This window comes from Nocardioides acrostichi (genome assembly GCF_015319165.1).
Taxonomy (GTDB): domain Bacteria; phylum Actinomycetota; class Actinomycetes; order Propionibacteriales; family Nocardioidaceae; genus Nocardioides; species Nocardioides acrostichi.
Genome location: NZ_JADIVZ010000001.1, coordinates 738,782 through 796,452 on the forward strand (window position 1 = coordinate 738,782; position 57,671 = coordinate 796,452).

At 70.9% G+C, this 57,671-nt stretch carries 48 protein-coding genes (2 of these 48 running past the window's edge); 30 read left to right on the forward strand and 18 right to left on the reverse strand.

The genetic code is table 11. The features are described 5' to 3' along the window. Nucleotides 1-1,093 carry the 3' portion of a 2-oxoadipate dioxygenase/decarboxylase gene (gene hglS / locus ISG29_RS03500; protein WP_328827810.1) on the forward strand. It extends 275 nt beyond the left edge of the window, so only the last 1,093 of its 1,368 coding nucleotides appear in the window; its start codon lies beyond the left edge, outside the window; the stop codon is at nt 1,091-1,093. Here the strand turns inward: hglS and ISG29_RS03505 are convergent. Next, a complete protein-coding gene (locus ISG29_RS03505) occupies nt 1,040-2,068 on the reverse strand; it encodes a LysR family transcriptional regulator (protein ID WP_268927546.1) in 1,029 nt (342 codons plus the stop codon). The two genes, hglS and ISG29_RS03505, sit on opposite strands and share 54 nt — an antisense overlap. A gap of 48 nt (nt 2,069-2,116) precedes the next feature. Between ISG29_RS03505 and ISG29_RS03510 the strand changes: the two genes are divergently transcribed. From ISG29_RS03510 to ISG29_RS03520, 3 genes are all read left to right on the forward strand, one after another. Continuing rightward, on the forward strand, nt 2,117-3,283 hold the full coding sequence (locus tag ISG29_RS03510) for an NAD(P)/FAD-dependent oxidoreductase (protein ID WP_207792654.1): 1,167 nt from the start codon (nt 2,117-2,119) through the stop codon (nt 3,281-3,283). A gap of 65 nt (nt 3,284-3,348) precedes the next feature. Further along, nucleotides 3,349-4,884, forward strand: coding sequence for an L-piperidine-6-carboxylate dehydrogenase (gene amaB / locus ISG29_RS03515; protein WP_194501924.1), 1,536 nt, complete (start codon nt 3,349-3,351; stop codon nt 4,882-4,884). A gap of 34 nt (nt 4,885-4,918) precedes the next feature. Then, nucleotides 4,919-7,780 carry an FAD-binding and (Fe-S)-binding domain-containing protein gene (locus ISG29_RS03520; protein ID WP_194501925.1) on the forward strand — a complete coding sequence of 954 codons (2,862 nt, stop codon included), beginning with the start codon at nt 4,919-4,921 and terminating at the stop codon, nt 7,778-7,780. Between the two features lie 80 nt (nt 7,781-7,860). Here the strand turns inward: ISG29_RS03520 and ISG29_RS03525 are convergent, their stop codons facing one another. The 6 genes from ISG29_RS03525 to ISG29_RS03550 form a co-directional block, all read right to left on the reverse strand. Beyond that, the gene (locus tag ISG29_RS03525; protein WP_194501926.1) at nt 7,861-8,946 is read right to left on the reverse strand and encodes a zinc-dependent alcohol dehydrogenase; all 1,086 of its coding nucleotides are present in this window, start codon (nt 8,944-8,946) and stop codon (nt 7,861-7,863) included. Continuing rightward, on the reverse strand, nt 8,946-10,358 hold the full coding sequence (locus tag ISG29_RS03530; protein WP_194501927.1) for an FAD-binding oxidoreductase: 1,413 nt from the start codon (nt 10,356-10,358) through the stop codon (nt 8,946-8,948). Before ISG29_RS03530 ends, ISG29_RS03525 begins: the two co-directional genes overlap by 1 nt. Continuing rightward, entirely contained in the window at nt 10,351-11,154 is an 804-nt protein-coding gene (locus ISG29_RS03535; protein ID WP_207792655.1) for an SDR family NAD(P)-dependent oxidoreductase, read from the reverse strand. The genes ISG29_RS03530 and ISG29_RS03535 overlap by 8 nt, the downstream gene beginning before the upstream one ends. Continuing rightward, nucleotides 11,151-11,948 (reverse strand): PCC domain-containing protein, encoded by a 798-nt coding sequence (locus ISG29_RS03540; RefSeq protein ID WP_194501928.1) that lies wholly within the window; start codon nt 11,946-11,948, stop codon nt 11,151-11,153. Before ISG29_RS03540 ends, ISG29_RS03535 begins: the two co-directional genes overlap by 4 nt. Before the next feature lie 95 nt (nt 11,949-12,043). Further along, on the reverse strand, nt 12,044-13,654 hold the full coding sequence (locus ISG29_RS03545; protein ID WP_194501929.1) for an AMP-binding protein: 1,611 nt from the start codon (nt 13,652-13,654) through the stop codon (nt 12,044-12,046). Next, complete coding sequence (locus ISG29_RS03550; protein ID WP_194501930.1) at nt 13,651-14,820, reverse strand: thiolase domain-containing protein; 1,170 nt, start codon at nt 14,818-14,820, stop codon at nt 13,651-13,653. Before ISG29_RS03550 ends, ISG29_RS03545 begins: the two co-directional genes overlap by 4 nt. 129 nt (nt 14,821-14,949) lie before the next feature. Here ISG29_RS03550 and ISG29_RS03555 point away from each other — a divergent pair, with 129 nt between their 5' ends. The 6 genes from ISG29_RS03555 to ISG29_RS03580 all read left to right on the forward strand — a co-directional run bounded on the left by ISG29_RS03555 (nt 14,950) and on the right by ISG29_RS03580 (nt 21,353). Then, the gene (locus ISG29_RS03555; protein WP_194501931.1) at nt 14,950-16,170 is read left to right on the forward strand and encodes a PucR family transcriptional regulator; all 1,221 of its coding nucleotides are present in this window, start codon (nt 14,950-14,952) and stop codon (nt 16,168-16,170) included. A gap of 147 nt (nt 16,171-16,317) precedes the next feature. Then, entirely contained in the window at nt 16,318-17,172 is an 855-nt protein-coding gene (locus ISG29_RS03560) for an alpha/beta fold hydrolase (RefSeq protein ID WP_194501932.1), read from the forward strand. 6 nt (nt 17,173-17,178) lie between these two features. Continuing rightward, on the forward strand, nt 17,179-18,261 hold the full coding sequence (locus tag ISG29_RS03565; RefSeq protein WP_194501933.1) for a sugar ABC transporter substrate-binding protein: 1,083 nt from the start codon (nt 17,179-17,181) through the stop codon (nt 18,259-18,261). 5 nt (nt 18,262-18,266) lie between these two features. Next, nucleotides 18,267-19,298 carry an ABC transporter permease gene (locus ISG29_RS03570; RefSeq protein ID WP_194501934.1) on the forward strand — a complete coding sequence of 344 codons (1,032 nt, stop codon included), beginning with the start codon at nt 18,267-18,269 and terminating at the stop codon, nt 19,296-19,298. Further along, entirely contained in the window at nt 19,298-20,830 is a 1,533-nt protein-coding gene (locus ISG29_RS03575; protein ID WP_194501935.1) for a sugar ABC transporter ATP-binding protein, read from the forward strand. The genes ISG29_RS03570 and ISG29_RS03575 overlap by 1 nt, the downstream gene beginning before the upstream one ends. A 1-nt stretch (nt 20,831) precedes the next feature. After that, nucleotides 20,832-21,353, forward strand: coding sequence for a gamma carbonic anhydrase family protein (locus ISG29_RS03580; protein ID WP_194501936.1), 522 nt, complete (start codon nt 20,832-20,834; stop codon nt 21,351-21,353). 68 nt (nt 21,354-21,421) lie between these two features. Here the strand turns inward: ISG29_RS03580 and ISG29_RS03585 are convergent, their stop codons facing one another. From ISG29_RS03585 to ISG29_RS03625, 9 genes are read right to left on the reverse strand one after another with little or no spacing between them, the layout of a single operon-like run. After that, nucleotides 21,422-22,381: a fumarylacetoacetate hydrolase family protein gene (locus ISG29_RS03585; protein WP_194501937.1), complete on the reverse strand. Its 960-nt coding sequence runs from the start codon at nt 22,379-22,381 to the stop codon at nt 21,422-21,424. Nucleotides 22,382-22,384: 3 nt separating this feature from the next. Beyond that, nucleotides 22,385-23,350 carry an MBL fold metallo-hydrolase gene (locus ISG29_RS03590; protein ID WP_207792656.1) on the reverse strand — a complete coding sequence of 322 codons (966 nt, stop codon included), beginning with the start codon at nt 23,348-23,350 and terminating at the stop codon, nt 22,385-22,387. Next, complete coding sequence (locus ISG29_RS03595) at nt 23,347-25,056, reverse strand: MFS transporter (RefSeq protein ID WP_328827822.1); 1,710 nt, start codon at nt 25,054-25,056, stop codon at nt 23,347-23,349. The genes ISG29_RS03590 and ISG29_RS03595 overlap by 4 nt, the downstream gene beginning before the upstream one ends. Before the next feature lie 41 nt (nt 25,057-25,097). After that, a complete protein-coding gene (locus tag ISG29_RS03600; protein ID WP_194501939.1) occupies nt 25,098-25,577 on the reverse strand; it encodes a MarR family winged helix-turn-helix transcriptional regulator in 480 nt (159 codons plus the stop codon). Between the two features lie 31 nt (nt 25,578-25,608). Further along, entirely contained in the window at nt 25,609-26,496 is an 888-nt protein-coding gene (locus tag ISG29_RS03605; protein ID WP_194501940.1) for an amidohydrolase family protein, read from the reverse strand. Continuing rightward, nucleotides 26,493-28,001: an acyl-CoA synthetase gene (locus ISG29_RS03610; protein ID WP_194501941.1), complete on the reverse strand. Its 1,509-nt coding sequence runs from the start codon at nt 27,999-28,001 to the stop codon at nt 26,493-26,495. The genes ISG29_RS03605 and ISG29_RS03610 overlap by 4 nt, the downstream gene beginning before the upstream one ends. Further along, the gene (locus ISG29_RS03615) at nt 27,998-28,939 is read right to left on the reverse strand and encodes a 3-hydroxyacyl-CoA dehydrogenase NAD-binding domain-containing protein (protein ID WP_328827825.1); all 942 of its coding nucleotides are present in this window, start codon (nt 28,937-28,939) and stop codon (nt 27,998-28,000) included. Before ISG29_RS03615 ends, ISG29_RS03610 begins: the two co-directional genes overlap by 4 nt. Next, a complete protein-coding gene (locus ISG29_RS03620) occupies nt 28,936-30,900 on the reverse strand; it encodes an acetoacetate--CoA ligase (protein ID WP_194501942.1) in 1,965 nt (654 codons plus the stop codon). Before ISG29_RS03620 ends, ISG29_RS03615 begins: the two co-directional genes overlap by 4 nt. Then, nucleotides 30,897-31,700 (reverse strand): crotonase/enoyl-CoA hydratase family protein, encoded by an 804-nt coding sequence (locus ISG29_RS03625; protein ID WP_194501943.1) that lies wholly within the window; start codon nt 31,698-31,700, stop codon nt 30,897-30,899. Before ISG29_RS03625 ends, ISG29_RS03620 begins: the two co-directional genes overlap by 4 nt. A 455-nt stretch (nt 31,701-32,155) precedes the next feature. Here ISG29_RS03625 and ISG29_RS03630 point away from each other — a divergent pair, with 455 nt between their 5' ends. From ISG29_RS03630 to ISG29_RS03675, 10 genes are all read left to right on the forward strand, one after another. Beyond that, the gene (locus tag ISG29_RS03630; protein WP_194501944.1) at nt 32,156-33,205 is read left to right on the forward strand and encodes a substrate-binding domain-containing protein; all 1,050 of its coding nucleotides are present in this window, start codon (nt 32,156-32,158) and stop codon (nt 33,203-33,205) included. Further along, nucleotides 33,202-34,755, forward strand: coding sequence for a sugar ABC transporter ATP-binding protein (locus ISG29_RS03635; protein ID WP_194501945.1), 1,554 nt, complete (start codon nt 33,202-33,204; stop codon nt 34,753-34,755). The genes ISG29_RS03630 and ISG29_RS03635 overlap by 4 nt, the downstream gene beginning before the upstream one ends. Nucleotides 34,756-34,760: 5 nt before the next feature. Further along, nucleotides 34,761-35,774 (forward strand): ABC transporter permease, encoded by a 1,014-nt coding sequence (locus tag ISG29_RS03640; protein WP_194501946.1) that lies wholly within the window; start codon nt 34,761-34,763, stop codon nt 35,772-35,774. A gap of 20 nt (nt 35,775-35,794) precedes the next feature. Continuing rightward, complete coding sequence (locus ISG29_RS03645) at nt 35,795-36,742, forward strand: 3-hydroxyacyl-CoA dehydrogenase family protein (RefSeq protein ID WP_194501947.1); 948 nt, start codon at nt 35,795-35,797, stop codon at nt 36,740-36,742. A 75-nt stretch (nt 36,743-36,817) separates the two neighbouring features. Further along, the gene (locus tag ISG29_RS03650) at nt 36,818-37,561 is read left to right on the forward strand and encodes a FadR/GntR family transcriptional regulator (protein WP_194501948.1); all 744 of its coding nucleotides are present in this window, start codon (nt 36,818-36,820) and stop codon (nt 37,559-37,561) included. Next, the gene (locus tag ISG29_RS03655; protein WP_194501949.1) at nt 37,558-38,481 is read left to right on the forward strand and encodes a cyclase family protein; all 924 of its coding nucleotides are present in this window, start codon (nt 37,558-37,560) and stop codon (nt 38,479-38,481) included. Before ISG29_RS03650 ends, ISG29_RS03655 begins: the two co-directional genes overlap by 4 nt. Beyond that, nucleotides 38,468-39,763, forward strand: coding sequence for a 3-oxo-tetronate kinase (gene otnK / locus ISG29_RS03660; RefSeq protein WP_194501950.1), 1,296 nt, complete (start codon nt 38,468-38,470; stop codon nt 39,761-39,763). Before ISG29_RS03655 ends, otnK begins: the two co-directional genes overlap by 14 nt. Beyond that, nucleotides 39,754-40,383, forward strand: a complete 630-nt coding sequence (locus ISG29_RS03665) for a class II aldolase/adducin family protein (protein ID WP_194501951.1) — start codon at nt 39,754-39,756, stop codon at nt 40,381-40,383. The genes otnK and ISG29_RS03665 overlap by 10 nt, the downstream gene beginning before the upstream one ends. A gap of 154 nt (nt 40,384-40,537) precedes the next feature. Beyond that, the gene (locus ISG29_RS03670; RefSeq protein ID WP_194501952.1) at nt 40,538-42,154 is read left to right on the forward strand and encodes a hypothetical protein; all 1,617 of its coding nucleotides are present in this window, start codon (nt 40,538-40,540) and stop codon (nt 42,152-42,154) included. Between the two features lie 147 nt (nt 42,155-42,301). After that, the gene (locus ISG29_RS03675; protein WP_194501953.1) at nt 42,302-42,898 is read left to right on the forward strand and encodes a helix-turn-helix domain-containing protein; all 597 of its coding nucleotides are present in this window, start codon (nt 42,302-42,304) and stop codon (nt 42,896-42,898) included. On the opposite strand, the gene ISG29_RS03680 is transcribed toward ISG29_RS03675, so the two are convergent. Then, a complete protein-coding gene (locus tag ISG29_RS03680; protein ID WP_194501954.1) occupies nt 42,879-43,526 on the reverse strand; it encodes a DUF1028 domain-containing protein in 648 nt (215 codons plus the stop codon). The genes ISG29_RS03675 and ISG29_RS03680 overlap by 20 nt on opposite strands. Before the next feature lie 128 nt (nt 43,527-43,654). On the opposite strand from ISG29_RS03680, the gene ISG29_RS03685 reads away from it, so the two are divergent. From ISG29_RS03685 to glpK (ISG29_RS03725), 9 genes are all read left to right on the forward strand, one after another. Then, the gene (locus ISG29_RS03685) at nt 43,655-45,214 is read left to right on the forward strand and encodes an ABC transporter substrate-binding protein (protein WP_194501955.1); all 1,560 of its coding nucleotides are present in this window, start codon (nt 43,655-43,657) and stop codon (nt 45,212-45,214) included. 5 nt (nt 45,215-45,219) lie between these two features. Then, on the forward strand, nt 45,220-46,251 hold the full coding sequence (locus ISG29_RS03690; RefSeq protein WP_194501956.1) for an ABC transporter permease: 1,032 nt from the start codon (nt 45,220-45,222) through the stop codon (nt 46,249-46,251). Next, nucleotides 46,248-47,168 carry an ABC transporter permease gene (locus ISG29_RS03695; protein ID WP_194501957.1) on the forward strand — a complete coding sequence of 307 codons (921 nt, stop codon included), beginning with the start codon at nt 46,248-46,250 and terminating at the stop codon, nt 47,166-47,168. The genes ISG29_RS03690 and ISG29_RS03695 overlap by 4 nt, the downstream gene beginning before the upstream one ends. After that, nucleotides 47,168-48,820: a dipeptide ABC transporter ATP-binding protein gene (locus ISG29_RS03700; RefSeq protein ID WP_194501958.1), complete on the forward strand. Its 1,653-nt coding sequence runs from the start codon at nt 47,168-47,170 to the stop codon at nt 48,818-48,820. The genes ISG29_RS03695 and ISG29_RS03700 overlap by 1 nt, the downstream gene beginning before the upstream one ends. Before the next feature lie 259 nt (nt 48,821-49,079). Continuing rightward, entirely contained in the window at nt 49,080-49,799 is a 720-nt protein-coding gene (locus ISG29_RS03705; RefSeq protein ID WP_194502273.1) for an MIP/aquaporin family protein, read from the forward strand. Between the two features lie 82 nt (nt 49,800-49,881). Continuing rightward, on the forward strand, nt 49,882-51,402 hold the full coding sequence (gene glpK / locus ISG29_RS03710; protein WP_194501959.1) for a glycerol kinase GlpK: 1,521 nt from the start codon (nt 49,882-49,884) through the stop codon (nt 51,400-51,402). A 99-nt stretch (nt 51,403-51,501) separates the two neighbouring features. Continuing rightward, nucleotides 51,502-53,211 (forward strand): glycerol-3-phosphate dehydrogenase/oxidase, encoded by a 1,710-nt coding sequence (locus ISG29_RS03715; RefSeq protein WP_194501960.1) that lies wholly within the window; start codon nt 51,502-51,504, stop codon nt 53,209-53,211. Nucleotides 53,212-53,285: 74 nt separating this feature from the next. Then, nucleotides 53,286-54,038 (forward strand): IclR family transcriptional regulator, encoded by a 753-nt coding sequence (locus tag ISG29_RS03720; RefSeq protein WP_194501961.1) that lies wholly within the window; start codon nt 53,286-53,288, stop codon nt 54,036-54,038. Continuing rightward, a complete protein-coding gene (glpK, locus tag ISG29_RS03725; protein ID WP_194501962.1) occupies nt 54,035-55,585 on the forward strand; it encodes a glycerol kinase GlpK in 1,551 nt (516 codons plus the stop codon). Before ISG29_RS03720 ends, glpK (ISG29_RS03725) begins: the two co-directional genes overlap by 4 nt. Here the strand turns inward: glpK (ISG29_RS03725) and ISG29_RS03730 are convergent. Then, nucleotides 55,575-57,074: a secreted hydrolase gene (locus tag ISG29_RS03730; RefSeq protein WP_194501963.1), complete on the reverse strand. Its 1,500-nt coding sequence runs from the start codon at nt 57,072-57,074 to the stop codon at nt 55,575-55,577. The genes glpK (ISG29_RS03725) and ISG29_RS03730 overlap by 11 nt on opposite strands. A gap of 186 nt (nt 57,075-57,260) precedes the next feature. Between ISG29_RS03730 and ISG29_RS03735 the strand changes: the two genes are divergently transcribed. Then, on the forward strand, nt 57,261-57,671 hold the 5' portion of the coding sequence (locus tag ISG29_RS03735) for a TetR/AcrR family transcriptional regulator (protein ID WP_194501964.1). Its footprint extends 156 nt past the window's final position; the window shows 411 of its 567 coding nt (coding positions 1-411); the start codon lies at nt 57,261-57,263; the stop codon falls past the right edge of the window.

A 57,671-nucleotide genomic window follows, 5' to 3' on the forward strand; every position in this document is an offset into this window, starting at 1 on the left:
CATGCGACCCACCGGCTTCTACGACCTGCGCGATGCCTACCCGAGACCGATCCCGGTGATCTCGACCGCATTCCGGCCCATCGACCGCGACGAGCTTGCCGCGAACCCCTTCCGGGTGTTCACCAGCATGCTCGTCCCCGAAGACCGACGCTTCTTCAGCGCCGATCTCGAGGAGCGGTTGCGACGCTTCATCGACGAGCGCACGCTGTTCGCCCCCGAGGTTCTCGAGCTCGCCGACCGGGCCGAGGCGGGCGGCGGTCTCGAGAGCGCCGACGCGGACCGGTTCTTGACACTGGCCACCGAGTCGTTCGCCCTCTCGCGCGAGCCGGTGGACCGCGCCTGGTACGACGAGCTCGAGCGGGTCTCGGCCGTGGCCGCCGACATCGGCGGGGTCGCTCGCACCCACATCAACCACCTGACCCCGCGGGTGCTCGACATCGACGACCTCTACGTGAGCATGCAGGCCCGCGGGGTCGAGATGATCGACGCCATCCAGGGTCCGCCCGGGTGGGAGGGGCCTGACGTGCTGCTGCGCCAGACCTCGTTCCGGGCGCTGGCGGAGCCGCGTGTCTACCGCGAGACGGACGGTTCGCTGGTCGAGGGGACCATGCGCGTGCGCTTCGGCGAGGTCGAGGCACGCGGCATCGCCCTCACCCCCGCCGGGCGCGACATCTACGACCGCGCCATGGAGGACCAGGCGCGCTGGTCGGAGTACTGGCCCGCGACCGAGCGGGAGCTGCACGACCGGGGCCTCGCCTTCTTCACCTACCGTGTCGCGGACGAGCCGCCGGCTGGGCTGCCGCCGGAGGCGGCGACCGGTGTCGACCTGGTCGCCGGTGGGTGGCTCGTTGCGGAGCCGATCGTCTACGAGGACTTCCTGCCGCGCTCTGCTGCCGGCATCTTCGCCTCCAACCTCACCGGGACCGGGAGCACCGACGCCGGCCAGGGCGGAGCGGACCGCGACCTGGCGTGGCTGGCCGAACGGATCGGGCGCACCATCAACGTCCCCGAGGAGCTGTACGCGGCGCAGAGTCTGGCGTCACTGCGGGCCGCTCGTGAGCGGCTCCGCCAGGTCGCCCGCGGCCAGGCGTAGGGCACTCACGGCTGCGGACCACGCGCCGTCGGCGACGACGGGAGCGCCTACCGCAAGTACCTCGCGGTAGGCGTTCTCCATCTCGACCCGGCGACCGACCACGCCTCGGGTCGCCTGGTGCCCCAGCCGAGGCACGATGGCCAGCCCGAGCCCGGCGGCGACCAGGCCGTGGACGACCGTGTAGTTGTTGCTGCGGTGCACGATGTCCGGTTCGAATCCGGCGCGGGCGCAGAGCCGCCGCAGTGTCGAGGCGCCGGAGGTTCCTGGACCGGTGCTGATCCAGGATTCGCCTCCCAACCTGGCGAGCTCTTCCTCCCCGACCGGTTCCTCGGACCGCCCGCCCCCGCCCAGCCGGTGGCGGGGCGGGGCGAGCAGGACCAGGCTCTCGCGGAACAGGCGTTCGGCGCGCAGGCCGGTCGGGATCGGGGTCGGCACCTGCCCATAGCGGTAGATCACCGCGGCGTCGAGCTCGCGGGAGGCGAGCTTCGCGAACAGCTCGGTCGGCTCACCTTCGTCGAGGCTGATGGCCAGGCCAGGGTGGGTGCGCCGCAGATGAGAGACCGCCAGCGGCAGCAACCGCTCGCTGGCACTGGGGAAGCTCCCCAACCGGAGCCGTCCGATGGTGCCGTTCTGGCGCAGGGCGAGGTCGTCCTCGAGCGCCCGCAACTGACCGAGCGCCTGGTCGGCCCGCTCACCCAGCCAGGCCGCCGCCGGTGTCGGTTGGACGCCGTGGGCCTCCCGCTCGAACAGGGGGGTCCGGGTCGCGCGCTCCAGGGCGGATATCTGCTGTGAGACCGCGGACGCGGTGTAGCCGAGCTCGCGCGCGGCCTCCGAGAACGAGCCGGTGCGAAGCACCATCTGAAGCGTCTGCAGCTGAATCGGGTTGAGCACCGTCGATGCTAACCACACCCCGCGCGGACCCGCGTCGCTGCGCCACCCAGGGCAAGTTTTTCTTATAGGAGGCCGACGCCTCATGCGGCTCGACGTGTTTCGGTCGGCACCTCACGCCGCCAGACTCCTGCCATGCCCTCGAATCGTTCGCGCAGCCTGGCGACCTCAGCCGATGTGGTCGTCATCGGCGGCGGTGTCATCGGTCTCAGCACCGCCTACCATCTGGCGGCGGCCGGCCAGCGGGTCGTGCTGCTGGAGAAGAACGCCCTGGGCGAGGGCTCGACGTGTCGGGCGGCGGGTGGTGTCCGCGGGTTCTTCTCCGACGCCCTCAACATCGAGATCGGCTTGCGCAGTCTGGCCGTCTTCGAGCGCTTCGGTGAGCTGTTCGACACCGAGATCGACCTGCACCGCAGCGGCTACCTCTTCCTCATCGACAACGAGGCCGACCTGGTGTCGTTCGAGCAGAACGTCGCGCTGCACACCTCCCTGGGCGGCGAGAGCCGGATGATCTCCGTGGCCGAGGCGGTCGAGCTCTCACCGCTCATCGACCCGCGGGGTCTGCTCGGAGCCGCGTGGTCCCCGCGCGACGGGCACTGCACCCCGGAGGCGGTCGTCCAGGGCTACGCTCGCGCGGCCCGGGCCGCCGGGGCCACGATCCTGCCGCACTGTGCGGCGACCGGCATCGAGATGGAGGGCGACCGGATCGTCGCGGTGACGACCGAGGCGGGCACCATCAGCACCGGCACGGTCGTCTGCGCGGCCGGCGCCTGGTCGGCGGCGATCGGCAGCTGGGTCGGCGTCGACCTGCCCGTCTCGCCGCTCCGACGCCAGATCGCGGTGACCGAGCCCGTGGCGGGCCTCTCGCCCCAGACCCCGTTCACGATCGACTTCTCCACCTCCTTCTACTTCCACGGCGAGGGCGGTGGACTCCTCCTCGGCTGCTCGGAGAGCACGGACTCCTGGAGCTTCGACACCACGCGCGATCCCGCGTGGCTGGCCGATCTCGCCGAGGTCATGGAGAATCGCGTGCCGGCTCTGGGAGAGGTCGGCATCGCCAGCGGGTGGGCAGGGCTCTACGAGATGACGCCGGACCACAATGCCGTCATCGGTCGGTCTCGGACGGTGCCCGGTTTCCTCTACGCCTGCGGGTTCTCCGGCCACGGATTCCTCATGGGCCCCGCCGTCGGCGAGATCGTGCGGGATCTGTGCCTGGGCGTTGAGCCGACGCTGGACGTGAGCGCCCTGGACGTCGAGCGCTTCGCGACCACCGGCGGGCGCCGCGAACTCAACATCGTCTGACCGTTCGACGACCGATCGCACGACCGATCCCCGACCGAGATCACCCCTACCCCGAGGAGCACGACATGTCCCGCACCGTCATCCCCACCGCCCAGGACTTGGGCCAGCAGGCTTTCGAGGCCGCACGGCGCTGCGGCGTGGACGTGGCCGCCGTGGCCGGCGACGCGGCACACCGCTCGCCGGTCAACGGCCGCTCGCTCGGCGGCGTGCGGTGGGACGCCTCCAGCGCGGTCGACGAGGCCGTGGCGCGGGCACAGGTCGCCTACCGCCAGTGGCGCTCGGTCCCGGCGCCGGCGCGTGGTGCGGTCGTCAAGCGCCTGGGCGAGCTCCTCGCCGAGCACAAGGAGGATCTGGCCGCGCTGGTGAGCTACGAGGTCGGCAAGATCACCTCCGAGGCGCTCGGTGAGGTCCAGGAGATGATCGACATCTGCGACTTCGCGCTGGGTCTGTCGCGCCAGCTCTACGGACGCACCTCGGTCTCCGAACGCCCGGGTCACCGCCTGATGGAGACCTGGCACCCGCTGGGTGTCGTGGGTGTCATCAGCGCCTTCAACTTTCCGGTCGCCGTCTGGTCCTGGAACACCGCGATCGCGCTGGTGTGCGGTGACACGGTCGTCTGGAAGCCGTCGGAGCAGGCACCGCTGTGCGCGTGGGCGAGCGCGGGTCTGCTCCGGCGTGCGCTCGAGGAGTGCGGGGCCCCCGTCGACGTGTCGCAGGTCGTCGTGGGCGGCCCCGACGTCGGCGAGGCACTCGTCGACCACCCGGGCGTGGCGCTGGTCAGCGCGACCGGCTCGACCCGGATGGGGCGCTCCGTGGGCCCCCGCGTCGCCAACCGGTTCGGGCGCTCGCTGCTCGAGCTCGGCGGCAACAACGCGGCGATCGTGGCCCCGTCGGCGGATCTGGACCTGACCCTGCGCGGCATCGTGTTCAGCGCCGCCGGCACCGCCGGGCAGCGGTGCACCACGATGCGCCGCGTCATCATGCACACGTCGGTGGCGCAGGAGCTGACCGAGCGTCTCGTCGAGGCCTACGGCCGACTGCCGATCGGCAACCCGATGACCCAGGGAACCCTGGTCGGGCCTCTGATCCACCAGCAGGCGCATGACGCCATGCGAGCCGCCCTGGCCAAGGCCGCCGAGCAGGGCGGGAGTTTGGTCGCGGGCGGCGAGCGGGTGCTCGCGGAGGCTGCCCCCGACGCCTTCTACGTCCAGCCGGCGATCGTCACCATGCCCGGGCAAAGCGACATCGTCCGCGCCGAGACCTTCGCGCCGCTGCTCTACGTGATGACCTACGACGACTTCGACGAGGCCATCGCCCTCAATAACGACGTACCGCAGGGGCTGTCGTCCTCGCTGTTCACCCGGGACCAGGCCGAGGCCGAGGTCTTCGTGTCGGCCGACGGCTCCGACTGCGGCATCGTCAACGTCAACATCGGCACCTCGGGGGCCGAGATCGGCGGCGCGTTCGGCGGCGAGAAGGAGACCGGTGGAGGGCGGGAGTCGGGCTCGGACGCCTGGCGCGCGTACATGCGCCGGGCGACCAACACCGTCAACTACTCCGGCGAGCTCCCGTTGGCGCAGGGCGTCGACTTCTCGGTCTGAGTCTGGCCCGCGCGCCCCGCAGGAGGAGTTCCCCGTGAGCAGGACAGCCGGGACCGCGCACCTGGCCGCCGAGCTGCGGCGGCGCGGAGTCGCCCGGGTGGACGCATCGCGCCTGGTCCGCGCGCTCTACTCCTCCGACGCCTCGCTCTACCGTGTCGTGCCCCAGGTCGTCGTCCGTGCCCAGCACGTCGACGAGCTGGTACTCGTGCACGAGGTCTCGCGCGACCTAGGGGTTCCCGTCACCCTCCGCGGGGCGGGAACCTCCATCGCCGGCAACGCCGTGGGGCCGGGCATCGTGATCGACACGCGCGACCTGCGCCGCATCGCCATCGATCCGGAGTCCCGCACCGCGCTCGTCGAACCCGGCGTGGTCCACGCCGACCTGCAGCGCGCGGCGGCGCCGCACGGGCTGCGGTTCGGCCCGGACCCGTCCACGCACACCCGCTGCACGATCGGCGGGATGATCGGCAACAACGCCTGCGGATCCCGAGCGCTCGGGTACGGCCGTACGGTCGACAACGTCGAGTCGCTCACGGTCCGGTTCGGGAACGGCGAGACCGCCTCGCTCGGTGCGGCGGCGACGGGATCCGCCACGGGATCCCGGCTCGTCGACCTCGCCGCCGAGCACCTCGCGCACGTGCGCACCACCTTCGGGCGGTTCGGACGCCAGGTCAGCGGCTACGGCATGGAGCACCTGCTGCCGGAGAAGGGCCGCCGGGTCGAGCGGTTCCTGGTTGGCAGCGAGGGCACCCTCGCCACCGTCCTGGAGGCGACCGTCCGCCTGGTAGCCGACGAGCCGGGTCGCCTGCTGCTCGTCCTGGGCTACGACTCCATGGCGGAGGCCGCCGATGCCGTACCGCCGCTCCTCGCGACCGCCGGGGGCCGCATGATCGCCTGCGAGGGGCTCGACGCCAGGATCGTCGAGCTCGGCCGCAGCGCAGGCCGGGCGGTTCCACAGCTGCCTCGCGGCGGTGGCTGGCTGTTCGCGGAGGTCGCCGGCGCCGACGCCAGCGCCGTGGCCGACCGGCTCCGGGTCGCGTCTGGGGCCGCGTCGCACCGGCTGGTGACCGACCCGGGTGAGGCGGCAGCGCTCTGGAGGATCCGCGAGGACGGTGCCGGCCTGGCCGGTCGCTCGCTCCCGACCGCCGCGCACTCCGGGTGGGAGGACGCCGCGGTGCCACCCGAGCACCTCGGGGCGTGGCTGCGCGACTTCGAGGAACTCCTCGCCGACCACGACCTGCGCGGCTACCCCTACGGCCACTTCGGCGACGGCTGCATCCACTGCCGCATCGACTTTCCCTTCGCGGCCGGCGACCCGGCGAGCGCCGAGGTCTTCCGGAGGTTCATGACGGCCTGCGCCGAGCGGCTCCGGCTGTACGGCGGGTCGCTGTCGGGCGAGCACGGTGACGGCCGGGTCCGCTCGGAGCTGCTGCCCACCGTGTACGACGCGACGTCGCTCGCGCTGTTCGGCGCGGTCAAGGGGATCTGCGACCCGGACGGCCTGATGAACCCGGGCAACATCGTCGAGCCGGCGTCCATCACCGAGAATCTCCGCCCCACCCGCCCGGTGCGTGCTCCGGCGGTGCTCGGGTTGAACCTGCTCCACGACGGTGGAGATCTCGGTGCGGCGGTGCACCGCTGCACCGGTGTCGGGAAGTGCGTCTCGCCGGCGACCTCCGGCGTCATGTGCCCGTCCTACCTGGCCACCCGGCAGGAGAAGGACTCCACGCGCGGCCGCGCCCGCGTCCTGCAGGAGGCCCTGGACGGAACCCTCGTCGACGGCCTGGCCGACGACGCGGTCCACGATGCGCTCGACCTGTGCCTGGCGTGCAAGGGCTGCGCGTCGGACTGTCCCACCGGTGTCGACATGGCCACCTACAAGTCCGAGGCGCTCTTCCAGAAGTACGACGCGCCCGGAGCCACCGCCCGCCGTCCGCGCTCCCATCTCATCCTGGGCCGCCTCCCGCTGTGGGCCCGGCTGATCCAGCCGGTCGCGCCAGTGGCCAACGCCACGCTCGCCCTGGGGCCGGTGGCCGCGGTCGCCAAGCGAGTGGCCGGCATCGATCAGCGGCGGGGCATCCCGCGGTTCGCCGACGTCTCCTTGCAGCGCTCGACGCAGAGCGCCTCGCTGGGGCAGGAAGCCCCGGACGTCTGGCTGTGGGCCGACTCGTTCACCGACCACTTCTCGACCGGGTCCGGTCACGCGGCCATCGCGTTCTTGGCCTCCCACGGGCTGACGGTGCGGGTCATCTCGAAGCGGGCGTGCTGCGGTCTCACCTGGATCACCACGGGCCAGCTCGACCGGGCCAGGGTCTTGATGCGCGAGAGCGTGGCGACCCTGGCGCCCTACGTCGAGAGCGGCGTGCCGGTGTTCGCGCTCGAGCCCTCGTGCACCGCGACGCTGCGCTCGGACTCGGTCGAGCTCGTCGGACCCGAGCGGATCGAGCAGGCTCGCACCGTCGCGGCGGGTGTCCTCACCTTCGCCGAGCTCATCACCCGGCTCGATCTACCGCTGCCGGACCTGCGCGGGGTCGACGTCGTGGCCCAGCCGCACTGCCACCAGTCCGCCGTGCTCGGATGGGACGCTGACCGGGCGCTGCTCGAGCGCGCCGGGGCGAGGGTCACCCGGGTACCCGGGTGCTGCGGTCTGGCCGGGAACTTCGGCGTCGAGCAGGGCCACTACGAGGTCTCGGTCGCGGTCGCCGAGACGCACCTGCTTCCGGCAGTGCGGTCCCGACCGGACGCCGTGGTGCTGGCCGACGGGATGTCCTGCCGCATTCAGCTCCACGACCTGGCCGGCGTACCGGCACTGCACCTGGCCGAGCTGTTCGCGGCGAGGGCGGATGGCGCACACGCGTCGCTCTCCCGCGGGCCGTCGACACGTCGAGGCGGTTGAGCCCAGGACCGTCCACGGGATGCGCCGGAGCGAGGCCGGCGGGTGCGGTCCTCGCACGGCCTCAGATGGCCTCAGATGCCTCAGATGGCCAGGGCGCTGTGGCGTCTCGTGACGGTCGTGTCCAAGGACGGCAGGAGGACCACCTTGCCGGCATCGCCCTGCATCAGATCGAGCGCCGCGGGCAGCTCGTGCAGGGGCAGTCGGTGAGTGATCAGCTGCTGGAGGTCGACCGTGCCGCTGAGCACGAGGCCCGAGAGCCGATCCCACGTGGCCCACAAGGAACGACCGAAGCTGCCACGCAACGTCAGTCCGCGCGTGATCAGCGTCCGCGTCACCGCGAGCGGGAACTCGCCGTTGACGAGCCCGACGGCCATGACGGTGCCCTCGTTGCGCACGCACCGCACCAGCGTCGTGAGCGCCGGCAGAGCCCCTGAGCACTCGAAGGCCACGTCGAAGCCGTGCCGGTTCGCTGTGACCAGGTCGCCCCACTCGAGCGGGTCGACCTGCACGTCGAGTCCGACCACGCCACGGCCCAGCTGCTCCGCGCGAGCCCGGCGCACTCCGTTGGGCTCGATCACGACGACCTGCCGTGCGTTGTGAGCCGAGGCGATCTGCGCCAGGACCAGCCCTACCGGTCCGGCGCCGCTGATCAGGACACTCGCCCCGGCGAGGGGGACGCCGCAGCGTAGGACGGCGTGCATCGCGCTCCCGGCCGGCTCCAGGAGAGCGGCGGCCTCGAGTCCGATCTCGTCCGGCAGCACGAAGCAGCTGCGAGCCGGCACGACCACTCGTTCGGCGAACGCTCCGTCGACATCGATCCCGAGCAGCCGCATGGCCTGGCAGTTGTGGCCGGCCGCGGTGCGGCAGTAGAAGCACTCGCCGCAGCCCAGGTGGGTCTCGACCGCGACACGCATGCCCTCCCGAAGACCGTGGGTGTCGGGGCCGACCTCGACGATGGTGCCGGCGACCTCGTGCCCCATGGTGACCGGGTAGGTCAGCCCGAGTTCGAGGGCGGCCGTGGTCGAGTGGTAGATCTCTGCGTCGGTACCGCACACCGAGGTCGCCCCGACACCGATGCGGACCTGGCCCGGGCCGAGGGTGGGCTCTGGACGGTCGGTGACGAACGTGCACCCGACACGCTCGTCGGCCTTGACCACGGCGCGCATCAGACGACACCCGACTCGACGCTCGGAGCGAGCACCGCGCCCGGGTTCAGGCGAGCGGACGGGTCGAGAGCGCGACGGACAGCGAGTTGAACGTCGCGGGCGACCGGGTCGAGCTCGCGTTCCAGCCACGCCGCCTTCAGTCGCCCGACTCCGTGTTCGCCGGTGATCGTGCCCCCCAGCTCGAGCGCTGCGCCGGTCATGGCGTCGAACGCCCGCACGGCTGCGGCCCTGCTGGCCGGGTCGGCGTCGTCGTAGATCACCGTCGGGTGCATGTTGCCGTCCCCGGCGTGTCCGAACACCCCGATGGTCAGGCCCTCGGCTGTCGCGACTCGCTCCACGCGAGCGATGAGGTCGACGATGCGCGAGCGCGGAACGCAGACATCGTCGAGGAGCCAGTCCCCGAGCCTCTCCAGTGCCGGGAGGGCAAGTCGTCGCGCGTGCAGCAGCATGGCCGACTCCTCAGGGTCACTGCTCGTGACGGTGTCGATGGCGGAGCTGCCACGACATGCCTCCTCGAACGCGGTGACGTCGGCCGCGGCGGTGGAGCTGTCGCTTTGAACGAGCAGGACGGCGCCGACAGTGTCGTCGAAGCCGAGAGGTGAGAGCTGTTCGATGGCGGCGAGGGTGGTCCGGTCGAGGAGTTCGAGCATCGACGGAGTCGCACCGGTGGAGAGGATGGACTGGACTGCGTCGCCGGCGGCACCTGCATCCGGGAACGTGGCCAGCAGGGTCGTCGGCGGGTCCGGGGCCGGCACCAGGCGCAGCGTGACCTCGGTGATGACGCCGAGGGTGCCTTCGGATCCGACGAAGAGGCTGGTCAGGTCGTAGCCGGCGACGCCCTTGACGGTGCCGGTGCCGGTGCGCAGCACGCGACCGTCGGCCAAGACCACCTCGAGGGCGAGGACGAAGTCGCCGGTGACCCCGTACTTCACACAGCACATCCCGCCGGCGTTGGTGGCCACGTTGCCGCCGATGCTGCAGATCTCGACGCTGCCCGGGTCCGGGGGGTACAGCAGGGCATGCTCGAAGACGGCTTCACGCAGCGCCGAGGTGATGACGCCGGGCTGCACCACCGCCACCTTGTCGACGGGGTCGATACGAAGGATCGTGTTCAGCCGGCGCGTGCTGAGCACGACCGCCCCCTCGACGGCGTTGGCGCCACCGCTGAGCCCGGAGCCGGCGCCCCGTGTGATGACGCAGAGGCCGAGGCGGTGGGTCGCGGCCAGGCACTGGGAGACCTCGGCGGTACTGCGCGGCAGAAGCACGAGCCCAGGCAGATGTCGGCCGGTGAACCGCGACTCGTCGTGGGCATAGCTGACGAGCAGGTCGGGATCCCTGAGGACGATCTGTTCTGGAAGCTCTGCGGCGAGCGCATCGAGCGCGCTGCCGGTGGCCTGGCCGAGTTCAGACACAGCGAGCTGCCAGTCCGCCGTCGATGGGCAGCAGGATGCCGTTGATGTACGCGGCGCGGTCGCTCATCAAGAACAAGGCTGCCTCGGCGACGTCCCATGGGCTGCCCATGCGACCGGTCGGGCTGGTGGCGTGCCGGGCCTCGATCTCGGCCGCGAGGGCGGCTGGGGTCGTGACGATCTGGTTCCCGACCAGAGGCGTGTCGATCAGTCCGGGGGCGACGGCATTGGCCCGAATGCCGCGGGCGGCGTAGGTCAGGGCGAGGGAGACCGTGAGCTGGTTGACTCCGGCCTTGGCGGCGTTGTAGGCGGGATAGACGTACCCGGTGTCGCGGATGCTGGCGACGGAGGACACGTTGACGATGGAGCCCTTTCCGCGGGCGAGCATGTGCGGCAGCACGTGGCGTGCCGTCAGGTAGCAACTCGTGACGTTGACCGCCATGGCGGTGTCCCATCGCTCCCGCTCGAGGTCGATGACCTCGCCGCCGATCGCGGCGCCGACGTTGTTGTGCAGGCCTCCGGGGGCTTCCCAGGCAGCGGTGACCTGGGCGACGGCGCGGGCGATGTCGTCCTCGTCGGTCACGTCGGCGTGGACCGCGAGAGCGGTGCCGCCTTCGGAACCGATCCTCTGCGCCACCCGCTCAGCCTCGGCCGGGTGGCGGTCGACGCACGCCACGGCGGCCCCCGCCCGTGCGTAGGTGAGCGCAGCGGCCTCGCCGTTGCTCAGGGCCGCACCACTGGAGCCGGCGCCGAACACCATGACGACCGTGCCGCTGAGTTCGCCTTCCAGGCCGGTCACGACGATACGTCCTCGAGGAGCAGTTCGACGGTCACCGCGACGATGTTGTCGTCCGTGAGCAGACCGATGTGCACTCGCCCGTACCGATCGATGACGACCGCCGAGACCTGGTGGTCGACCGCACCGTGCGGGGCGAGGCGAACTCGGCCGCTCAGGGACACCTCGGTCGCGGGCCCATCGACGATGAGGAGGCCGGACGCACGTTCGAGCGCCGCACCGACGAGGCTGCCCAGGCTCCCCGACAGGGCAGCCTCGGTGAGTCCATGCTCGCGCATGATGGCGGCGCAGCTCGCGATGAGGTTCTCGCCGGCGCACACCCGCGACATCACTGCCCGGTGGGTCTCGGCGGGGGCGACCGGCCGACTGGCGGCACCGAGGGCCGGCGCGAACACGGGCAGATAGCTCTCCGGGTCGTCGGTGCTGGTCAGGTCGACGTTCTCGAGGGCGTGCACGATGGCCTGAAGCCCGGACGCACCGATCCACGTCTCCGGCCACAGGTGGCCGCCGCGCAATCGGCCATCGGCGTCGAACCATGCGGCATGACAGTGGATGAACCTCTTCTCGTCGCGGAAGCCGACGGTCGCAGACCCGGCCAGGAGCCGCACCGGTCCCAGGGCGTGCTGGGTCTCGCAGTACCCGACGACCGGTCCGGTGGCCCCGCCTATCGCGGGGAAGCAGTAGTCGACCGCGGACAGCACGCCATCGAGGAGCTCCACCTGTCCGCAGGTGACACCGGCGGCGCTCAGCGCTTCGTCCAATGCGTCGAGGAGTCGAGCCCCCGGTCGCAGCGTCACCCGGTGGACGCGGGTTGCGGTCGGAACCGGGATGATCCGGTCTGCCGAGCGGGGTCCACGATGGCCGAGAGGCTCGAAGAGACACGTCAGGGTCGTCATACCGGGGCCTTCTCCGCGGCGGGGCGCCAGCCGCGCGCCACGAGCTCGTCACGAATGGTCCGACGCACGACCTTGCCGTACCCGGAACGGGGCAGCTCGTCCCAGAACACGACGTCGCGGGGCACCTTGTAGCGCGCCATCCGCGGTGCCAGCCAAGCGCGGAGCTCCTCGGCGTCGACCGTCGTCGCGGGGTCGAGGACGCAGACTGCGACGCCGACCTCGCCCCAGGTCGGGTCGGGCATCCCGAGCACGACGGCCTCACGGACGGCGGGATGCGCGAGCATCTTCTCCTCGATGTCGCGCGGATGCACGTTGGAGCCGCCCGAGATGTACATGTCGGAGAGCCGACCGGTGATGAACAAGAAGCCCTCGTCATCGACGAACCCGATGTCTCCCGTGCGGAACCAGCCGTCGCGGAACGCGGATGCGTTCGCGGCCGGGTTGTCGAGGTACTCCCGGAACACTCCGGGCCCCGCCACGCAGATCTCGCCGGCCTCGCCGGCCGCGAGCTCCGCGCCGTCGTCGTCTTGGATGCTGACCTGCATCCCCGTGCGGGGGTAGCCGCACGTGCCGAAGTCGACGCCCGCGGGCGATGGTCGCCCATGGTTGCGGCTCGGAAGGACGGTGATGTTGCCCGTCACCTCGGCGAGACCGTAGTACTGGACCAGCACGTCGCCGAGGGTCGCTCGCGCTCGCTGCTGGTCCACCGACGGCATCGGGGCGCCGGCGTAGACGACGTACTGCAGGGTCGAGTGGTCGTGCTCGTCGACGCTGGGATCCTCGACGAGCAGCTTCACGATCGTCGGGACGGTGAAGATGTTCGAGACCCGTTCCCGCTCGACCAGTGCCCAGGCCTCAGCGGGGACCAGGCTGGGGCTGGCGGGAATCACTGTCGTCGCCCCGCGCGCCACCTGCGGCAAGAGATGGACGCCGGCACCGTGGGAGAGGGGCGCGACGACGAGCGAGCTGTGGGTCTCGTCGGTGGTCGGCATGAGGTCGGCGAGATGATTCGTGACCACGTACCCGAGCTGGTCATGGGTGAGGACCGCCGCCTTCGGGGTGCCGGACGTACCGCTGGTGAAGAAGTACCAGGCGGGGTCACCAGCCCACACCGATGCGTCCGCGACGGCCTCCTCGCTGTCGGCCACACCGCTGATGGCACCGGTTCCCTCGAGCGCGAGACCGAGGACACCGGCGGGGAGGTCGCGTTCGCTGAGCACAGCGGCCACGTGGGAGGTGGTGCTGGCGTGGGCGACCATCGCGACCGGTCGACACACGGACGCGATCTTCTTGATGTCGGCGTCGTGCAGGCGGCTGTTGACCGGCGCGAGAACCCCACCCGCTCGCCACACGGCGAACATGGCCTGGATGAACTCGGGGTGGTTGGGGCCGTCGAGCAGGACGCAGTCCCCGGGTGCCAGGCCTCGGCGCAGCAGCTCGGCGGCGAGCGCGCTGACGCGTCGGTCCAGCTCACGCCAGGTCCACCGGACGTCGCCGTGGACGATCGCGTCACGGTGGGGCAGTCGTCGGGCCGTCTGGGTGAGCAGGTGGGCCAGGTTGACGGCCCGGTGACGCGGTGTCGAGGCCGCAGGCGTCGCGCCGCTCACCGGGCACGCTCCAGCACGCTCGCGTAGTTGGCCACCGCGGCGCCGCCCATGTTGAACACGGCCGCTCGATCGACGCTCGGCAGTTGCATGTCGCCCGCTTCGCCGACCAGCTGCATCGCAGCCATCACATGCTGGGAGACTCCGGTCGCGCCGAGTGGGTGACCCTTGGCCTTGAGGCCGCCCGATCGGTTCACGGGTACCCGGCCGTCGGCGTTGGTGACCCCGTCGGCCAGTGCCTGGGCGGCCTTGCCCGGCTCGGCGATGCCGAACGCCTCGTACTGAAGCAGCTCGGCGACGGTGAAACAGTCGTGGGTCTCGAGGAGATCGAGGCCGTCGAGGCCGATGCCCGCGCCCCGCAGCGCGGCCGCGAACGCGGCCCGGGCGCCGGCGAGCTCGAGGGGGTCGCGTCGGGCTGCGATGGCGAGATGATCGTTGGCCTGGCCGCGCCCGGTGACCGCGACGGCGCGACGCCTGCCTCGGGCGACGTCCTCGCCGGTGACCACGAGGGCTGCGGCGCCGTCGGAGACCATCGAGCAGTCGGTGCGCAGCAATCTGCCGGAGACGACCGGGTTGCGCTCGGACGGCGTGGCACAGAACTCGTAGCCGACGTCCTTGCGCAGGTGCGCGTACGGGTTGTCGACGCCGTGGCGGTGGTTCTTGGCGGCGATCATGGCCATGGCGTCGTGTGGGTCGCCGTAGCGGTCGGCGTAGCGGTCGGCCAGGTCCGCGAACACGTGCGCGAAGCTCGAGTAGTTGCCCTCGGAGGCGCGGTGCGAGGCGCCGAGCAGGATGTCGTTGAGAGCGGGCCCGCCCGTCGCCGTCATCTTCTCCGCGCCGACGACGAGCGCGATCGTGGCGCGCCCCGCCTCGATCCGGTCGAAGGCCGCGTACAAGGCGGCGCTTCCGGTGGCGCAAGCGTTCTCAGCCCGCATGGCTGGCACCAGGGCCAGCTCGGGCGTCCCGGAGCCGACGAGCGCACCCTCGAAGCCCTGACGGGAGAAGCCGTGGTTGAACACACCGACGAAGATCGCGTCGACCTCGGAGGGGTCGACCTCGGCGTCGGCGAGAGCCGCTGAGGAGACCTCGCCGATCAGCGACTCGACATCAGGCAGCTCGCTCGTGCCGAAGCGTGTGTGGGCCCAACCCACCAGGTGGGGGTGCGACATGGATCCTCCCGAACGCGGATGACGGACGTGACCATGCTGGGCGTCGGCGGGCTCCGGGGCACGCACGCTGAGCAGAGATCGGCATCGACTATTTCCTCTGTTTGTAGAAGATGGTCCTACTCTGCTGCCATGTCCGACGGAGCCGTGCAAGCACTCATCGACGAACTGGCCGAGCGTCTCCAGCGCTCCGTCGTCATCGACGACCCTCGCGTGCGACTGCTGTACGCGAGCCCCCACTACGGAGACGAGGACCAGGTCCGCACCCGTGCGGTTCTGCAGCGCAATGCCGGCAAGGCGGCCATCGGGCACGTCCTGGCCCAGGGAGTCGCCCACTGGACGTCGGCCGGCGTCATCCCCGCAGCGCCGGAGATCGGCATGCACGCGCGGGTATGCGTCCCGATCCGGTGGCGAGCAGAGCTCATCGCGCTTCTCCTCGTCGTCGACGCGGGCGGCACGATGACGACCTCGGAGCTCGGGATGATCGGGTCGGTAGGGGAGGAGCTCGCGGCCCTCATGATCGGGGAGCACGAGGCCTCCATCGACCCCGAGCGCCGCGAGAGGGAGGCGGCGGTCGGCGATCTGTTCGACTCCGAGGGCGCGGTCCGCCGCGGTGCGATACGGACCCTCGCCGCCGGCGTCGACTCGCGGGTGTTCGATCATGTGCGCGCCGTCGAGCTCGACGTGCGCGGCGGCAGGGAGACCAGTCCCAGTCACGTCGCCGCGGCGCTCAGGCACGCGGTGGAGACGCCGGACGCCGCGCTCGCGCTGGCCATGATCCTGCCCGTCGTGCGCGAGCGCTCGGCGACGGTCGTGGTGGCGTCTCGTCAGCCGATCGCGGACTCCGCCGTCGACCGGTACGGGGAGCGGCTGATCAAGGAGGTCCGCGACCTCGCCGCCGGCCGCTTCGACGCCTCCGTCGGCGTCGGGTCCCAGGTCGCGGGCCTCGAACAGGTGTGGAGCTCGGGCAAGCAGGCCCGCCTGGCCTGCCGTGCCGCGGCCAGCGTCGTCCCCGACGCCGTCGTCAACTGGACCTCGCTCGGGGTACACGCCCTCCTGCTCCGCCTACCATCCGCCGAGATCGAGTCCGAGACACTCCCCGACGAGATCCAGCGCCTCCTCGCAGTCGACAAGGACGGACGCCTCGTGGAGACCCTCCGGGCGTTTCTCGACCACGCCGGGGACGTGCCGACCACCGCCGAGGCGCTGCACATCCACCGCACGACGCTGTATTACCGGCTGGAGCGGATCGCGACCCTTGCCGACCTCGATCTCGGCAGCGGCGAGACCCGCCTCGTCCTCCACATGAGCCTGCGAGTCATGGACATGATCGCCCGAGGCTTTCGACAATAAGAGGAAAATGTTGAGGCGAATCTCGTCGCCGAGTGGTAGTGACCGCGAACACACCGGACCCATGCTCCGTGTTACCCCGATCACAGCATCGGATCGCTAGCAAGGTTCGGGCCTTGCCGGACTTCAAGGCCGAGGAGGGCCGCAGTCATGACTGAGTTCACCACCCGCGACGGGTGCACGATCCGCTACCGCGACACCGGCACAGGAGACCAGACCCTGATCGTCCTGCCGGGCTGGTCGCAGACCGCCGCGATGTTCGACCGCATGATCGAGGCGCTCGGCCCGGGACTGCGCGTCGTGAGCTACGACCACCGCAACCACGGCGAGTCCGGCCACATCGAGGGCGGCGCACGCATCGCCTCGCTCGCGGCCGACTTCGACGAACTCCTCGACCACCTCGACATCGAGAGCGCCCATGTGCTGGGCCACTCGATGGGCTGCTCGGTGATCTGGTCCTACATCGACCGCTTCGGCACCGACCGGGTGGCCTCGACGATCTTCGTCGACCAGCCCAGCGTCTGCGCTCTCGTGCCGTGGCTCGAGCAGTCCGAACAGGCCGAGGTCGGCGCCATCATGGACTTCCAAGGAGCCGACGACTTCGCCAAGGCGCTGCTCGGCGAGGGCTCCGACCAGGCGCGAGCCGACTTCCTCACCTCGATGCTCACCCCTGACATCCCCGCCGAGGACTACGCGTGGATGCTCGCCGAGAACATGAAGCTCCAGATGCCGTTCGGCGCCAGGCTGCTGATCGACCACGTCACCCAGGACTGGCGCGACGTACTGCCCCGGATCGACGTCCCGACCCTGGTGACCGGCGGCGCCGTCAGCCACGTCGTGCCCTCCTCCCAGGAGTGGATCACCGCCCAGATCCCGGGTGCTCGACTCGTCATGTTCTCTCGCGAGGACGGCGGCGGCCACTTCCCGTTCTTCGAGGCTCCCAAGCCTTTCGCCGCCGTGATCGAGGACTTCGTCCTCGGCACCGACACCACCAAGGACCAGTGACCCCCGATGACGACTCCGCTCACCGCGCCTTCTCGCCGTGGCCTCCTGAAAGGCATCGGTGCCCTCGGCGCCGCCGCCGCCTCCTCCACCGTCCTGGCCGGATGCGACTTCGGCGGGCAGGGAACATCCGACGCGTCCGGTGACGTCGCGGCCGCCGCCACCGCTTCCGCAGCCCCTGGCGGGGACGGCATCGACCTGTCCACGATCTCCACCGGCCACAAGGTCGGCCTCATCTCCCTCGACAACTCCGCCGCCGCCGTCGCGGTCGGCCTCCAGGGCATGAACGCCATCAAGAAGGAGATCGACTGGGAGGTCGAGGTCGTCGACATCAAAGGCGACCCCAGCGCTGTCCCCGGTGCCGTCACCGGCCTGCTGTCTCGCAAGGCCGAGGCCATCTTGTGCTACGCCCTGCCGTCGGTAGGCCTCGAGCAGGCTGTGAAGCCGGCAGGCGACGCGGGGGTGCCGGTCATCAGCCTGGTCTCCGGCAGGTTCGCCGGCGCGGATGCCGTCGCCGACTTCAACGAGTGGATCTCCTCCTCGCGGACCTCGCTCTACACGATGCAGCGGATGGGCTACGAGGGCGAGATCGCCCTGCTCGACTTCACCGGTCTCGAGGCGACCGCGATCCGGTCCATCGTCGTCCGCGACGTCATCAAGCGTTTCCCCGACGTCAAGATCGTCGAGGACATCGTCGTGAAGGTGCCCGGTCAGCTCCAGGACGCACACGACCGGACCGCCGCCTTCCTCGGCAAGCATCCGGATCTGAAGGCGATCTGGTGCGCCTTCGACGACATCGCACTCGGCGCCAACACCGCCGTGAAGGAGTCCGGCCGAGACGTCTTCGTCACCTCGATCGACGGCGTTCCGCCGGCCCTCGAGGCGATCCGCAAGGGAGACCCGCTCTCGGCGACCTGCTACAACGACCAGCCGCTGCTCATGAAGATCGGGGTCAGCCTCGCCGACCGGCTGATCGCCGGGAAGACCGTCCCCGCCGTCGGCTACCAGGACAGCCCCATCATCACCATCGACACCGTGCCGAAGGACGGCTCGCTGCCGCACGGCTTCGTCACGCCGTTCTACCAGGGCTGAGGGCCGTGAGTACCGACTCCCTGCCCACACCGGCGCTGGAGGATCGCGCCGCGCCGGCGTCGCAGCACGCCGACAGCTCACCTTCGACGACGCGGGTACGCCTGGAGCGGTGGGGCCAGCGATACGGCACGCTGGCGATCCTGGCCGCCCTGTTCGTCTACTTCACCCTCCGCACCGACGACCACGTGTTCGCGACGAAGGACAACCTCTCCTCGATCCTGCAGTCCGTAGCGGTCCTCGCCATCGTCGCGGCCGGGCTGACGCTCGTCCTGGTCATCGGGGCCTTCGACCTCTCCATCGCCGGCACCATGGTGCTCGCGACCCTGGTGGCGGCTCAGGTCGCGGTGAACACGGGCAGCACCGACTTCGGGATCCTCGCCGCGATCGGTGTCGGGGGACTGGTCGGCCTCGCGAACGGCCTCATCGTGACCGTCCTGCGGGTACCCCCCTTCATCGCGACCCTGGCCATGGGTCTGTTCATCCTGGTCGGCTTCCAACAGAAGATCGCCCCGGACGGCACCGTCAGCCTCGGCCTGCCCGACAACTTCGGTCAGTGGGGGCAGGGCGAGATCGCCGGCATCCGCTACACCGTCATCGCCGCCGTCTCGACGATGCTGTTCTTGCACCTGGTCCTCAAGCACACCGTGACCGGCCGCAACATGTACGCCGTCGGCAGTGGACCCGACGCCGCCCGGCTGGCCGGCATCCGGGTCGACCTGGTCCGGGTCGCCGCCTTCTCGGTGTGTGGGCTCTGCTGCGGCCTGGCCGGTTTCCTGACCGCGTCGTCCTTCGGCCTCGGGTCCGCGCAGGCCGGAGGCTCGATCCTGCTCGACGCCTTCACCGCCTGCTTCATCGGAGCCTCGACTCTGGTGATCGGTCGTTTCCACATCCTCGGCACCGCGGTCGGGGTTCTCACGCTCGGCATGCTGACCAACGGGCTCACCCTCACCGGGTGGACCAGCGACGACGTCCCGATCGCCAAGGGCGTCATCTTGATCGTGGCGGTCGCGGCGGCCGGTCTGCTGAGGCGGCGCTGATGGAACCCACCGTCTCCGTCGTCGGCCTGGGCAAGACCTTCCCCGGCGTCCGCGCCCTCCACGAGGTCTCCATCACCTTCGAGCCCGGGACCACCCATGCTCTCGTCGGAGAGAACGGCGCGGGGAAGAGCTCTCTCATTCGGTGCCTCGCGGGTGCGCAGCGACCCGACGAGGGCGCCATCTCGATCGACGGCCGCGAGGTGCGGTTCCACTCACCCCTCGACTCCACCAAGCACGGCCTCGCGTTCATTCACCAAGAGCCCAACCTGGTGGACGACCTCACGGTCGCCGAGAACGTCCTCCTGGGCAGCCGTGACGCGCTGCGGCTGCGCTACCTCGTCGATCGCAAGGCGATGAGGCGCCGATACGCCGAGCTCGTCGAACCGCTCGGCCTCGACGTGCGCCCCCACACCATGGTCTCTGAGCTCGGTGTGGCCGACCAGACGCTGGTGGCCGTGGCCCGAGCGTTGCACCGCAAGGCTCACTTCCTGGTCTTCGACGAGCCCACCGCGGCACTGAGCGACCGTGAGAGCGAAAGCCTCTTCGACATCATCGGCGAGCTCTCGAAGGCCGGGAAGACCATCGTGTACGTGTCGCACCGCCTCCACGAGGTCTTCCGCCTCTCAGACACGGTCTCGGTGCTCCGCGACGGGGAACTCGTCACGACCCTGCCGACGGCCGACCTTCCCGACCGGCAAGCCCTCGTCGGCCTGATCCTCGGTCGCGCCGGCCAGAGTGCGGGTGCGACCGAACGCGCCGAGGTCGACATCGTCGAGGGTGGCGAGCCCCTCCTCGAAGCGACCAGCGTCTCCGACGGCGGCCGCGTCAAGGACGTCAGCCTGCGACTGATGCCGGGCCGCATCACGGGTCTCGCGGGTCTGGTCGGCGCTGGTCGCTCGGAACTCGCGGCGGTGCTGTGCGGAGCCGCGCGAGCGACGGCCGGCGAGGTCCGACTGTTCGGGAAGCGGGTCGCGTTCCGGTCACCCCGTGCCGCGATCAAAGCCGGCGTCGCGCTCGTCCCGGAGGACCGACGCCACCTGGGGATGCTGCGCGAGCTCGACGTCCGCGAGAACCTCACGATGCCGTTCCTGTCCCGCTTCAACGTGGCGCCCGCAGTCCCGGTCATCAACGGAGTGCGCGAGCGGAGGTGGGCCGCCGGTGCTGTGGACCGGCTCTCCATCAAGATCAGTGGTCTCAACCAGCCCATCGCCTTGTTGTCCGGGGGGAACCAGCAGAAGGTCATCGTCTCTCGCTGGGTGGGTGCGGGTGCGAAGGTGTTCGTGTTCGACGAGCCGACCCAAGGCGTCGACGTCGGGGCGCGTGCCGAGATCTATGCGGTGATGCGCGAACTGGCGGCCGACGGTGCCGCTGTCCTCATGATCTCCTCCGACGTGGAGGAGGTTGTCGCGCAGTCGGACGAAGTTCTCGTCATGCGAGAAGGCCGGCTGGTGGCGCACCTGGAGGACGCGACGGAGGCCGCCGTCCTCGACGCGTTCTACGCACCCGACGAGAAGCCACCTCCGGCCGCCTGACATGACTCCCAGACCCCTCCTCCTGCGGTACGGGGGACAGGCGCCCACGATCGCCGACACCGCCTGGATAGCACCCACTGCGACGTTGATCGGCGCCGTCACGGTCCGCCCCGACGCCAGCGTCTGGTTCGGCGCAGTCATCCGCGCGGACGGCTCGGACATCACGATCGGCGCAGGCAGCAACGTGCAGGACGGATGCGTCTTCCACACCGACACCGGCATGCCCCTGACCGTCGGCAGCGGAGTCGCCGTCGGGCACAACGCTGTCCTACACGGGTGCCGGATCGGCGATGGCGTCCTGGTCGGGATGGGTGCCGTCGTTCTCAACGGCGCCCGCATCGGGAGCGGGTCGCTCATCGCGGCCGGAGCCGTGGTGCTCGAGGGGACCGAGATACCACCTCGCTCCCTGGTGGCTGGGGTTCCCGCCACGGTCCGACGCGTGACGACTGCCCACGAGGTGGCGATGATCGCGGACAACGCCTCCCGCTACGTCGCTCGGGCGCGCGAGTACGCCTCGCAGTAGCGCCTCGAGACCCTGCGCCAGGCGCGGCTGGCAGGGTTCCTGCGCGCTCACCCGCGGGCGAGCGGGTCTCAGGTGCGGACTCTCCGGGCCAGCCGTTGCCGCACCGGGGCGCCCTCGACGACGACGTTCGACGTCTCGCCGAGCGGTCCGGCGCCGAGGCTGACCACGTCGCCCGGCTTCAGCGGTGCCACGGAGCCGCGGCCGTGGCGACCCCAGTGCTCGGCGAGGCAGCCGTCACCGCAGGTACCCGACCCGAGGACGTCGCCCGGACGCAGCCGGGTTCCTCGCGAGGCGTAGGAGGCCATCTCGGCGAACGACCATGCCATGGCGTCCAAGCGCGCCGTACCGAACCGCTCGCCGTTGATGTCGACCGACAACGTGACGTCGGTGATGCCGTCGACCAGCCCGGGCAGTTCGTCGGCGGTCACGAACCAGGGGCCCAGGGTGATCGCGGAGTCCTTGCCCTTGCACGGGCCGAGGGGGCCCTGCATCTCGCGGCCCTGGAGGTCACGGGCCGTCCAGTCGTTCATCAGCACGTAGCCGGCGACGGCGTCGCGTGCCTCATCGATCGTCAGGTCGGCCAGGTCGGGATTGGCCGCGGAGGTGCCGACGACGGCGGCGATCTCGAGCTCGAAGTCGAAGGCGGTGCATCCAGGGGGCACGGCGACCTCGTCGAAGGCGCCGATCACCGACGTCGGGTTGGAGAAGTAGTAGAGCGGCTGGTCGTACCAGACGTCCGGCACGGGGGGCTCGGCTCCGGCCAGCATGGCCATGCCCTCGACATGCTGCTCGAAGACCATGAAGTCGCGGATCGAGGGAGGGGCCGGTAGGGGAGTCAGCAGACTCGCCTCGGCCACGGCAACCTGCTCGGCCGGCTCGTCGGCCAGCCGGTGGCCGGCGGCGTCGATCTCGGTGGCTGCCAGCAGGTCGACGAGTTCTCCGTGGAGTCCACCCCGGATCGTGTCGCCGACGACGATGCCGAGTCTCGGGCGCTCGTCACCGGGGGTGGAGTAGCGCACCCAACGCATGGATCACTCCTTGGTCGTGCCGAGGAGCGCGGCCATGCAGCCGAACAGCTCGGGGCCGGAGGGGGGCTCGGTCTCGGTCGTGAGCTCGCGATACACCGTGGCCACGTTGACGGCGAGACGCTCGGCCTCCGGCCACCCGGAGAACGAGCCGAGGTCGATGTCGGTCGCCGCCTCCAGCGAGGTCATGCCCGCCTCGAACCGCGGCACGGTCTCGTCGCGGACGAACTCCAGGTAGTCGACCATCTCGCGGATCCGGGAGACCGCCGAGACGGGCCCGTGCCCGGGCACGGCGAGGTCGGCACCGAGATCGAGGATCCGCCGGCACGCTGCGACCCAGTTCTGCACGGGGCCCTCCCACATGATGGGCGTGCCGCCGGCGAACATGATGTCGCCGGTGTAGACGACGCGGTCGCGCTCGCAGTAGACGACCGTGTCGCCGCGGGTGTGTGCCGGACCCACGTCGACGAGCAGCACCTCGGTACCGCCGACCGAGACGACGTGCTCACCTGTGAAGGCGTGATCCGGATAGCGCGGCGTGATGCCGGTGAAGTCGTAGCGACCGAAGATCGCGCGTCCGTAGTCGCCGACCGCGCCCGGGGCGGACACGAGTTCCTGGACGGTGCGGGGTCCGACCGCGTGCATATCCTCGACCGACCCCTGGGCCGCCACGATGGAGGCCTCCGGTGACACCAGCTCGTTGCCGAACCAGTGGTCGCCGTTGCCGTGGGTGTTGACGACGTGGCGGATCGGCGCCTGCTCGGTGAGAACCGCCGTCGCCTCGAGCATCCGCCGGGTGTGCGCCAGGTCGAACAGCGTGTCCACGAGCAGAGACTCCGACCCGCCCACGACGACACCGGCGTTGGACAGTCCCCACCCGCCGTCCGGCTGCACCCACGCGTAGGACCCGCCGCGGACCTGCTCCAGACGTGGCTCCTCAGGTGCCTCCGCTTTCGGCTGGGTGCGACTCACGGCTGGTCCAAGAAGGCGTCGTGGTGACGTCGCCCGCCGAGCAGGACCGCGGCGATCAGGGCCGCCACCAGGGCGGCGACGCCGCAGACCAGGTAGCCGACCGCGTAGGCGTTCGAGAGGGCGTGGAAGGCGACGTCCTTGAGGGGGTTGAACGCCTGGGTCTGACCGTTGGGCAGGGTGATCGTCCCGGGCACCGCGTTGGCGCCGAGCGGCCCCGAGCTCACCGCGCCGACAGCCTCCTCGAGCTCCGGCCTGGCCGCTGCCGGCGCGTGCTGAGGAGCCTGGTTGAACCCCTCCAGCGCCGCGCTGAGCTGAGGTGAGGCCGCGAGCTTCGCGGCGATCTCGTCGGCCGCCCGGGTCAGCGCGATGGCCCCAATCACCGCCGGTCCCAGCGTCAACCCGAAGTCGCGCAGCATGCTGGTCGCGCCACTGGCCATCCCTGCCTTGTTCGTCGGGACGCTGTTCACCGCGACCACCGTGATCGACGTGACGGCCAGCTTGAAGCCGACGCCGACGACCAGCAGGGGCACCGCGATGGCCGCGATCGAGAGGTGGGTCGCCGGGATGGCGGCGAGGACCAGGTCGCCGGCCCCGATGCATGCCATGCCTGCGGCGAGCACCCAGCCCGGGTTGTAGCGCTCGATCATCTTGGCGCTGACCGGGAAGAGCACGACGCCCATGATGTTGAGGCACACGAAGCCGATCGACGTCTTCAACGGCGAGTAGCCCTGGATCGCCGAGAGTCGGATGCTGGTGGTGTACGCCGTGCCGAGGTAGGCGAACATCCCGATCACCGTGACGATCGCACTGGCCACGAAGATCCGGTTGCTGAACAGATCGAGCTGGATCAGCGGCCGGTCGGTGCGGCGCTCGACCAGCACGAACATCGCGAGGAAGACGGCCGCGACGACGAAGCCGGCCACGACCTTCGCCGACGCCCAGCCGTCGTCGGCGCCCTGGATCACGCCGAACAGCAGGGCGAACAGAGCGATGGCGATCGTGATCTGGCCTGGCCAGTCCAGGGACCGACCCTCGGGCGCCGAGGAGTCCTGCGCCAGCAGCAGCGTCACCACCGTGCTGATCAGGGCCGCGACGGCCAGGGCGAGGAACGCGTAGCGCCAGGAGGCGTTGGGGCCACCCGAGTGGTGGGCACGAGCCAGCAGACCGCCGAGGAGGGGGGAGACGAAGCCCGCGCCGGTCAGCGCCGCGGCCCAGATGGAGATCGCCTTGGCGCGCGTGGCGACGTCATGGGTGCCTGCCGCGAGCATCGCGACCGACGTGGGCAAGATCGCGGCGGCGCCGATGCCGGCGATGCCCTGGCCGGTCCACAGCACCGCCACGCGGGCGCCGGTACTGGTGCCCGCGCCGGGGGTGAAGAAGGCGATCAGGGTGCCGATCACCATCAGGGCCGAACCGATCGCCAGCAGGCGCTTGCGGCCGAAGAGGTCGCCCAGGACGCCGAAGGTGAGCTCGAAGAGGGTCACCGGGACCAAGAACGCGTCCGAGATCCAGGTCAGCTGCGTCGACGAGGTGTTGAGATCGAGTTGGAAGAGGCCGTTGAGCACTGCCGGAATCGAGAGCCCGATCTGTGCGACGGCGACGGCGACGACCGCTGCGACCAGCGTGCCGTGCGTGAGATGCGAGCGACTCTCGAGGGTCGCCTGACCGGCGTCCGTGGTGTTCGTCATGACTGTGAAGAAAACCACATCGGAAACCTGATGTACAGGTTTCCTGATGATTTTATTGGTCAGGAAACCTGATCTTCGGCAGCGGCTGCCGCAGCGGCCAGCGACTCACGGCACGACACGACCGCCGAGCGCAGCGCCTGGGCCTGCGTGCGGGTCAGCCCGGCGAGCATCTGGCTCTCCAGGGCGGCCACCTCGCTGCGGAAGGTGTCGAGGAGGGCCTGGCCCTTGTCGGTGAGAGCCAGGACGAGGCGACGCCGGTCGGCCGGGTCGCGGTGCCGCTCGATCAGGCCGCGCTCGTGGAGCGTCGTGACCATCTCGGCCATGCTCTGCGCGGTGACGAAGGAGTTCCTGGCCAGGTGTGCCGAGGTCAGGTCGGGGTGTCGCTCCAGGACGGTCAGGGCGGTGTACTGCAGGGCGGTGAGCCCGGCCGGTCGGACCATGTCGTCGAGTCGGGCCCGCACCGCGAGCTCGACCTGCTTCATCAGGTACAGCAGCGTCGGGGGCTCGGGGGAGGACTCGGTCGTTCCTCGTTGCGCCATGTCCTCACCATCGCCGTGTGCGTCCAGAACCTCACGCCAACCCGAGGATCCGCGCGGCGGTGCCCTTGAGGATAGCTGGCAGGTGCCCGGGGGGTACGCCGAGCTGGGCGAAGTCGTCGAGCCACCGCTCCGGGGTGATCAAGGGGTAGTCACTGCCGAACAGGACCTTGTCGCGCAGGATCCCGGAGGCCGCGCGGACCAGCTCCGGTGGGAAGTACCTCGGTCGCCAGCCGGAGAGGTCGATGAAGACGTTCGCCTTGTGCGTCGCCATCGAGATCGCCTCCTCCTGCCAGGGGACGGAGGGATGGGCCAGGATCACCGTCAGGCCGGGGAAGTCCGCAGCCACGTCGTCGAGCAGCAGCGGGTTGGAGTAGCGCAGCTTGATGCCGCGCCCTCCGGGCAGACCCGCACCGATGCCGTTCTGGCCGGTGTGGAAGAGGGCGGGCACGCCCAGCTCCTCGATCGTGGCCCACAAGGAAGCGAAGGCCGGGTCGTCGGGCGAGAAGGCCTGAAGGCTCGGATGGAACTTGAAGCCCCGCACGCCGTACTCCTCGACCAGCCGGCGAGCCCGAGTCGCCGCAGCGTGCCCTTGGTGGGGGTCGACGGAGCCGAAGGGGATCAGCACGTCGGCGTGCTGAGCCGTCTGCTCGGCGATCTCCTCGCTCGAGAGGCCGGGGTGACCGGTGGCGGTGGTGGCGTCGACGGTGAACACCACCGCGGCCATGCCGGCCTCGCGATACCGGGCGGCCAACGCGGGCACGTCGGGGGTGCGGCTCTCGCCGGAGCGGAAGTACGCCGCGGAGGCCGCCATCAGCTCCTCGTCGAGGGAGAGGTGCCCGTGCTCGTCGCTCTCGACGTGGACGTGGACGTCGAGGGCGGTGATCGCCTCGAGGTCGATGGCCGGCTCGTAGCGTGTCATCCGTGCTCCTCTCGAACGCGCGTCTTCAGCAGCTTGCCGGACGCGTTGTGCGGTAGTTCGGCGACCACGACGATCGACCGGGGGATCTTGTACCGGGCGAGACGACCGTCCAGATGGCTCAGCAGTTCGCCCTCGGTGGCGTCGTGACCCTCGGTCAGGACGATCACCGCGCGACCGACCTCGCCCCACGTGTCGTCGGGAACGCCGATGACCGCGCACTCGGCGACGGCCGGGTGGGTGTGCAACGCCTGCTCGACCTCGGCGGGGTAGACGTTCTCACCGCCCGAGATGAACATGTCCTTGACCCGGTCGACGATGCGTAGGTAGCCCTCCGCGTCGCGGACCGCGAGATCTCCGGTGTGCAGCCAGCCCCGCTCGATCGCGGCCGCGGTGGCGTCCGGGTCGCGCCAGTAGCCCGGTGTCACATGGGGGCCCGACACCACGACCTCCCCGGCCTCCCCGTCGGAGGTGGTCGTCTGGTCCGGGCGGACCACGCGCACGTCGCTGAAGAAGCAGGCGGTGCCGGCGGAGCCCAGCTTGCGGACGCCGTCGGCGCTGCGCAGCATGGTGACGCCGGGGGAGGCCTCCGTGAGGCCGTAGCCCTGGGTGATCACGACCCCGCGGTCGAGCCAGGTGTGCAGCAGCGTCTCGGGGATCGGTGCCCCGCCGCTGAGAGCGCTGCGCAGCGTGCTCAAGTCGGCTGAATCGAACGTCGAAGTCGCCGCCAGCGCGAGGTACATCGAGGTGACCCCGAACAGCAGCGTCACCCGCTCCCTCTCGATCAGCTCGATGGCCCGGGCCGGGTCGAACTTGGCCTCCAGTAACGCCGTGCCGCCCTTGAGGATCGTGGGCAGGAGCACCTGGTTCAGGGCTGCGGTGTGGAAGAGGGGTGCGGTCACCAGGGCCACCTCGGCGCTGCCGAGGTCGACGTCGACCAGGAGGTTGTAGACGTTCCACACGATGTTGCCGTGGGTCAGCATCACGCCCTTGGGGCGCCCGCTGGTGCCGGAGGTGTACTGGATCATGAACAGGTCGTCGAGGCCGACGGGCTCGTCGAGACCGACGTCGTCGGGTGCCCCGAGAAGATCCCGCAGGCCCCTGCCGGCGGCTCGGGTGAACCGGTGGTGGCCGGAGGGGTCGTCGAGCACGTCGAGCCCCCGGAGGGCGTCGGCGAAGACGTCCTCCCAGATCAGCAGTCGAGCTCCGCTGTCCCTCAAGACGTGGTCGAGCTCGGGCGGCGCGAGGCGCGTGTTCACCGGCAGGAACACCGCGCCCAGGCGGGCTGCCGCGAACATCGTGGTGACCAGCTCGACCGAGTTCAGGCCGAGGAAGGCGACCCGGTCGCCGCGCTCGACGCCGCGTGCACGCAGGCCCGCGGCGAGACGGTCGGAGAGGGCGGCCAGCTCGGCGTACGTCGTCACCGTGCCGTCTTGGACCAGGGCCGCGCGATCGGGGGTCATCCGGGCCCGGCGGACCGGCCAGGAGCCGATGCCCTGATCCCTCACGACTCCTCCTGTGGATCGAGCCCGGCCTGGCGCTTGAGCTCCAGCAGGGCCAGCAGGGCCTGGTCGCGACGTCCGCGGATCTCTTCGTCGCGTCCCTCCAGCTCGGTCGCGACACCGTCGACGAGCCGATCCACCAGATCCGGGGTCAGGTCGGGGTCGCCCAGGGCGTGCCACCAGTCGACCATCGGCGGGCCGAGGTGCTCGAGCACGTGACCGAGTCCTCCCGGTCCGCCGGAGAGATGCTGGGTCGCGATCGGTCCCAGCAGTGCCCACCGCAGGCCGGGACCGGACGCCACCGCGGCGTCGAGGTCGGCGACCGAGACGGCGCCGGTGCCGACGAGGTGGTACGCCTCGCGCCACAGGGCCGCCTGGAGGCGGTTGACCACGTGTCCGGGCAGCTCGGCCCGCACGTGGATCGGACGGCGGCCCAGCCGGCGCATGGCGGCCATCGCGCTCTCGACGGTCTCGGGGGAGGTCGCCCGCCCGCCCACCACCTCGACGAGCGGCACCAGGTGCGGCGGGTTGAACGGGTGCGTGACCACGACCCGCTCGGGGTGGCGACACCCGCCTTGGAACGCGCTCGGGCCGAAGCCGGAGGAGCTGCTGGCCAGCAGCACGTCGGGTGGCGCGGCGTCGTCGAGGGCACAGAACAGGTCGCGCTTGAGGTCCAGCCGCTCCGGGCCGGCCTCGATGACGAGGTCCGCGGCGGCGACGGCCGCCCGCGGCTCCGGCTCGAAGGTCAGGCCCGGCAGCCGGTCCTCGGCACCGAGCGCGGTCAGGTGTCGGGCGACCTCGCCACGCAGGCGCTCGGCGGCCCCCGGTGCCGGGTCGGTGGCGATCACCTCGAGATCGCGCGCCAGCGCGAGAGCCGCCCAGCTGCGGCCGATCGACCCGGTGCCGACGACGGTGACCTTGCGCAGCTCCTCGACCGGTCTCACGCGTCTGCTCCCGGCCACTCGCGGGCGAGCTGCGTGTAGGCATCCAGCGACGAGGGGTCGGTCAGGTTGTCGGGGCTGGCGACCTCGGTGGCGTCGACGCCTTGGAGGATGCGCTTGACCGGTAGCTCGAGCTTCTTGCCGGTGAGGGTGCGCGGCACCGACGGCACGGCGACGATGCGGTCGGGCACGTGGCGAGGCGACAGCCCGGTGCGCAGCTCGGTGCGCAGCCGGGCCTCCAGGCCGGTGTCGAGCCGGACTCCGGTCGACGGCACCACGAAGAGCACCAGCTCGCCATTGCCGCCCGCGGTGTCCTCGAGGTGGACGACGAGACTGTCGGCGATCTCGTCGAGCTCCTCGACCACGCGATAGAACTCGGCGGTCCCGAGCCGGACCCCGCCGCGGTTGAGGGTGGCATCCGAGCGCCCGGTGACCCGGCAGCTGCCGTCGGCCTCGAAGACGATCCAGTCGCCGTGCCGCCAGATGCCGGGATACGCATCGAAGTACGACGCGTGCAGGCGTGAGCCGTCGTCGCCCCACAGCCCCACGGGCATCGAGGGCATCGGCGCGGTGATGACCAGCTCCCCGGGTTCGCCGACGACGGCGTGCCCGGCCTCGTCGAAGGCGTGCACGTCGACGCCGAGCCCGCGGCCCGAGATCAGGCCGGCGCGCACCGGGAGAAGAGGATTGTTCTGCACGAGTCCGCTGCACACATCGGTGCCGCCGCTGCCGACGTTCAGCTGTACCCGCGACCCGAGCCGGTCCCTGACCCAGGCGTAGCCCTCCGGGGGGAGGGGCGAGCCTGCCGAACCGATGGTGCGAAGCCGCGCGGGCCGGCCCGGGTCCAGGCCTGCGGCGCGGCAGGCCATCAGGAAGCCTGGACTCGCCCCCATCATCGTCGCCCCGGTCTCCTCGGCCAGGCGCCACTGCCAGCCGAGGTCCGGGAAGCCCGGGTCGCCGTCGATCATCACGACGCCGGCACCGACCAGCAGCGCCGACACCAGGGCGTTCCACATCATCCACGAGGTCGTCGTGTACCACAGCAGCACGTCGCCGCGCCCGAGATCCCAGGAGAGGGCGTGGTTCTTCAGGTGCTCGAGCAGGATGCCGCCGTGGCCGTGCACGATGGCCTTGGGCCGCCCCGTCGTACCGGACGAGAACAGCACGACGAGGGGGTGGTCGAACGGGACGGGCTCGAAGCCCGGATCGGGCCGGGCGGCGGCCAGCAGCGCCGGCCAGGAGGCGGCGTCGGGAACCCGCCAGGGGCCGTACTCGATGTCGACGACGCCGCGCACGCTCGGCAGCGCCGCGCGGATCCGCTCCACCTCCTCGAGCCGGCTGATGTCCTTGGCCCCGTAGACGTAGCCGCCGGCCACCAGCAAGACGGCCGGCTCGACCTGCTGCAACCGGTCGAGGACGCTGTGCACGCCGAGCTCGCTGGCGCAGCTGGTCCAGACGGCGCCGAGACTGGCCGCGGCCAGGAAGGCGATGAGCGTCTCGGGGACGTTGGGGAGGTAGCCGGCCACGACGTCGCCGCGTCCGACGCCCAGGCCGGTCAGGACGTTACGAGCGCGGGCGACCAGGGCGGCCAGCTCGGTGAACGTCAGGTCCAGATCCTCCCGGGTCTGGGAGCGGCCGCGCACCGCGACGCCGTCGCCGGTCGCTGCCAGGGCATGCTCCGCGTAGTTGACCAAGGCCCCGGGGAACCACACGGCGCCGGGCATCCCCGCCTCCGCGAGGACTGCCGTGTAGGCGCCGTGGTCCCGCACGCCGCACCAGGTCCAGACCGCCTCCCAGAACGCCTCGAGGTCGTCGACCGACCACCGCCAGAGTTCCTCGTGGGTCGTGGTCTCGGGGCCGCCGTTCTCGGCGACCCAGCGCATGAAGGCTCCGACCCGCGTCGTCTCCAAGGCGTCGTTCGGTGGGGTCCACGTGACATCCCCGAGTGCGGCTGCCGCTCTCACCGGTCGGTCACCTTCGCCGCGCGTCCGTCGAGGAAGGCCTGCATGCGCGCCTTCGCGTCGTCGGTTCCCTGGGTGATGGCGGCCATCATGGCCTCCATGAGGTACCCCTCTCGCGGGTTCGCCTCGGCGATGCGCGGAAGGGCCTGGACGACGGCGTAGTTGGTCTGGGGTGCGTTCTGGGCGATGCGCTCGGCCAGGGCCAGCGCCTCCTCTCGCCCGGTGCCGTCGTCCACGACGTACTGGCTGAGCCCGGCGGCCGCTCCCTCCTCGGCGTCGAGGCGGCGACCGGTGAGGATCAGGTCGATCATCCGTGCCGTGCCCATGAGGCGTGGCACCCGCACCGCCGCTCCGCCGCCGACGAAGATGCCGCGCTGGCCCTCGGGCAGGGCGTAGAAGGTGGAACGCTCGGCCACCCGGATGTGCGCGGCCGCGGCGAGCTCGAGCCCGCCGCCCACGACAGCGCCCTTGAGCGCTGCCACGACGGGCACGGGTCCGCTCTCGACCAGCTCGAACACGCGGTGCCACATGCGCGAGTGCACCATGCCGTCGAACGTGCTGCGCTCGCTCATCTCGGACAGGTCGAGACCTGCGGAGAAGTGGTCACCGGCAGCTGCGATCACCACGGCGGCGACGCTCGCCGGCAGGCCGAGGAAGAACGCCTCGATGCCGCCGATCATCTCGTCGCTCAAGGCGTTGCGCTTCGCGGGTCTGTCGAGTGTCAAGACGGCGACCGCGCCGCGGAGCTCGGCATCGAGTGACGACGGCAGGGCGGGGAGCGTGGGAGCAGCGCCGAGGGTCACGTGATCTCCTCTAGATAGTCAGGAAACCTGAATATTGCACGGCGAGGAAGCGCACGTCAAGGCGCCGCGGACGGAGGTCGACGAAGGTCGACGGAGGCCGGCGGAGGCCGACGGAGGCCGATCGGGACCGCTCGAGGCAGGGCAGGTCGGAGGGCCGGGGGAGAACGTTCGTGACGCGTGGATCCGGTCGGAGTCGGCGCCCCGGACTCGCTCAAGATTTTTCTATTGGTCAACCAGTTACCGGTTGACAACTTCCGCGCCCCGACCCAGAGTGTGACCGACGGCACTGACGCCGAACCACGAAGGAGCACGGAATGAGGCGGAGAAAGGCACTCGCGACGATCGCGGCGGCCATGCTGCTGGGAGCTACGGCGGCCTGTAGCTCGTCGAGCACTCAAGGCGACACCCGAGCGGAGCCCTTCCCGGCTTGGGACGCACCCACGATCAACCCCGACATGACGGTCGAGGAGGCCAAGTCGATCGTCGCGAAGGCCACGCAGCCGTCGACGAAGTGGACCGGGCCGACGACCGGCCCGAGGGCGAAGGAGGGTGGCGAGACGATCGCCTACGTCTCCTCCGACCAGTCCTACGTCTCGTACGTCAACTGGGGTGACGGCGTGAAGGATGCCGCCGACAAGCTCGGGTGGGAGTACAAGGCTTTCGACGGCAAGGGCACCGTGAGCGGCACGCTGACGGCGATGCAGCAGGCCGTCGCCTCCAATCCGGTCGCCATCGTCACGTCCGCAGACGCCTCGGCCTTGCAGGCTCCGATCAGCCAGGCCGTCAAGAACGGCATCCCGGTGATCGGCATCCACGCCACGGCCTACCCGGGGCCCGACCCGGAGCTCGGCTTGTTCACCAACATCGCCAGTGACCCGGCCGAGATCGGTCGCACCCAGGCGGCGTACGTCATCGCCACCTCCGACGGCACCGCGAAGCTCGCACACATGCTGGACAACAGCTACGCGATCGCCCGGTTCAAGGCGGAGGCTGCGACGACGCCGGTGGAGAACCTCTCGACCGCGACGTTCCTGGAGAGCATCAACATCCCGGTCGCCGAGCAGTCCAAGAGGATCCCGACGGCGGTGTCGGCGCTGCTGTCGAAGTACGGCTCGGACAACGTGTGGATCACGACCTGCTGTGACAACTTCTACCCCTACGTCGCCGCCGCGCTCCGCTCCTCCGGTGTCGCTCCCAACGCCATCAAGCTGGTCGGCGCGGACGGCGCTCCGTCGGCCTACGACATGATCCGCAAGGGCCAGTACGAGGTGGCGACCGTGCCCGAGCCGAGCACGCTGTTCGGCTACCAGGCCGTCGACGCGGTCGTTCACGCGATGGCAGGCGAGGCGCCGGACGAGTTCGTGGCCCCGACGTACCTGGTCGTCAAGGACAACGTCGACGCCGAGGGCGGGTCGAAGGACCAGTACATCCCGAGCAACGGTTTCGCCTGCCACTACGCCAACATCTGGCTCGGCACGAACGACGACTGCTCGGCCGCGTCGTGACCGCAGCCCTGGACACGGAGGGGTGGAGCGGCTCGGCGCTCCGCCTCACCGGACTCACCAAGCGCTTCGCCGGGCAGCTCGCCCTCGACGGCGTCGACCTCACCCTCGAACCCGGCCAGGTCCGCGGACTCGTCGGTGAGAACGGCGCCGGCAAGTCGACTCTGATCAAGCTGCTGGCCGGGATCTACACCCCGGACGCCGGCACCATCGAGGTGGCGGGTCGGGAACTGCACCCGGGGTCGGACCGGAGCGGACTGGCGTTCGTGCATCAAGATCTCGGTCTGGTCGACGAGCTCACGGTCGGGGAGAACCTCGCGTTCACGTCGGGATTCCCGCGCGCAGCGGGCCTGATCGACTGGCGCCGGGTGTGGAGTTCGGCGCAGGCGGCATACGAGCGGATGAGCCTCGACGCACCCGCCCCTCGCACCCTCGTCGGCCGGCTCTCGGCGGCGGAGAAGGCGCTGCTGGGCATCGTCAGGGCGCTCGCCAAGGACGCATCCGTGGCGGTCCTCGACGAGCCGACCGCCTCGCTGCCGGCCCCCGACGTCGCCTACCTGATCGACGCGTTGCGCCGCCTCAAGGAGTCGGGCACCGCGATCCTCTACGTCACCCACCGCCTGCAGGAGCTGTACGAGATAGCGGACAGCGTGACCGTGCTGCGCGGGGGCCGGAAGGTCGCGGAGGGGCCGATGGGCGACTACGGCGTCGACCGGCTGGTCGAGGCGATGCTCGGTCGTCCCGTGGCCAGCGTTCCGGTCACCGAGGAGACCACTCGCGGTGACGACGTGGTGCTCGTCGTCGACCGGCTCGTGGTCCGAGACGCCCCACCGGTCTCGTTCACGGTCGGAGCAGGCGAGATCGTCGGCGTGGTCGGGCTCCGTGGCGCCGGGCAGGAGGCCATCGGCCGTGCCGTCGCCGGCGCGGAGCCGAGCACCACGGCCTCGCTCGTCCTGAACGGCGTCGACGTCGGCCGGTCTCGTGGGGTCGGCGGACGCATGCGCCACGGCATCGCGCTCCTGCCCGCCGATCGCCAGCGCGAGTCGACGTTCCCGGGCCTCTCGCTGGTCGAGAACCTGTTCCCCGGCCCGCGCAACCGCTCCGGGGGTGGCGGGCTGCTCGCCGTCGCCGCCGAGCAGGAGAGGGCCCTTGCGGCGATCACGTCCTACGACGTGCGGCCGCCGCGGCCGGCGCTGCCGATCGATCAGCTCAGCGGCGGCAACCAGCAGAAGGTGTGCGTCGCTCGCGTGCTCGGACAGGCGCAACGACTGGTCGTGCTCGAAGAGCCGACGGCCGGCGTCGATGTCGGCTCGAAGCTCGAGATCCACAACTTCGTCCGTGCCGCCGCCGAGAGTGGCACCGGTGTTCTCGTCGTCTCCAGCGATGTCGAGGAGATCACCCAGTTGTGCACGCGCGTGCTCGTGGTCGTCAACGGCGCCATCACCGCCGAGGCCACCGGTGAGGCGATCACCGACGAGAACCTCATCGTCCTCGCCAGCTCGGCGCCCGTCGCGGCGCCGGCGGACGGTGCCACCGCCATGAAAGGGAAATGATGTCCGTGTCCACCGAGACCCAGGCGCCGGTCGACGGTCCGCGCGCCCGCACCCGCACGGGTGGCGCCGAGGTCTTCCAGAGGTTCGCGCTCGTCGGCGCGTTCGTCGTCGTGCTCGTGGTCTTCGCCGCGCTGCGTCCCGATTCGTATCTGAGTGCCGGCAACGTGCAGAACCTGCTCACCGCGCAGTCGGTGACCATGCTTCTCGCGTTCGCGGTGATGGTGCCGCTGGCGACAGACGAGTTCGACCTCAGTGTCGGCTATCACGCCGGGCTGGCCCAGGTGCTGATCATCGGGATGCAGGAGAAGCACGGGATGTCGTGGCCGCTCGCGGTCGTGATGATCCTGCTCGTCGGCGCCGTCGTCGGTCTCGTGAACGGCGTGCTGGTGACACGGTTCGGGATCAGCTCGTTCATTGCCACGCTGGGTTCCGGGATGTTCCTGTTCGGCATCACCAACTGGTTCACCGGCGGTGAGCAGATCATCGGTACCAAGCTCACCGAGAGCTTCTTGTCGCTGACCGGAGCAGTCGGCTGGCTGCCCTGGTTCGCCGTGCTGGCGGTCGTGGTCGGCGTCGTGTTGTGGGTCTACCTCGAGCGCACGGTGTCGGGTCGCTCGCTGTTCGTGGTCGGCTCGTCGCGGCGCGCCGCGGAGCTCACCGGCGTCTCGGTGACCCGGACCGTCACGACCGCGTTCGTGGTCTCCGGGGTGCTGGCCGCGCTGGGCGGGATCCTGCTCGGCGCCAACCTGCGCACGGGAACGGCGTCCGTGGGCCCCGAGTACCTGCTCCCGGCGTTCGCCGGCGCGATGCTCGGCGCCACCTCCATCAAGCCCGGCCGTTTCAATGTGCTGGGGACGGCGATCGCGGTGCTCACCCTCGCCTTCCTCTTCTCAGGGGTGCAGCAGCTGGGCGCCCCGTTCTACGTCGAGTACTTCTTCAACGGCGGGATCCTCGTGGTCGCCGTCGGTCTGTCGGTGTTCGCAGCCAAGCGACACCGCGAACGAGCGAGCCGCGCATGAGCGCAGGAGAGGGAAGCCAGATGGGACAGGTGTCGATGGCGGTCGCCGTCGTCGGTTCGGGCTACATGGGCAAGGGGATCGCACAGACCCTGGCCCGCGGCGGCGCCGCGATCACGCTCGCCGACCGTGATGCGGCGACGGCGCGGGCCGCTCTGGAGAGCATGCTCGAGGAGGTGCGGGTCGCGGAGGAGGCAGGTCTGGTCCCCGCCGGCTCGACCGATGCCGTCCGGGAGCGCTCGCGTGCCGCGAGCTCGATCGCCGAGGGCGTCGCGCACGCCGACTTCGTGGTCGAGGCGGTCCCCGAGGTGATCGAGCTCAAGCACGACGTGCTGCGCGTCGTCGAGGCCGCCGCGCGGCCGGACGCCGTGATCGCGACGAACACGTCGGCGATCCCCGTGACCGACCTGGCCGCGGTCCTCGAGCGCCCGGAACGGTTCTTCGGAGTGCACTGGTTCAACCCCGCGCCGTACCTGCCGGCGGTCGAGATCATCCTCGGGGACGGCTCGGACGCGTCGCTGCTGTCGCCGGTCACCGCGCTGCTGGTCGCCGCGGGCAAGGCTCCCGTGGTCGTCGCGGACACCCCGGGCTTCATCTGCAACCGGCTCCAGTTCGCGCTCTTCAAGGAGGCCGCGCTGATGGTCGAGGAGGGCTCGGCGACACCCGAGCAGATCGACGGCGTCGTCCGTTCGTCGTTCGGGTACCGGCTGCCCTTCTTCGGCCCGTTCGCGATCGCGGACATGGCGGGCCTCGACGTCTATGCGAGCTCCTACGCAACGCTGGAGTCCAAGCTCGGTGAGCGGTTCACCTGCCCGCCGTCGCTGCGGGCGCGGGTGGACGCCGGTGACCTCGGCACCAAGACCGGTGGCGGGTTCCTCGAGATGAGCGCTGAGCAGGCCAAGGACATGGCGGAGCGGCGAGACCGTTCGTACGTCGCCCTGGCCGCGCTGCGTGATTCACTCGAGTCCTGAGCGGTCCGAGGAAGGGAATTCATGGGACGTCCACCGAAGAATCCGCCGGCGCAGCCAGCCCTGAGGCCGATCGCCGTGAGCAAGGCGTCGGTCTCGCAGGAGGTCATCAAGGCGCTGACGGAGTCCTTCTTCAGCGGTGACCTGATGCCAGGGCACCGGCTGCCCTCGGAGCGCCAGCTGAGCGAGGAGCTCGGAGTCAGCCGCTCGGCCGTGCGAGACGCCATCCAGTCGCTCGGACTGCTCGGCATCCTCGACATCCGGCAGGGCGACGGAACCTACCTGCGAGGGACGACGGGGTCGGAGTTCTTGCCGACCGTCATCGAGTGGGGCCTCTTCCTCGGCGAGCAGCGGCTGATGGATCTGGTCGAGGCGCGTCAGCAGCTCGAGATCGTGATGGCCGGGTTCGCCGCGTCCCGGCACACCGAGGAGGAGCTGGCCACGATCAAGAAGGCCCTCGACGCGATGTCGGAGGCCGCCATCTCCTCGGAGGACTTCGTCGAGCGCGACATCGAGTTCCACTTCGCCATCGCCGACGCGGCCAGCAACAGCGCGCTGCGCGACGTGTTGAGCAGCATCACCGGCCTGTTGAGGGCGTGGATGGCTCGCTCGATCCGGGCGGCTGGCGAGACCCGGTCGTCGTATCTCGAGCACGCAGAGATCTTCGAGGCGATCGCGTCCGGTGACTCGCGCGGCGCCCGCGCCGCGATGCGTCGCCACCTGGAGAAGGCGGAGCGCCGGCTCCGCGCCACCTTGAAGGAGCGCCCAAGCGAGGCCGAGCCCGCGGTCAGCTCCGACGAACGACCAAAGGACCAAAGATGAGCACTGCCTGGGACGAGAACCGCCGCGGATCCCTGCCCGGCGTCCGGTACGTCGACGAGGAGTTCGGCCGGGTCGCCTCGGTGACCACCGAGCAGGTGGCCGCCGCCCTGAGCCTCGGCTCCGGGGGCCGGATCTATGACCTCGACAGCGGCCGCTGGCCGGGGATGCCGCTCTTCGGGGGGCACCCCGACTTCCAGGTGCTGCGCTACCGCACCGCACGCGGGCAGGATCTGATGGGCGACATGGACGAGTGGCGCGGGCGCAACGAGGTTCACATGGGCTTCACCACCGAGCTGGTCTCCGGGACCATGCACACCGGTACCCATCTCGACGCGCTGTGCCACACCACGTGCGGCCCCGAGGACCACTGGTACGGCGGGTTCACCTCCGGGGAGGAGCTGACCGACTTCGGTCCGCGGCGCGCCGAGGCTTCGTCGATCGCGCCGATCATCACGCGCGGCATCCTGGTCGACGCCACCCGCGGCAACGGCCCGCTGCCGGCCGGCCACGTGATCACGCTCGCGGAGTTCCTCGAGGCGCTCGGCGACACCGTGGTCAGCGCCGGCGACGCGGTGCTGGTGAACACCGGCTACCTCTCGCTGTGGGCGGGGCCGGCCGACGTGGTCGCCCGGCACAAGGGCGCCGGCATCAGCGTGGAGGTCGCCGACCATCTGGCCGACCTGGGCGTCGTCCTGGTCGGCTCCGACACCGAGACGGTCGAGGCCGACCCTTCCCCCGACCCCGCCAACCCGCACCCGGTGCACATCCGCCTGATGATCGAGCGGGGCGTGCACCTGCTCGAGCTCGCCTGGCTGGGCGACCTGGCCCGCGACGGCGTCACGGAGTTCCTCTTCGTGTGCCTGCCGCTGCGGGTGCGGGGCGCGACCGGAAGCATGGTGCGTCCCGTTGCCGTCGTCTGACCCCGCTCCCGGATCCCGGCCCCGCGGCCCCTGGCTCGGCATCGTGGCCGACGACGTCACGGGCGCCACCGATGTTGCGGCCTACGTGACTCGTACCGGGGAGTCGGTGGTGCAGCTGTTCGGCGTACCGGAGGGTTCGCTGCCCGAGGTCGCCGATGCCGACTGCGTCGTCGTCGCGCTGAAGACCCGCAGCATCGCGGCCGCCGACGCGGTCGAGCAGTCCCTCGCCGCGACCCGCTGGCTGGAGTCGGTCGGTGTCGAGCACGTCTACGTGAAGTACTGCTCGACCTTCGACTCCACGCCCGCGGGCAACATCGGCCCCGTCGTCGACGCGATCGCCGAGCACCGGGGGGCCGGTGCCGTCCTGGTCGCTCCAGCCGCTCCGGAGAACGGTCGCACCGTCTACCGGTCGCGGCTGTTCGTGCACGACCAGCTCCTCGCGGAGTCGCCGATGCGCGACCACCCGCTCAATCCGATGCGCGAGTCCGATCTGCGCGTGGTCCTCGCCGAGCAGTCCGACGTCCCGATCGCGGCCGTCGTGCTGCCCGAGGTGCTGCAAGGCCCCGAGATCGTGCAGCGGGCGATCGACGCCCTGGCGGACCCGCGGGTCAACGTCGTCGCGGACGCAGTCACCGAGGCCGACCTCGGGGTGCTCGGCCAGGTCGCCCTCCGCCACCGGGTCAGCAGTGGCTCCGCCGGTCTGGCGGCCGGGATCGCGGCCAGTGCGGGTCACGGGGACGTTGCGCGCGCGTCTGCCCTCCCGGAGCCGCCGGCGGGACCGGTGGTCGTGCTCTCGGGCAGCTGCTCGAGCGCGACGCGCGCCCAGGTGGAACGGTTCGCCGCCGAGCACCCCTCGTTCGTGCTCGACCCCGTCGCCCTGGACGCCGGGCCGGAGCACCTGATGGTCGCGCTCGCGTTCGTCGAGGAGGCACTCGCGGCCGGTGAGGTGCCCTTGGTCTACTCGACGACCGACCCGGCCGCACTGGTCGGCGTCCAGGAGCGCCTCGGCGTGGAACACGCCGCCTCTCTGGTCGAGGCAGCGGTGGGAGCGCTGGTCGGCCGCCTCGTCGAGGGGGGTGTGCGGCGGGTGGTCGTCGCGGGCGGCGAGACCTCCGGCGCCGTTGTGGCCGCGCTCGGACCGGCTGGGGTCAGGATCGGGGTCGAGGTCGCGCCCGGCGTGCCGTGGACGATCACGCTTGGTGACGAGCCCGTCGGTCTGCTGCTCAAGTCCGGCAACTTCGGCGGCCCGGACTTCTTCGAGCAGGCAGCGTCGTGGACCTGAGCGAGGCCTCCTCCGCGCTCGTCGAGGCCGGCGCCCGGCTGAGCGCCGAGCGGCTCTCGCCGGGCACCACAGGCAACCTGAGCATCCGCGTCGAGGAGGGGCTCCTGTGCACGGGCACCGGTGCCGAGCTCGGCGCTCTCTCCCAGGCGGACCTCAGCCTGCTCAGCCTCGACGGTGTCCTGCGCGACGGCCCGAACCCGACCAAGGAGGTGCCGATGCACCTGGCGATGTACGCCGCAGCCCCCTCCGTGGCGGCGGTCGTGCACACGCACGCACGCCACGCCACGGCCTACGGCTGCCTGGCGGGCCTCGACCCCCACGACGCGGTGCGCGCCATGACCCCGTACCTGACGATGAAACTCGGCCGGATCGGTGTCGTCGCCTACCGCCCGCCCGGAGATGCGGGGCTCCGACCGCTCATCGAGAACGCCGTCGCTGAAGGCCACCGCGGACTGCTGCTGGCCAACCACGGCACGCTTGTGGGCGACCGTTCCCTGGCGGAGGCCGTCTCGGCGACCGTCGAGCTCGAGGAGGCGACCGCGCTCTCGATGCTGCTCCACGGACGGTCGGTGCGGTACCTCACGCCCGGCCAGGTGGACGAGCTGGTCGCGCGAGGCTAGGGGTGCGCCTACGAGGTTCCTGAACGGTTCGCGTCGTCAGGGTGCGTGCATCGCAAGGCGGCGACACGCTGGCATACCGGGGTGCCGTGCGGGCCGAACTGGCCCATGCTCGCACCCTGGCCGCCCCGAGGGTCGATGTGATAGGCACCACAGCGTGACTCGAGCTGCGCGCGTCGTCCGGCTGCTGGCGATCGTCGTCGTGCTGGCCGCAGGGCAGGCGACGGTCACGGTGGCGGCCCCCGGCGGCGCCGAGGGCGCGCCCGCGGCGCCTGCCTCCGCGATCTCCGCGATCTCCGCGATCTCTGCCCTCGCCCCGGGCGACACGAGGGCGGAGCAGCCGCGCACCCGCGTGCGCGGCACCTTCTTCGGCGTCAACGGCGCCCGCATCATCTCCCCGCGCAATGCGGCGCAGTGGCACACGCGCCGCTTCGCCTCCCAGCTGCGCCGGCTGGCTCCGGGGATCATCCGGGTTCAGGGCGGGCACACCTCGCAGTGGATCGACTGGCGCACCGGGCGCTTCGTGCAGGGGCCCGACAGTCCGTTCGCCGGACAGAACGCGGGGCGCAAGCCGCTGACGATGCGCGACTGGGCCGCGCTGGTGCACCGCACCCGCGCGGTCCCGCTCTTCGACCTCAACGTGGTCTCGTCCTCGCTGGGTGAGCAGCTGGCCATGCTGCGCACGGCCCGCCGCCTGGGCATGCCGGTGCGCTACGTCGAGCTCGGCAACGAGCTGTACACCGCCGATGACCGCTATCTGGAGCTCTACCCCACGGGTGCGGACTACGCACGCACGATGAACCGGTGGATCCGCCGGATCAAGCACGCGTTCCCGGGGGTCGAGATCGCGGTGTGCGGCGCCGACGACTCCTCGACCTTCACCAGTCTCTACTTCGGCCAGCGCTACCAGCAGTGGAACGAGCAGCTCTACGCGCGCATCCGGGGCGCCGACGCGGTCACGTTCCACCCCTACTGGATCGCGCCGCCCGAGCAGACGGCGGACCAGGCGGCGTCCAACGGCGCCCTGGCCTGGCGGGAGTTCGCCGACCAGACGCTCGCCGGGGTGCCCGGGCGGCTCCGGGTCTGGCTGACCGAGTTCAACCAGATCGACATCCCCTTCAGCGAGCTGCCGGGCTCGCCGCCGCAGGTGTTGGGGCATGCCGAGCAGACCTGGACCACCGGACTCTCCCTGGCCGCGTTCTGCCTGCTGGCCACGTCGGACCCGCGCGTGGAGACCGCGCTGGTGCACTCCGCGCTGAACGGCGCCCCGGATCCGAAGTCCTCGCAGGCCGGGGGCAACATGGAGATCCAGGCCCTGCTCGCCGACGGGACCGACGGCTCGAGCAGGTTGGGCCGGACGGCGGAGAACATCGCCCTGACGCCGATCTTCCACCAGGTCCGCGGGACCGCGCCCAGTCCGCGCGGCTCGCTCCGGGTCCGGCGCGTGTCCGAGGGTCTGCCGATCCCTGCCGCGCTCAGCTCACCGAGCGCCGCGGGCCTGGTGGACTCGCTGCTGGGGGTGCGCCTGGGCGGCGGGCACGTCCTGCTGGTCAACCTCGCATCGTCGGCTCAGCGCTGGACGGCGCCCGGTGGCGTCGCGCGTCTGCGGGGCGTGGTCCTGACCGCCGAGCCGCAGGCTCGGCCGGCCTTCGACGAGACCAGCACCGTGCAGCGGACCCGCCTCGACTCGGTCTCGGGCTCACTCGACCTCCCGGCCTACTCGGTGACCCGGGTGGAGGTCCGCTCGCCCACGGCGAAACGGCGCCAGCGGTAGCGACCCCGCTCCCCGATCTGCGCCGTGGGGACGAGCCGATCGCTGGGATCCACGAGACGCCGAGGCGCTGCTGGCGGCGGGCGGGACTCGCCCGGGGCCGTGCCCGGTCGAGCCGACGGGCGGGTGGCCGGATCGTAGGGTGAGCGCGTGACCCAGCACTCAGACGACTCCGGTCAGACCGACGCCGACCTGGCCTCGGTCGGCCGTCAGCTGCGAGCCCTGAGGCGTCGTCGGGGCTGGTCGTTGCAGCAGCTCAGCGAGCGGGCGGGGGTCAGCTTCGGGCTCATCAGCCAGCTGGAGCGGGGCCTGGGCAATCCGTCGTTCACGGCGATGCACCGCATCGCCTCGGCGCTGAACGTGCCGCTGCCGACGCTGCTCGAGGGCGATCGCGACGCCGCCGTGGTGCGCGCAGAGGAGCGAGCGCTGCTGCCGGTGCCGGCCGACGAGCCACCTGCGCAGCAGGTGGTGCGCGAGCTGCTCACGCCGCGATCATCGGCCCTCCTCCAGCTGATCCGCAGCACGCTTCCGCCGGGGTTCAGCAACGAGGGGCGGCCCTACCGCCACCTCGGTACCGAGTGCGTGACCGTCGTGTCCGGCCGGCTGCTGGTGGTGCACGGCGACACGCGCTGCGAGCTGGGCGAGGGCGACTCGATGACCTACGGCTGCTCCGTGCCGCACTGGTGGGCGAACGCCGCCTCGACGCCGACGGTCGTGCTGGGCGCCGTCACGCCGTTCGAGACCTGAGCTCGAGCAGGCGGGCCAGCTCCTCCAGCGGGCGATGGTGGTCGTCGACCCGGAGGTCGACCGCGAGGTCGGGCGGGGTCCAGTCCTGAGCGGGTCCGGCGCCCACGAGCAGAGCCGCGCTCTGTTGACCGCGGCTGTCTCCTCCGGCGCGCTGCCCGGCTCGCAGAGCGGTCAGGGCGAGCGCGGCCAGCTCTCCAGGGCGCTGGGGCGGGGGAGCGTCGCCCAGCACGCCGGCGGTGGCCTCGAGCGTCGTCCGACCGACGAGCAGGTTGCCCAGCACGACGCCGTGCACCGCTGTGCCGAGGTCGATCTCCCCGGCGAAGGGCGTGCAGGCGCTGCCGGTGTGCCAGGCGGATCGTCCGGCGGCGTCGACGAGTCCGACCTGGCGCAGCGTCGGTTCGGGGTCGAGAGCGCCGAGAGTCGCGACAGCCTGGTCGGGCCGGGCCCCGGCGGCCAGATGCGCGAGCAGCCGTCCGCGCAGCGACCGGTTGGTCCAGGCCTGGCTGACGACGGCGCCGACGCCGGGCCACACCGCCGGCACGGAGTTGCCGACGCTCAACGAGAAGCTGGCGGTGGCGGCAGCGAGCAGGCCGGCCTTGGGCACGGCGACCACGAGTGAGAGCGTCATGGGCGGCCCCGGCGCCGAGCCGGCCCGCGTGTTGCAGTCGTGTTGCGGATCGTGATCACCCCTTGCCAGCGAGCAGGCGCCCACTCCATAGTGATGGAAACATCATCATAATGATGAAGGAGAGCGCGATGTCCACTACGTCCCAGCGTCGGTCGCGACGCACCCGCCGGCTTCTCGCCCTCGGCGCCGCCACCCTGCTCGCTGCCGGCCTCGCCGCCTGCTCCTCGGGCAAGAGCGTCGATCTCGGCGACGCCGGTGACTCCGGCGACACCAGCCAGGGCATCACCGTGGCCATCGCCGGCGAGCCCGACCAGCTCGACCCGCACAAGACCACGTCGTACTTCTCCTTCGAGGTGCTCGAGAACGTCTACGACACCCTCGTGGAGCCCGACGAGAACCTCCAGATGCAGCCGTCGCTGGCGGAGTCGTGGGACGTCAGCAAGGACCAGCTCACCTGGACCTTCCACCTGCGCCAGGGCGTCATGTTCCAAGACGGCACCCCGATGACCGCCAAGGACGTCGTCTACTCCTTCGACCGGATCATCGACGACAAGCTCGCCACCGCCTACCGCTTCTCGGCCGTCAAGGACATCAAGGCCCTCGACGACGACACGGTCGAGATCGACGTCACCGCTCCTAGCCCGAACCTGCTCTCCAGCATCGGTGGCTTCAAGGGCGTCGCGATCGTCGAGAAGAAGAACGTCACCTCCGGCGACATCACCACACACCCCGTCGGCACCGGCCCCTACGAGCTCACCGACTTCACCTCCGGTGACCACATCGATCTCGAGGCCAACCCCGACTACTGGGGCGGCGCGCCGTCGATCCCGTCGATCCGCTACCGCTTCATCTCCGAGGGCTCCACCGCCGTCGCGGCCCTCAAGGCCGGCGAGATCCAATGGACCGACTCGATCCCGCCGCAGCAGGTGAAGGCGCTCCAGGGCGACGACTCGGTGGACATCGACGTCGTGCCCAGCAACGACTACTGGTACCTGGCGCTGAACGAGAAGCGCAAGCCGTTCGACGACGTCCGGGTGCGCCAGGCGATCGCCTATGCGATCGACCGCGACGCCATCGCGCAGGTGACCAGCTACGGCACCGCGAAGGTGAACGAGCTGGCGATCCCCGAGGAGTCGGCGTGGTACACCGCCTACGACACCTACTCCAAGGACGACGACAAGGCCGAGCAGCTGCTCGACGAGGCCGGCGTGAAGAACCTCACGATGGAGCTCATGGTCTCCAGCGACTACCCCGAGACCGTGAAGGCGGCCCAGGTGATCGCCGACGAGCTGGCCGACGTCGGCATCACGCTGAAGATCCGCAGCCTCGACTTCGGCACCTGGCTCGACGAGCAGAACAAGGGCAACTTCGACATGCTCTACATGGGTTGGCTCGGCAACATCGACCCCGACGACTACTACTACTCCCAGCACCACACCGGGGGCAGCAGCAACGCGCAGGGCTACTCCAACGCCGAGGTCGACACGCTGCTCGACGAGGGCCGCACCACCACCGACGAGACCGAGCGCAAGGAGATCTACGCCAAGGCTGCGACCCAGATCGCCGACGACGCCAGCTACATCTACCTCTACAACCCGTCGGTGATCCAGGCCTACAGCCCAGACCTCAGCGGGTACACCGTGCGCAGCGACCGGGCCATCCGCTGGGTCGACGCGTCGATGGGCTGAGGCCGATGAGCACCCACGAGCCCCTCACGTCGTCGACGGCGACGAAGGTCGACGAGCGCGGCCGGCTGTCGCGACTGGCCCGGCACCCGGTCACCCGCTTCGTGCTGGTGCGCGGCATCCTGCACACGCTGGTCGTGCTCGTGGGGGTCGTGGTGGTGACCTTCGGTCTCATCCTGCTGGTGCCGGGTGACCCGGTGCGCATCGCGCTGGGCACCCGGTACTCCCCGGAGACCTACGACGCCCTGCGTGCGGCCAGCGGCCTCGACCAGCCGGTGCCGCTCCAGCTGCTGCACTACCTCGGGCACGCGTTCACCGGCGACCTCGGGGTCAGCTTCCGCAGTGGCGAGCCCGTGACGACGCTGCTGCTCGAGCGGCTGCCCGCCACGGCGTCCCTGGCGCTGGCGGGCGTGCTCGTCGGGCTGCTCATCGCGCTGCCGGCGGGCATCTGGTCGGCGCTGCGCGAAGGCCGCCTGGCCGACGCCATCATCCGGGTGACCAGCCAGGTCGGCGTCTCGGTGCCGGACTTCTGGATGGGCATCCTGCTCATCACGCTGTTCTCCTCCACCCTCGGCTGGCTGCCCTCGTCGGGCTACACGCCGTTCTCGGAGGATCCGGCCGGCTGGTTCAAGAGCCTGGTGCTGCCCGCCGTCACCGTCGGACTCGTCGCCGGCTCGATCATGACCCGCTACGTGCGCTCGGCCGTGCTCGAGGTGCTGGCCAGCGGCTGGGTGCGTACCGCCCGGTCGAAGGGGCTCGGCGAACGCGTCGTGCTGCGCCGCCACGTGCTGCGCAACGCCGTGGTGCCGGTCGTGACCATCGTCGGCATCCAGATGGCGACGCTGCTCGGTGGCGTGATCGTGGTCGAGGTGGTCTTCGCCTGGCCCGGGCTCGGGCGCCTGACCTACGAGGCGGTCGCCGCGCGCGACTACCCGCTCATCCAGGGCGCGGTGCTGCTCATGGGCGCCTTGTTCCTGCTCATCAACCTCGCCGTGGACGTGCTCTACGCGGTGGCCGACCCGAGGATCCGGCAGCGATGACCGACGCGATCGAGACGAGACAGGATCCGGCGGACGACGTCGTGCCGGTCGCCGAGCGCGGCCCAGGCACGCTGCGGTTGCTGCTGCGCAACCCGGTGTCGCTGGTCGGCAGCGTGGTGCTGCTGGTCGTGGTGCTCGCGGCCCTGGTCGGACCGTGGATCGCGCCGTACGGCGTGAACGACACCGACGTGAGCCGCGCTCTCCAGGGCCCGAGCGGAGCGCACTGGTTCGGCACCGACGACCTCGGCCGCGACGTGTTCAGTCGGGTGCTCGTGGCCTCGAGGGTGTCGGTGGAGGTCGCGCTGGTCAGCGTCGGGATCGCCCTGGTGGTCGGCGTCGGTGTCGGCCTGGTGTCGGGCTACCTCGGCGGGATCACCGACGGCGTGCTCATGCGCGTGGTCGACGTGGTCTTCGCGTTCCCCGTGCTGCTGCTGGCGCTGGCCATCGTCGCCGTGCTCGGGCCGGGTCTCACCTCGGCGATGATCGCCATCGGCGTCGTCTACACCCCGATCTTCGCCCGCGTCGCGCGGGCCTCCACGCTCAGCGTGCGCTCCGAGCCGTACGTGCAGGCCTCGCGCACCATGGGCACCGGCAACACCTACGTGGTGTGGCACCACGTGCTGCCCAACATCTCGGGCCCGGTGATCGTGCAGACCTCGCTGTCGCTGGCCTTCGCCATCCTCTCCGAGGCCGCGCTGTCGTTCCTCGGCCTCGGGGTGCAGCCGCCGCGGCCGTCGTGGGGCCGGATGCTGTTCGACGCCCAGGACTTCGTCGGTGTCGCATGGTGGCTCAGCGTCTTCCCGGGAGCGGCGATCCTGCTCACCACCCTCGCGTTCAACCTGGTCGGTGACGGACTCGGCCAGGTGCTCGACCCGAAGCGTCGCACCCAGCTCGCCGCGCAGGCCGGAGGCCGCTGATGCCGAACCTGACCAAGCCGTTCAAGCCGTCGGCACCCGTGCTCGCCGTCGACGACCTGCGCGTGGCCATCCACGGTCGCGAGATCGTGCACGGCGTCTCGTTCGAGGTGCCGGACGGAGGCTGCCTCGGAGTCGTGGGGGAGTCGGGCTCGGGCAAGTCGCTCACCGTGCTGTCGGCGACCGGGCTGCTCGACATCCCCGGCGCGTCGGTCTCCGGAAGCTCACGGCTGGGCGGTGCCGAGGGCGATGTGAGGGATCGTGTCGAGATCGTCGGCGCGAGCCGCCGCACCCTGCGCTCCGTGCTCGGACGCCGGGTGGGGTTCGTGTTCCAGGATCCCGGCACCTCCCTCAACCCGCTGCTGACCCTCGAGCGGCAGCTCACCGAGGGCCCCGAGCAGCACCTCGGCATGACCCGGCGAGCGGCGCGTCAGCACGCCCTCGACCTGCTGGACGCCGTCGGGGTGCCCGACCCGGCCGACCGGCTGCACTCCTACCCGCACCAGCTCTCGGGCGGGCAGCGGCAGCGGGTGATGATCGCGGTGGCGCTCGCCTGCGACCCCGACCTGCTCATCGCCGACGAGCCCACGACGGCCCTCGACGTCACGACGCAGGCGCAGGTGATCGACCTCGTGCGCTCGATGCAGGCCGACCGAGGCATGGGTGTGGTGTGGATCAGTCACGACCTCGGCGTCATCGGCCAGGTCGCCGACGAAGTGACCGTGCTGCGCCAGGGCGAGGCGGTGGAACGCAACGACACGCTGGGCATCTTCGACGCGCCCCAGCACGACTACACCAGGCTGCTGCTCGACGCACGGCCCGTGCTCGGTCACCCGCGGCGGATGCCCGAGCCGGCGCCCCAGCCGCTGGTGGGCGTCGAGGATCTGCACGTCACCTTCACGCAGCGCGCGGACTCCGGCACCCGCCGCATCCTCGCCGTCCAGGGCGTCTCGTTCGAGGTGCCGCGCGGCACCACGCTCGGCATCGTGGGGGAGTCGGGGTCGGGCAAGTCGACCATCGCCGGAGTCCTCACCCGCCAGACGCCGGCCGACTCCGGCAGCGTGCGCCTCGGCGACGTCGACGTGCTGGCCGCGAAGGGCAAGGAGGGGCGCGACCTCAAGCGCCGGATCGCCATGGTGTTCCAGGATCCGTTCGCCGCGCTCAACCCGCGCGCCACCGTGTCGCGCTCGATCTCCGAACCGCTGCGCGTGCACCACCTGCTGCCCAAGCGCGACGTCGACGGTCGGGTGCGCGAACTGCTCGAGCTGGTCGAGCTGCCCGCCGACTTCGCCGAGCGCTACCCGCACCAGCTCTCGGGCGGTCAGCGGCAGCGGGTGTGCATCGCGCGGGCGCTGGCCTGCGATCCCGACGTGCTGATCCTCGACGAGTCCACCGCCTCCCTGGACGTGTCGATCCAGGCGAAGGTCATCGACCTGCTGCTGCGTCTCCAGGCCGAGCTGGAGCTCACCTATCTGTTCATCGCCCACGACCTGGCCGTCGTCGAACAGATCAGTCACGAGGTGCTCGTGATGCATCGCGGTCGCGCCGTGGAGCACCGGTCGTCGGCCGAACTCTTCGCCGACCCGCGCGAGGGCTACACCCGCTCGTTGCTGGCGGCGATCCCTCCCGTGCGGCCACGCGCGGCGCTCGGCTGACCAGCCCGCCTCCGCACGAAACCTCGCCGAACACCTGCGCGGGAGCACCGCGACGGGGCGGGTGCTCGCGCGCGTCGAACGAACCCGATCGCGCGTTCGCCATCGCCGAACGACACCGGTGGTCATGTGATCGCCGTTACACCAGCATCGGCATTCCTACCGCACCGCCGGGCCGCGTCCTTGAGTCACCCGCACCGGCGGTGCCGTGTGTCAGACCGATCCGGCGTGCCCGCATGCCGAGAAAAGGAGTCGTTCAGTGCTGACCGACATCTTCTTCCCCGAGGTGCTGGGCACCGCCACGCTGCTGCTCCTGGGCGCGGGCGTGGTCGCCAACGCCGTGCTGCCCAAGACGAACGGCAACGGCGGCGGGTTCTTGATGATCAACTTCGGCTGGGGCCTGGGCGTGTTCGCCGGCGTGTACGTCGCCTACAAGTCCGGCGCCCATCTCAACCCCGCGGTCACGATCGGCCTGGTCGCCTCCGGCGACGATCTCGGCGGCGACACGGCCCTGAAGGTGCTGGTCTACCTGGTGGCCCAGATGATCGGTGCCTTCCTCGGGGCGGTGCTCGCCTGGGCCGCCTACCGCAAGCACTTCGACGACCCGGAGGCCGATCCGGACGCCCAGCTCGCGTGCTTCTCCACCGGGCCCGGCATCAGCGCCCCGCTCTGGAACGTGATCACCGAGGTCATCGGCACCTTCGTGCTGGTCTTCGTGGTCATCGCCTTCGGCCACACCCCCAGCGGGCTGGGCCCCTTGGCCGTGGCTCTGCTCGTCGTCGGGATCGGCGCCAGCCTCGGTGGTCCGACCGGATACGCCATCAACCCGGCCCGCGACCTGGGGCCCCGCATCGCGCACGCCCTGCTGCCCATCAAGGGCAAGGGCGGCAGCAACTGGAGCTACGCCTGGATCCCCGTCGTGGCCCCGCTCATCGGAGGCGCGCTGGCGGGCGTGGCGGCACACGCCTTCGCCTATGCCTGAGCCCCCGGGCGAGAAGCCGTACGCTCCCTGAACGCCACCACCCGACACCATCGCGACACCCGCAAGCAGTGAGGAACCAGCTATGACCGACAGCTACATCCTGGCCATCGACCAGGGGACCACGAGCACCCGCGCCATCATCTTCGACCGGTCGGGATCGATCGTCGCCTCCGACCAGGTCGAGCACGAGCAGATCTTCCCGCGGGCCGGCTGGGTCGAGCACGACCCGATCGAGATCTGGGAGAACACGCGCAAGGTGATCGGCGGCGCGCTGGCCAGGGCCAACCTGAACTCCGGCAACATCGAGGCGGTCGGCATCACCAACCAGCGCGAGACGGCGGTGGTGTGGGACAAGACCACGGGCCAGCCGGTCTACAACGCGATCGTGTGGCAAGACACCCGCACCCAGAAGATCGTCGACCGTCTCGGCGGCGAGCAGGGCGTGGAGAAGTACAAGTCGGTGTGCGGCCTTCCGTTGGCTACCTACTTCTCGGGGCCGAAGGTCGCGTGGATCCTGGAGAACGTCGACGGCGCCCGTGAGAAGGCAGAGGCCGGCGACCTGCTCTTCGGCAACACCGACACCTGGGTGCTGTGGAATCTCACGGGCGGTGCGGAGAACGACGGCGTGCACGTCACCGACGTCACGAACGCCTCTCGCACGATGCTGATGGATCTCTCCTCGCTCACCTGGGACTCCTCGATCGCCGATGACATGGGCATCCCGATGTCGATGCTGCCGCAGATCAAGAGCTCCTCGGAGGTCTACGGCGAGTGCCGCCCGGGCGTGCTCAAGGGCACCCCGGTCGCCGGCATCCTCGGCGACCAGCAGGCCGCGACGTTCGGCCAGGCGTGCCTGGAGAAGGGCATGGCCAAGAACACCTACGGCACCGGCAACTTCATGCTGCTCAACACCGGCACCGAGCAGGTGCCGAGCGAGAACGGCCTGCTCACCACCGTGTGCTACAAGCTCGGCGAGGAGCAGGTGGTCTACGCCCTGGAGGGGTCGATCGCCGTCACGGGGTCGCTGGTCCAGTGGATCCGCGACAACCTCGGCATGATCTCGTCGGCACCGGAGATCGAGACCTTGGCCCAGAGCGTGGAGGACAACGGCGGTGCCTACTTCGTGCCCGCGTTCTCGGGTCTCTTCGCCCCGCACTGGCGTCCCGACGCCCGTGGCGCGCTGGTCGGCCTGACCCGCTACGTCAACAAGGGCCACATCGCCCGCGCGGTGCTGGAGTCGACCGCCTTCCAGACCCGCGAGGTGCTCGACGCCATGAACGCCGACTCCGGGGTGCCGCTCACCGAGCTCAAGGTCGACGGTGGCATGGTCGTCAACGAGACACTCATGCAGTTCCAGGCCGACATCCTCGGTGTCGACGTCGTGCGGCCCAAGGTCGCCGAGACCACCGCGCTGGGCGCCGCCTACGCCGCAGGCCTGGCCGTCGGCTACTGGGACTCCACCGGCGACATCACCGCCAACTGGGGCGAGGACAAGCGCTGGACCCCGCAGATGGACACCGAGGAGAGGGAGCGTCGCTACCGCCTTTGGAACAAGGCCGTCACCAAGACCCTCGACTGGGTCGACGACGACGTCGAGGCCTGAGCCGGGGTTTCGTCGACGCCGACCCCCGACCCCCCGACCACCACCGACCACCGATCATGACCGGGCCGGCTCCTCCTGGGCGGCCCGTCGAGGAAGAGCATGCTGAAGTCCCATCCCCTGGATCCCGCCCGTCGCGCCGACAGCTGGCAGGCGGTTCACGACGGCCACGTCGACGTGCTCGTCATCGGAGGCGGGGTGACCGGAGCCGGGGTCGCCCTCGACGCGGTCACCCGCGGACTCTCCGTCGCGCTCGTCGAGCAGTCCGATCTCGCCTCGGGCACCTCCTCGCGCAGCTCCAAGCTCTTCCACGGCGGGCTGCGCTACCTCGAACAGTTCGACTTCGGGCTGGTCCGCGAGGCGCTGCGCGAGCGTGAGCTCATGCTGACCCGGCTCGCGCCGCACCTGGTCAAGCCCGTCAGCTTCCTCTACCCGCTGACCCATCGCGGCTGGGAGCGGCCCTACGTCACCGCGGGGCTGACGCTGTACGACCGCATGGGCGGTGCCCGTTCCGTTCCCGGACACCAGCAGCTCACGCGCCGCGGGGCCCTGCGGCTGGCGCCGGGACTGCGGGAGGACGCCTTCGTGGGGGCGCTGCGCTACTACGACGCCCAGTCCGACGACGCCCGGCACACCATGACCTTGGCGCGCACGGCCGCGGCCCACGGCGCCCACGTCCTCACGTCGGTGCGCGTCACCGACCTCACCCGAGCCGGGGAGCGGGTCACCGGCGCCCGGCTCGAGGACGCCGAGACCGGTGCCGTCACGGCCCTCTCCGCCTCGGTGGTGATCAACTGCAGTGGCGTGTGGACCGACGACGTGCAATCGCTCTCCGGTGGCCCGGGCAACTTCCGCGTGCGGGCCTCCAAGGGCGTGCACATCGTGGTGCCTCGGCATCGCATCCGCTCCGAGAGCGGCATCATCTTGCGCACGGAGAAGTCGGTGCTGTTCGTGATCCCGTGGGACACCCACTGGATCATCGGCACCACCGACACCGACTGGGAGCTCGACAAGGCGCACCCGGCGGCGAGCCGCAGCGACATCGACTACATCCTCGAGCACGTCAACACGGTGCTGGTCAGCCCGCTGACCCACGACGACATCGAGGGCGTCTACGCCGGGCTTCGCCCACTGCTGGCGGGCGAGAGCGAGTCGACCGCGCGGCTCTCGCGGGAGCACTCGGTGGGCCGGCCGCTGCCCGGCCTCGTCTCGATCGCCGGCGGCAAGTACACGACCTACCGGGTCATGGCCAAGGACGCCGTCGACGCGGCGCTGTCCGACCTGCCGGCCGGGGTGGGGGTGTCCATGACCGAGGACATCCCGCTGCTGGGCGCCGAGGGCTACACCGCGTTGGTGGCCCAGTTGCCGCGCCTCTCGCAGCGGCTCGCCCTCCCGCAGTGGCGGGTCAAGCGGATGTTGGAGCGCTACGGCTCGCTGCTCGACGAGCTCGAGGAGCTGGCCGGTGAGGACGCCGGGTTGTGGGAGCCTCTCGCCGGAGCCCCGGAGTACCTGCGCGTGGAGGTACTGCACGCTGTGACCCACGAGGGGGCCCTGCACCTCGAAGACGTGCTCGCACGCCGCACCCGGATCTCGATCGAGACGCGTGACCGGGGCGTGGAGTCGGCGCAGGAGGTGGCCGAGTTGATGGCACCGGTCCTCGGTTGGGACGACGAGCGCGTCGCCGCGGAGGTGGAGGCCTATCGGGCACGCGTGGCGGCCGAGCGCGAGTCGCAGCAGGCCGAGGCCGACCAGGAGGCCAACGACCAGCGTCTCGCGGCTCCGGACGTGCGGCGCCGGGTGCCGGCGGTGTGAGGCCACCGCCCGCGAGGGGGGATGGTCGTGCGTGTCGTGGGTGTCGTGGGAGTCGAGCCGGTGAGGAGGGGAGCATGTCGGGCAACGTGCAGTCTGTCGAGCGCGCCGCGTCGGTACTGACCGTGCTGGCCGGGGCCCACCGTTCGATGGACCTCGCCGAGATCGCGAGCGCGGTCGGTCTGCCGAAGACCACGGTGCACGGTCTGCTCGCGACCATGCGTGGCGTCGGGTGGGTCGAGCAGGACCGACCCTCCGCCGGGTACCGGGTGGCTCGGCGGCTCAGCGGGCTGGCCACGTCGCTCGATCCGGCGGATCTGCGCTCGGCGGCCACGCCGTGGATGGACCGCCTGGCGCTCGACACGGGCCTGGAGGTGCATCTCGCGCGCCGAGACCGCGATGTCGCCCGACTCGTGCAGCACGTCTACCGCCCCGACAACACCGCGCAGCGGCTGCGCGTCGGAGAGGCGCTGCCGCTGCACGCGACCGCCCTGGGCAAGGTGCTGCTCGCCGAGACGACGGGCGCCGAGCCGACCGCCGACCAGCTGGAGACGTTCACCCGCTTCACCGTCACCGACCACGGTGTCCTCGACGAGGAGCTGGCCGGCGTGCGCGCCGAGGGTCACGCGGTCGAGACCGGCGAGTACTACCCCGACCTGCACGGCCTCGCGGTGCCCGTGCGCGGGAGCGTGGGGGAGTGTCTGGCGGCGCTCGCGGTCGTGGGTCGCCGCGACGAGGTGCTGGAGCGGGGCCGGGCCGCCTCGAAGCCGCTTGCGGCCCTGGTGCGCGCTGCTGGCTACGTCAGCCGGTCGATCGTGGGGCTCGCGTGAGCGTTGGGCCGCACTCGCGGCGGCTCGTGGCCTCGATCGACCAGGGCACCGGCTCCACGCGCTGTCTGCTCTTCGACGCCGCCGGGCGCCTGGTGAGTCTGGCCCAGCGCGAGCATGCCCATCGCTATCCGCGGCCGGGCTGGTCGGAGCACGACGCCAGCGAGATCTGGTCCAACGTGCGCCGAGTCGTCCCCCAGGCCCTCTCCGACGCGGGCGCCACGCCCGACGACGTGGTGGCGCTGGGTATCGCGAACCAGCGGGAGTCCTGCGTGGTGTGGGAGCGGCGCACCGGACGCCCGCTCTCGCCGGTGATCACCTGGGAGGACACCCGGGCCAGCGGCGTCATCGAGCAGATCGTGGCGGCCGGTCACACCGAGGCCGTGCTGGCGGCCACGGGAATCCCGCCGGCCAGCTACTTCGCTGCCGGCCGGCTGCGATGGCTGCTCGACACGGTGCCCGACCTCGAGCGGCGGGCGCTGCGTGGCGAGGTGGCGTTCGGCACCATGGAGACCTGGCTGATCTGGAACCTCACCGGAGGCGAGCACCTCACCGACGTCACCAACGCCAGTCGCACGAACCTGATGAACCTCGACTCGTTGCGCTGGGACAGCGACATGCTCGACGTCTTCGACATCCCCGAGGAGACCCTCCCGGAGATCCGGGCGACAGCCGACGCCTACGGCACGTGCGCCGAGGTGCTGCCGGGGGTGCCGATCACCGCGGCCCTCGGCGACCAGCAGGCCGCGCTGTTCGGGCAGACGTGCTTCGACGTCGGTCAGAGCAAGTGCACCTTCGGTACGGGGGCGTTCTTCTTGATGAACGTGGGTCAGACGCCGGTGCCCTCGCGCCACGGACTCCTGGCGACCGTCGGCTACGCCCTCCCGGGCGAGCCGCCGGTGTTCGCGCTCGAGGGCTCCATCGCCGTTGCCGGATCCCTCGTGCAGTGGGTGCGCGACAACGTCGGCCTGGTCGACACCGCACCGCGCATCGAGACCCTGGCGCGCACGGTCTCCGACAACGGCGGGTGCTACGTGGTGCCCGCCTTCTCGGGGCTCTACGCGCCGCGCTGGGACGCCCAGGCGCGCGGGGTCATCGTCGGTCTCACCGCGTACGTGACCAGCGGTCACCTGGCGCGTAGCGTCTTGGAGGCCACCGCCTGGCAGACCGCCGAGGTCGTCGAGGCGGTCGAGCAGGTGTCGGGGCAGCGACCGGCCAGCCTGCGCGTCGACGGTGGGATGACCACCAACCACCTGCTCATGCAGAACGTCGCCGACGTGCTCGACCTGCCCGTCGAGCGACCGCTCTTCTCCGAGACCGTGTCGGTGGGGGCGGCCTACGCCGCCGGGCTCAGCGCCGGCGTGTGGCCCGATCTCGACGCGCTGCGCCGGCTGTGGCGTCGAGCCGCGAGCTGGCAGCCGGAGATGGACTCCGCCACCAGGGATCGTGAACGGGCGCACTGGGCGCACGCCGTCGACCGGGCGCGGGGGTGGCTCGACCACGACCCGGCGCCCGGCCGCGATGAGCAGGCGCGAGGACTCACGGGGTAGCGGGCAGGGTGGGCAGCGCGGTGAGCAGGTCGTCGCACGCCTCGAGCATGAACGCGCGAGTCGGCCCCTGGAGCGTCGCGCAGGCAGGTCGGACCCGATCGAGCAGGAAGGCCCGGCTGGTCAGCAGGGGATCCTGGTCGACCTTCCGGACCAGCCGACGGGTGAGCCGCTGGAGAGAGGACGGCGACACCGAGCCCTCGTGCACGGCGGCCCGCGGCAGGTGCTCCGCGGTGGTGGCCAGCACCTGGGCCAGCTCGAAGGGCCGGTAGAGGGCCAGAGTGCGCTCGAAGATGCCGAAGCCCTCGATCGGTGTGTCGCGCAGGTGACCGCGGTAGTGCACGGGGCCGAACATGTACTCGACGGGGAGGGGGTGCGCTGGCGCGGGAACGAGGGTGTGCGCGGTCAGCTCCAGCTCCCAGGCCGGCACCCGCAGGACGTGGCCGTCGGGGCAGTAGCGGTTCGGCGAGGGAGGCGGGAAGGCCGTCTGCACCGACTCCGGCCACTTCACGTACGAGGTGGTCTCCACCTCCAGATCGGGGGAGAAGCGCGTCGTGCCGCGGCCGGGCCCGGGGATGAACCGCGTCGCTCCCGAGAAGCCGCTCAGGCTGTTGCGATCGGTCCGGTCGAACTGACGCCACAAGGAGAGGTCGGTGCCGTCGGAGAGGTTGATGGTGCGCCACTCGTGGGAGCGGTCCCGGGCGAACAGCCCCACCTTCTCGCCGGCGTACTGCGGGAAGAACTGACGGTCCATGTGGCCGACGTGGCCCTCGAAGTCCTCGGTGCGCCCGCCCCAGGTGATGGTGCCGCGCACGCGCTGGCCGGTCTGGAAGTAGGTACCGGTCCCGGTCTGCCCGAAGCACTCGATGTAGCCCTGGCCGCGCCCGACGACCGTGGGTGGGTTCTGCGGGATCTGCACGCAGCTCAGTCGCATGGCGCGGCCGTGCTGGTCCTCGCCGCGCAGGTCGAGACGGTACTCGAAGGGGACGAGGTGGCCGGCCCGGCGGCGCGTCCGCCAGGTCGAGGTGCCCTGGGGGCCGTCGAAGGAGAGCCCGAGATGGCCCGACGCCATGTGCAGCTTCGGCGGTGAGAGCAATCCCGCGGGAGGGAGGTCGGTCGGGACGGAGGTGCCGTAGTCGCCGCTGCCGAGGTCGTAGAACCCCAGGGCGTGGAAGTCGGCACGCAGCTCACCGGGGAGCCGGTTCTTGCAGAAGATCGTGCTGAACGCCAGCCGGCGGCCAGACGTCGTCACGATGGCGGCGTCGAGGTACCAGGTGTCCGTGCCCTGGTCGTCCTGACGCCCCTCCACGGTCGGGAAGGTGAAGCGCGGATCCCCGAAGAGCCGTAGTGGGTAGCGCCGCCACCCCGGCCGGCTCGAGACCTGGCGGCCCGACGCCGCTCCGGCGCCGCTTAGGCCACCGAGCGCGAGCCCGGCGGCTGCTCCGGCGGCCTTCATCACGGACCGTCGGCCGACGGCGTGCTCCTTGACCACGTCTGCATCCCCTCTGTAGGGCGGGTCGGTGGCTCGCCGATCCGCGGCGTGAGACGGGCTCCGCGTGCACGACGACGCGTCCCGAGTGCCGCGCCGATAAGTGAGACGACTGTAACACTTAGTTCGCCCGCCAGCGGCCGACCGCTGCTACCTCGCTGTGGGGGGCCGGGATGCGACAGTGAGGCCGTGAGTCCCGTCCGCCGTCCACCTCGATCCGACGCCCGGGCGCACCGGTCCGCCATCGTCGAGGCGAGCCAGGAGGTGCTGCGCGACGTCGGACCCGACTTCTCCATGGGACAGGTGGCCGGCGCGGCCGGGGTGTCGCGCACGACGGTGTACCGGCACTTCGCCGACCGCGAGGCCCTCCTCGACGCGCTCGTGGTGGTCATGGCTCAGCGGCATCTCCCGGAGGTGGTGGCGGTCCTGGGCCGAGGCACGCTCGAGGACTCCGTCGATGCCTTCGCCCGCTCGGTCCTCGAACGGGCCGCCCAGGAGAGGGCGCTGGTGCGAGCGGCCGGTCCGCGACTGGAGGCGCTGACCCGTCTCGCCGTGATCGACGAGCCCATGGTGGCTCTCCTGGCCAGGCGGCGGACGCGC

Bases quoted from the DNA above. Each gene is read 5' to 3' on its own strand.
- ISG29_RS03505 (WP_268927546.1), bottom strand. From the start codon at position 2,068: ATGAGGCGTCGGCCTCCTATAAGAAAAACTTGCCCTGGGTGGCGCAGC.
- ISG29_RS03510 (WP_207792654.1), top strand. From the start codon at position 2,117: ATGCCCTCGAATCGTTCGCGCAGCCTGGCGACCTCAGCCGATGTGGTC.
- amaB (WP_194501924.1), top strand. From the start codon at position 3,349: ATGTCCCGCACCGTCATCCCCACCGCCCAGGACTTGGGCCAGCAGGCT.
- ISG29_RS03525 (WP_194501926.1), bottom strand. From the start codon at position 8,946: ATGCGCGCCGTGGTCAAGGCCGACGAGCGTGTCGGGTGCACGTTCGTC.
- ISG29_RS03550 (WP_194501930.1), bottom strand. From the start codon at position 14,820: ATGTCGCACCCCCACCTGGTGGGTTGGGCCCACACACGCTTCGGCACG.
- ISG29_RS03555 (WP_194501931.1), top strand. From the start codon at position 14,950: ATGTCCGACGGAGCCGTGCAAGCACTCATCGACGAACTGGCCGAGCGT.
- ISG29_RS03560 (WP_194501932.1), top strand. From the start codon at position 16,318: ATGACTGAGTTCACCACCCGCGACGGGTGCACGATCCGCTACCGCGAC.
- ISG29_RS03565 (WP_194501933.1), top strand. From the start codon at position 17,179: ATGACGACTCCGCTCACCGCGCCTTCTCGCCGTGGCCTCCTGAAAGGC.
- ISG29_RS03575 (WP_194501935.1), top strand. From the start codon at position 19,298: ATGGAACCCACCGTCTCCGTCGTCGGCCTGGGCAAGACCTTCCCCGGC.
- ISG29_RS03580 (WP_194501936.1), top strand. From the start codon at position 20,832: ATGACTCCCAGACCCCTCCTCCTGCGGTACGGGGGACAGGCGCCCACG.
- ISG29_RS03585 (WP_194501937.1), bottom strand. From the start codon at position 22,381: ATGCGTTGGGTGCGCTACTCCACCCCCGGTGACGAGCGCCCGAGACTC.
- ISG29_RS03600 (WP_194501939.1), bottom strand. From the start codon at position 25,577: ATGGCGCAACGAGGAACGACCGAGTCCTCCCCCGAGCCCCCGACGCTG.
- ISG29_RS03605 (WP_194501940.1), bottom strand. From the start codon at position 26,496: ATGACACGCTACGAGCCGGCCATCGACCTCGAGGCGATCACCGCCCTC.
- ISG29_RS03630 (WP_194501944.1), top strand. From the start codon at position 32,156: ATGACGGTCGAGGAGGCCAAGTCGATCGTCGCGAAGGCCACGCAGCCG.
- ISG29_RS03645 (WP_194501947.1), top strand. From the start codon at position 35,795: ATGGGACAGGTGTCGATGGCGGTCGCCGTCGTCGGTTCGGGCTACATG.
- ISG29_RS03655 (WP_194501949.1), top strand. From the start codon at position 37,558: ATGAGCACTGCCTGGGACGAGAACCGCCGCGGATCCCTGCCCGGCGTC.
- ISG29_RS03680 (WP_194501954.1), bottom strand. From the start codon at position 43,526: ATGACGCTCTCACTCGTGGTCGCCGTGCCCAAGGCCGGCCTGCTCGCT.
- ISG29_RS03685 (WP_194501955.1), top strand. From the start codon at position 43,655: ATGTCCACTACGTCCCAGCGTCGGTCGCGACGCACCCGCCGGCTTCTC.
- ISG29_RS03690 (WP_194501956.1), top strand. From the start codon at position 45,220: ATGAGCACCCACGAGCCCCTCACGTCGTCGACGGCGACGAAGGTCGAC.
- ISG29_RS03695 (WP_194501957.1), top strand. From the start codon at position 46,248: ATGACCGACGCGATCGAGACGAGACAGGATCCGGCGGACGACGTCGTG.
- ISG29_RS03700 (WP_194501958.1), top strand. From the start codon at position 47,168: ATGCCGAACCTGACCAAGCCGTTCAAGCCGTCGGCACCCGTGCTCGCC.
- glpK (WP_194501959.1), top strand. From the start codon at position 49,882: ATGACCGACAGCTACATCCTGGCCATCGACCAGGGGACCACGAGCACC.
- ISG29_RS03715 (WP_194501960.1), top strand. From the start codon at position 51,502: ATGCTGAAGTCCCATCCCCTGGATCCCGCCCGTCGCGCCGACAGCTGG.
- ISG29_RS03720 (WP_194501961.1), top strand. From the start codon at position 53,286: ATGTCGGGCAACGTGCAGTCTGTCGAGCGCGCCGCGTCGGTACTGACC.